This is a genomic window from Streptomyces sp. NPDC044061, assembly GCF_056434305.1.
The window spans coordinates 1-46,731 of sequence record NZ_JBWKFL010000018.1 but is presented as its reverse complement, the minus strand read 5'-3'; the positions used below and the strand labels follow the sequence as shown (position 1 = coordinate 46,731).

The window sequence follows — 46,731 nt, the reverse complement described above, 5'->3', positions numbered from 1 at the left end:
CGAGGATGAGGCGGTCGATTGAGAAGTTCCGGGGGCGGGGGCGGGTCGGTCCGCTGAGAAGGAGCAGGGCGGAGGGTCGGCCGCGATGTGCCGGGCCGGGAGGCGGGGTGGTCGGCCGAGAAGTTCCGGGGCCGAGGATGAGGCGGTCGATTGAGAAGTTCCGGGGGCGGGGGCGGGTCGGTCCGCTGAGAAGGAGCAGGGCGGAGGGTCGGCCGCGATGTGCCGGGCCGAGGGGGCGAGACGGTCGGCCGAGAAGTTCCGGGACGGCGTGGTCGACTCAGAAGTTTCGGGCGGGGGAACGGTCGGCTCCACCGGGCCCGGTGGTCGGCTCGGTCCGCCGGGAAGTTCCGGGTGCAGGGGCGGAGCGACTGGCTGGGAGTGCCGGGCCCGGTGGTCGGCGTGGGGGCCGGAAATCGGGGCGCCGATCGGTTCGTCCGGCGCGGTCGGCGCCGGTCGGCCCCGGTCGGCTCGCTTCCGTCCGCCAGGTCGCCTCGGTCAGCTCGGCCGGCTGAAAAGTGCTGGGCCGTTGGTCTCGTCGTTCGGCCGCGATGTGCCGGGCCGGGTAGCGGAGCGACCGGCTGCCAGGTGCCGAGCCCGTGGTCGGTTTCATGGCCGGCAGACCAACCCGTCGAGTCGTTCCTCCGGCTCGGTCGGCTCGGGCACTCGGTCGGCGGGACCGCCGCTGTCGGCCAAGCCGCTTGGGCCGGCTCGGCCGCCCGGTCACCCACTCACCCAGACAGCCACTGTCGGCCAAGCCGCTTGGGTCACCCAGACAGCCACTGTCGGCCAAGCCGCTTGGGCCGGCTCGGCCGCCCGGTCACCCGGTCGGCCGGACCGCTTCGGTCGGCTGCGTCGGGGCAGTCGCCGCGAGTCAGCCGGATCGCCTCTGTCGGCCAAGTCGGTTGGGGCCGGGTGGAGGGTCAAGTCCTCGTCGCGGGACGAGGGGTGGCGGCCGATGGGGTGGTCGGTGACTCGGGCGTATCTCCGGGGAGTTCGGGGTCGGCTCGACTCGCTCGGGAGCAAACCGCACTATCGAGCGGTGTCTCGGGGCACTATGAACGACGTGGCAGCCGCGGACAGGGGGAGCGTTCGGGGTGGCGGTTCGGGCCGGGTCGGCGGTGCCGTCCGCGCGGTCGGGCGTGCCCTGCACTTCCCCGTCACCGGTACCGCGCGCGGGATCCGCAAGGCCACGCACGCCCACGGGGCGGGTGAGTCGGGGCTGGGCAAGCTGATCGAGCTGCACGCGGTGAACGGCGCCGGCGACGTCATGATCACCGTGGCCCTCGCCTCCACCGTGTTCTTCTCCGTGCCCACCGACGAGGCCCGGGGGCGCGTCGCTCTGTATCTGGCCATCACCATGGCCCCCTTCACCGTGCTCGCCCCCGTCATCGGACCCCTGCTCGACCGGCTGCCGCACGGGCGGCGCGCCGCCATGGCCGGGGCCATGCTGGCCCGCGCGCTGCTCGCGCTGATCATCTCGGGGGCGGTGGCGAGCGGGAGCCTGGAGCTGTACCCGGCCGCACTCGGGGTGCTGGTGGCCTCCAAGGCGTACGGGGTGGTCCGCAGTGCGGTCGTACCGCGGCTGCTGCCCCCGCGCTTCTCCCTCGTGAAGGCCAACTCCCGGGTCACCCTCGCCGGCCTGCTGGCCACCGGCGTGGCCGCGCCGATCGCGGCGGGGCTGCATGCCCTCGGGGACCCCTGGCCGCTGTACGGCGCCTTCGTGATCTTCGTCGCAGGGACGTTTCTGTCCTTCTCGCTGCCGCCCAAGGTGGACTCCGCCAAGGGCGAGGACGTGGCGCTGCTGGCCGCCGACGAAGAGCATCTGCACGGCCCGCACCGCAAACAGGTCAAGCGGCCTGGGCTGCGCACCGTCGGGCCCGCCGTCACGCACGCCCTGGGCGCCAACGCCTCCCTGCGCTGCCTGTCCGGCTTCCTGATCTTCTTCCTCGCCTTCCTGCTGCGCGAGCACCCGCTGCCCGGGGAGAGCGCGGCGGTCTCGCTGGGGATCGTCGGCGTCGCGGCGGGTGCGGGGAACGCGCTGGGTACGGCCGTCGGCGCCTGGCTGAAGTCGAAGGCGCCCGAGATCATCATCGTGACCGTCGTCGCCGTGGTGCTCGGCACTGCGATCGTGGCCGCCCTGTTCTTCGGGCCCTTCCTCGTGGCCTGTCTGACCGCGGTCGCGGGGTTCGCGCAGGCGCTGGCCAAGCTGTCCCTGGACGCGCTGATCCAGCGCGACGTGCCCGAACTCGTTCGGACGTCGGCGTTCGCGCGGTCGGAGACGATGCTCCAGATGGCCTGGGTGTTCGGCGGCGCGATCGGCATCGTGATGCCGCTCAACGGCGCCCTGGGCCTGGTGGTCGCCGCCGCGATCGTGGCCGCAGGCTGGCTGACCACTCTGCGCGGACTGCTCGCCTCGGCACGGCAGGGCGGCCGGTCGCGGGCGCGAGTGGCGTAACGAACCGGGCACGCCGCACCCCGCATGGGCAGACGGCTGCGGGCGCCCGATAGCCTTCGGCCATGACCACGCTGCAATCCGTTGTGCGACGCCGCCGCGCCGTCGCCGCCGCCGGCGCCGTTTCCGCCGGACTGCTCGTCCTGTCTGCCTGCGAGAAGCCGACGCCCGTCGCGACCGTCACCGTTGGCCGAAGTTCGGTCAGCTCCGAGGCGGTCTGCTACAACGACGGCAAGGCGCTGGACGCCGCGTCGCTCACGAAGTGCGCCAAGAACGCCGGCGACATCAGGTCGATCAAGGTGGACCAGGACGAGACGGTCCGCTTCGGCGTCGACCCGAAGATCGCGGACAGCGGCTGGACGATCCTGGTCAACGGCCGCCAGTTCACCGATGTCAGCAAGAAGACGTACCGCACCATCCCGGGCAGTGCGTTCTTCAACGCCCAGTACGGCACCCAGGGCGACACCAACACGGTCTCCATCCAGATGGGCACCAGCCCCGCCAAGGGCCTGTGGTCCTTCAAGCTGAAGAAGGCCTGACCACGCCTGCCGTACGCGTCCTCGTCGCCACCGCCGTCCCGGTCGAACGGAACGCGGTGGCAGGGGCGTTTCCCGGGGCCGAGGCCCCGGAGATACGGCTGCCCGGGGCGCTCCGCGTGGTGCGCACGGCCGCGGGGTACGACCTGCTGGCCGCCGGTGTCGGGCCCGCTCTCGCCGCCGCCTCCACCGCCACCGCGCTCACCGCCGCCGCCCTGGGCGGCAGCCCCTACGACCTCGTCGTCTCGGCCGGGATCGGCGGCGGCTTCCAGCCCGGGGCGCCGCTCGGCTCGCTCGTCGTCGCCGACGCGATCACCGTCGCCGATCTGGGCGCCGAGACCGCCGACGGCTTCCTCCCGGTCACCGAACTCGGCTTCGGGACCGTCACTCATCGGCCGCCGAAATCACTCGTACGAGGCGTGTCCGAGGCCATCGGGGCGCGCCCCGGCACCGTCCTGACCGTCTCCACCGTCACCGGCACCGCCGCCCGCGCCGCCGAGCTGCGCGCCCGGCACCCGGAGGCCCTCGCCGAGGGCATGGAGGGGTTCGGGGTCGCGGAGGCGGCCGCCGCGCACGGCGTGCCCGTGCTGGAGATCCGCGCGATCTCCAACCCGGTCGGCCCGCGCGACCGCGCCGCCTGGCGCATGGGCGACGCGCTCGCCGCGCTCACCGAGGGTTTCGGGAAGCTCGCGCCCGCATTGGAGAGTTGGAAAACCGTATGACGACCAGTGAGCAGTCCCTGCGGATCGCCTATTCGCCCTGCCCGAACGACACGTTCGTCTTCGACGCCCTCGCCCACGGCCGCGTCCCCGGCGCACCCGCCCTGGACATCACCTTCGCCGACATCGACATCACCAACGGCATGGCCGAGCGTGGGGAGTTCGACGTACTGAAGGTGTCGTACGCCGTGCTGCCGTACGTCCTGGACGAGTACGCGCTGCTGCCGTGCGGCGGAGCGCTCGGGCGTGGCTGCGGGCCGCTGGTGCTGACCCGCGAGGGTGACACCGACCTGACGGGGCGTACGGTCGCGGTGCCGAGCGAGAAGTCGACCGCGTACCTGCTGTTCCGGCTGTGGGCGGCGGACACGCTGCCCGGCGGGGTCGGGGAGATCGTGGTCATGCCGTTCCACGAGATCATGCCGGCCGTGCGGGACGGCAAGGTGGACGCCGGGCTCGTCATCCACGAGGCCCGTTTCACCTACCAGAACTACGGGCTGCACAAGCTCGCCGACATGGGCGAGCACTGGGAGCGCACGACCGGACTGCCGATCCCGCTGGGCGCGATCATCGCCAGGCGCTCGCTGGGCGAGGAGACCCTCGGCCGCCTCGCCGCGTCCGTCCGCGACTCCGTGCGGGCCGCCTGGGACGACCCGGAGGCCTCCCGGCCGTACGTCATGGAGCACGCCCAGGAGATGGACCCGGCCGTCGCCGACCAGCACATCGGGCTGTACGTCAACGAGTTCACCGCCGACCTCGGCGAGGACGGCTATGCGGCGATCCGCGGGCTGCTCACGCGTGCGGCGGCCGAGGGGCTGGTACCGCCCCTCGGCCCGGATGCGCTCGCATTTCCCTGAGGGTCACACCCCCCGCGCGTCACACGTCCAGCTGGTCGGCGACCGCGCGCAGCAGGCCGGCGATCTTCTTCCCGGAGGCCTTCTCCGGGTAGCGGCCCCGCTCCAGTCCCGGCGTGATGTTCTCGAGAAGGGTCGTCAGGTCCTGCACGATCGAGGCCAGCTCGTCCGGCTTCTTGCGCTGCGCGGCCGCGACGGACGGCGTCGGGTCGAGCACGGTCACGGAAAGTGCCTGGTCGCCGCGCTGACCGGCGACGACGCCGAACTCCACGCGCTGTCCCGGCTTGAGCGCTTCGACTCCGGCGGGGAGAACCGAGGAATGGACGAAGACGTCACCGCCGTCGTCGCGGGAGAGAAAGCCGAAGCCCTTCTCACTGTTGAACCACTTGACCTTGCCGGTAGGCACGTCTGTCCTCGTCCTCGTACTCGTCGGGAAAACTACTTCGGAAACGGCTCTGATAGCACTGGAGCGGGTCGAGGGTGACCCGCCGCTACCAAGCGCTAACAAGGCTAATGCTCTTCGGGCGGGTGACAAGACGTCCCCCGGTTGTTCTCTCGGGCTGGGAACTACCCTGGTCCGGTGCGTGACAAAACCCAAACGAATTCCGCCGGGCCCGGTGACCGACTGATCCGCGTCGGTGCCGTCGTGTTCTTCATCGGTGCCGTGGCCACCCTCGTCACCGTGGCACCGCTGTTCCTCGGAACGAAGCCTTTTCCGACCTACATGTTCGGCTTGAGCATGCTCATGGCCGTCGGTTTCCTGATCGCCGGGGCGGGTGTACTGCGCTCGGTCACCGCCGGCCGGCGTCAGGCGCGGGGCGCCTCGCGGTAGCCGGCGAGCCAGACCGGGAAGGCGGACAGATCGTCGAGCACGACGTCCGCCCCGGCGGACCGCAGCTCCTCGCCGTCGCACGGCCCGGTGGCCACGGCGACCGACAGGGCGCCCGCCGTACGGGCTCCGCGCACGTCCCCGACGTGGTCACCGACGTACACACCGGCGCCGTACTCGAGCAGGGCCTCCGCCTTCTGCTCGGCCCACAGGTCGCCCACCACCACGTCGGGTTCGATGCCCAGGTGGGCCAGGTGCAGCTTGGCGTTCGGCTCGTACTTCGCGGTGACCACGATCGTCCGCCCGCCGGCCGCCCGCACCGCCTCGATCGCCTCCCGCGCGCCCGCCATGGCGGGCGTGGCGGCTATCCGCCTTCGACGGGTACATCTCCCGGTACAGGTCGGCCATCACGGCGACCTCCTCGGCCGGGAACCAGTTGACCAACTCGTCCACGAGCGGCGGCCCAAGCCGGGTCACCGCCAGATCGGCGTCGATGTACGTGCCCGTCCGCTCCGCCAGCGCCAGATAGCAGGCGCGGATGCCCGGCCGGGAGTCGATGAGCGTCATGTCGAGATCGAAGCCGACGGTGAGGGCGGGCGTGGCGGTCATGAGGGACATTGTGCCGGGCCGCCCGGCGTCGCCGCCCCGGCGTCCCAATCGCCGGACCGGTCCTAACTCCTGCGCTGCGAGCGCCACACCAGGAAGAGGGCCGAGGCCACGGCCGCGCCCCGGACCACCCAGGGCCAGGTCTCGGCCAGGGCGTCGTTCATGTGGCCCTGGGCGATGGGGGTGCCCCAGCGGCCGTTGTCACGGCCCCAGAGCCAGACCAGACCGGCCGCGAGCGCGAGAGAGGGCACGCCCAGCACCGCCCACTTGGTCTCCGCCGGGGTCAGCCGCCGCGAGCCGTAGGCGATCAGCCAGCCGAGGAGCAGCGCGAACCAGTTGCCGAGCACCGCACCGGCGACCAGGGCGGCCGCGGCCAGCAGCAGAAGGGGGTTGGTCCAGCCGGCGGCCGGGCTGGGGAGCAGACGGCGGGGCGCGCCTGCCGGGGCCGTGCGCGTGAAGAGGCGGCGGCGCGGGGCGGCGGGCCGCCCGGTCGCCTCCGGCGGCTCCTCCGGCTCGGGCCCGGGCTTCTCCTCCGTCTCCTTCGCGGGGCGTTTGAGCAGGTCGGGGATCTCCACCCCTCCGACGAACCCCGGTACGGCGTCACCGGCCGCCGACCCGAACGGGCTGCCCTCCACCCGCCACCAGTCGGGTTCCAGGGCGCTGTCCCCCAGCTCGTGGGCGGCGGCGAGGTGCGGCGGGGCCGGAGCGTCCTGCCGGGCGGCTGTCTCGTGTTCGGCGGGGCGCGGTCGCGGTACGACCCTGCGCAGCCCCTTCGGCCGGTCCGGCGGCTCCGGGGAAGCGGGCTGCACGGGCACGGAGGCGGTCCGCGGCTGGGGGGCGCCCGCGCTGCCGCCGGCGGCCTCGACCACCTCGTCCGGAGTGCCCAGCCGCTCCAGGATGCGGCGCACGGCGGCGGGACTGTCCACCGGCGCCTTGGCCCGGCGCCGGTCGATCTCGTTCCGCAGCTCCGACACCAGCCGCATGCGGGCGGCCGACGGCAGCTGCCGCTGCTGAGCGACGTCCCCGACGCGGCTCAGATACTCGTAGACGACCTGGTCGCTCTCGATCCCCACGAAACCCCTCCGGGGCAGCGGTGGTGAAACCCCGTCGGACGAAGGTACCGCGTGCGTGCCCCCACACGGGTCCGGGCCGGGCCCGCGCGGGCGGGCCCTCCTACAACACCCCTTCGTCCGGCCGCCCTCCGGGTACCGTGGGCAGGATGAGCAGCGCCCACACACCTCCGTCGGCTCCCCGCTCCCTCGCGGAATCGCTCCGCGCGCGGGACGACGTCTCGCTGGCCGCGCTCCTGCGCAGCCGACCCGATCTCATCACCCCGGTCCCCACCGACCTCACCCAGCTGGCCACCCGCGCCGGCACCCGCGCCTCGGTGCTGCGCGCGCTGGAGCGTCTCGACCGGTTCGCACTGCAGACCGCGGAGGCCCTGGCCGTGGCCCCGGAGCCGGCCTCGTACGGGACGCTGCTCGGTCTGATGGCGGGGGACGCCGGAGACGAGAGCGTCGCCGCCGCGCTGCCCCGTGCCGTCGCCACCCTGCGCGAGCAGGCTCTGGTGTGGGGCGACGACGAACGGCTGCGGCTGGTGCGCACCGCGCGGGAGCTGCTCGCGCCGACCCCGCAGCACCCCTCACCGACCGGGCTCGGCCCGACCGTGCAGGAGGCCGGCGCGGGCATGTCCCCAGGGCGGATCCAGGAGATCGTCGCCACCGCGGGGCTGGCCTCGACGCACGACTCGGTCTCCGCCGCGACCGCGCTCGCCGCCCTGTTCGCCGACCGGAAGGGCATGGCCGCGCTGCTCGCCGGGGCCCCGGAGGCCTCCCTCGAGGTGCTCTCCCGACTGGTGTGGGGACCGCCGTACGGGCAGGTCACCGCGGATCCGGCCGCCCACCTGCGCTGGCTGCTGGACCGGGGCCTGCTGCTGCCCACGGCACCCGGCACGGTCGTCCTGCCCCGCGAGGTCGCCCTGCACCTGCGCGAGGGCCTCGCGCACCGCGCACCCGAGCCGCTGCCGCCCGCCGTCGAACCGGCCGCGACCCACGCTCCCCAGGTGGTGGACGCCACCGCGGCCGGGCAGGCGTACACCGCGCTGGCCACCGTCGAGGAGCTGCTGAAGGACTGGGACGAGGGCGGTCCGGCCGTGCTGCGGGCGGGCGGGCTCAGCGTGCGGGACCTGAAGCGGACCGCCGTCGCCCTCGACGTGTCCGAGCCGGTGGCCGCCTTCTGGGTCGAGCTGGCGTACGCGGCCGGCCTGCTCGCCTCCGACGGCGAGGCCGACGAACGGTACGCCGCCACCCCCGCCTACGACGAGTGGCTGGAACGGCCCCCCGCCGAGCGCTGGTCCCGGCTCGCCGAGGCCTGGCTGGCGGCCACCCGGACCTCGGGGCTGGTCGGCGGACGGGACGCGAAGGACCGCACGCTGTCCGCGCTGGGCCCGGGCCTCGACCGGTCCGCCGCGTCCGAGGTACGGCACCGGGTGCTGACCCTGCTGGCCGGGCTGCCGGCGGGCGCGGCGCCGACGGTCGAGTCGGTGCTGGCGAGGCTGCGCTGGGAACGGCCGCTGCGCGGCCAACAGCGCGAGGGCGACGACGACCTGCGCTCCCGGCTCGCCCGCTGGACCCTCTCGGAGGCGGAGATGCTCGGTGTCACCGGGCGGGGCGTGCTGTCCGCACACGGGCGGGCGCTGCTCGGTGCCCCGTCCGGGGCACCGGCCGGGGCCGGCTCCCCGGAGCCCTCGGGCCCCGGCGACAAGCTTCCGGTGCACCACCGCCCGGTCGCACCCGTCGAACCGCTGCCGTCCGTCGAGCAGTCCGTCGCCACGGCGGCCGCCGTCCGGCTCCTCGCGCCCCTGCTGCCCGAACCCCTGGACCACGTGCTGCTGCAGGCCGACCTGACGGCGGTGGCCCCCGGCCCGCTGCGACGTCCGCTCGCGGACATGCTCGGGGTCCTCGCGGACGTCGAGTCCAAGGGCGGGGCGACCGTCTACCGCTTCACCCCGGCCTCGGTCCGCCGTGCCCTGGACGCCGGCCGGACCGCCGCCGACCTGCACGCCTTCCTCACCGCGCACTCCCGGACGCCCGTCCCGCAGCCGCTGGCGTACCTGATCGACGACGTGGCACGCAAGCACGGCCATCTGCGGGTGGGCGCGGCCTCGGCGTACGTGCGCTGCGACGACGACGCCCTGCTGAACGAGATCCTCGCCGACAAGCGGGCGCCCGCCCTGGGGCTGCGCCGTCTGGCCCCGACCGTGCTCGCCGCCCAGTCGGACCCGGCCACGCTGCTGGAGGGTCTGCGCGCGATGGGCTTCGCGCCCGCCGCCGAGTCCGCCGAGGGTGATGTGCTCGTCGCCCGGGCCCATGCCCACCGCACCCCGCCGCGCACCGCGCCCGAGCCGGTGCCGGACGGCCCGCCGCCGCCCGACGCCACGCTGCTGACGGCCGCGATCCGCGCGATCCGGGCCGGCGACCTGGCCGCGACGGCCCCGCGCAAGCCGTCGGGCAGCCGGTCGACCGGCGGGGAGCTGCCGCGCACCTCGTCCGCCGAGACGCTGGCCACCATGCAGGCCGCCGTGCTGACCGGCGAGTCCCTGTGGATCGGCTACGTCAACGCCGAGGGCACCGCCAGCCAGCGGGTGATCGCCCCGATCCGCGTCGAGGGCGGCTTCGTGACGGCGTACGACCACACGGCCGACGAGGTACGGACGTACCCGCTGCACCGCGTCACGGGCGTGGCGGAGCTGGCGGAGGACTAGGGCCTTTCTTTCCGGATCGGGCCGGTCCCGAGCCGCGGAGCCTCCTGGCCGACCTCAGCGCGCGGAGGAGGGAGTCGACGCGGTGGGGGTGCCCCCGCGCGAGCGAGGCCGAGCGTCGGGAGTCGGCGCGTGATGACAACGCCGCACATACGCGTGCCTGGCCCCGCGCCTCCGGCAAGAGACAGGTCCTACAGGGGCTAGCAGTCCTAGCAGTCCTTGACCGGGGCGTTCGCGGGCAGGCCGAAGTGCCTGCGGGCGGCGGTCTCCAGGTCGGGTACCGGGTCCGCGGGGCCGGGCTCGGCGAAGAGGCCGAAGTGGTCCGCCACCCACTTCCCGGAACCGCCGCCGTCCGGCGCCTCCTCCCGGGACACCACGCGATAGCCGCCGTCCGTGTCCCGCTTCAGGCGCACCACCTGCGGGACGTCGGCGCCGGAGCACTCCACGAGAGCGCCCTCGCGCACCCCGTACTCCATGCACAACGTGGTCACGCCCGCCCGTACGACGCCGTCCTTCTCATCGAGGTCCCGTGCCTTCGCCCCGCAGAACCACTGCGCCCGGAGAGCGGGCTGCGTCTCCCCGTACCCGCTGCCCTTGGAGTCGGCCACCAGCCGGGCCTCGATCACCGGCCGCACCTCGCCCCACAGGTGCTCGTCGACGCCCGCCGAACGCACCACCCACACCCCGGTCGCCACCAGCACCGCCGTGGCCCCCAGGCCGGTCCCCCACCTGCGTACCGACATCGCCCCGAGCTCCCTCCCGGACCGCGCCCCACGCGCCGTTCCCCCGGTTGAAGACCCGCGCCGCAGGCACATGGTTGCAGCGCCCCGCCCTGATCATCCGCCGGTAGGGCACACTGGACGTTTGGCCGTGCCGAAGGGAAGTGCGTAGGTGAACGGACCGCTGATCGTCCAGTCGGACAAGACCCTGCTGCTCGAGGTGGACCACGAGCGGGCCGACGACTGCCGTCGGTCCATCGCGCCCTTCGCCGAGCTGGAGCGGGCCCCCGAGCACATCCACACCTACCGGGTCACCCCGCTCGGCCTGTGGAACGCGCGCGCCGCCGGGCACGACGCCGAGCAGGTCGTGGACGCGCTGGTGCAGTACAGCCGCTACCCCGTGCCGCACGCGCTGCTCGTGGACATCGCCGAGACGATGGACCGGTACGGGCGGCTCACCCTCACCAAGCACCCCGCGCACGGGCTCGTCCTCAGCACCACCGACCGGCCGGTGCTGGAGGAGGTGCTGAAGTCCAAGCGGATCGCCCCGCTGGTCGGCGCCCGGATCGACCCGGACACCGTCGCCGTGCACCCCTCCGAGCGCGGCCAGATCAAGCAGACGCTGCTGAAGCTGGGCTGGCCGGCCGAGGACCTCGCCGGGTACGTGGACGGCGAGGCCCATCCGATCGAGCTGCTCGAGGACGGCTGGGCGCTGCGTCCGTACCAGAAGCAGGCCGTCGAGAACTTCTGGCACGGCGGCAGCGGTGTGGTGGTCCTCCCCTGCGGCGCCGGAAAGACGCTGGTGGGCGCCGGGTCCATGGCCCAGGCGAAGTCCACCACCCTCATCCTCGTCACCAACACCGTCTCCGCCCGGCAGTGGAAGCACGAGCTGGTGAAGCGGACCTCGCTGACCGAGGACGAGATCGGCGAGTACAGCGGGACGAGGAAGGAGATCCGCCCCGTCACCATCGCCACCTACCAGGTGCTGACGACCAAGCGGAAGGGCGTCTACCCGCACCTCGAACTCTTCGACTCCCGGGACTGGGGCCTGATCGTCTACGACGAGGTGCACCTGCTGCCCGCGCCCGTCTTCAAGTTCACCGCCGACCTGCAGGCGCGCCGCCGCCTCGGCCTGACCGCGACCCTCGTCCGCGAGGACGGCCGCGAGTCCGACGTGTTCTCCCTCATCGGGCCGAAGCGGTTCGACGCGCCGTGGAAGGAGATCGAGGCGCAGGGCTACATCGCGCCCGCCGACTGTGTCGAGGTCCGCGTCAACCTGACCGACTCCGAGCGGCTGGCGTACGCGACGGCCGAGACGGAGGAGAAGTACCGCTTCTGTGCCACCACCGACACCAAGCGGAAGGTCACGGAGGCGATCGTCCGCCGGTTCGCCGGACAGCAGATCCTCGTCATCGGCCAGTACATCGACCAGCTGGACGAGCTGGGCGAGCATCTGAACGCACCGGTGATCAAGGGTGAGACGTCCAACGCGCAGCGCGAGAAGCTCTTCGACGCGTTCCGCGAGGGAGAGATCAGCGTGCTGGTCGTCTCCAAGGTCGCCAACTTCTCCATCGACCTGCCCGAGGCCACGGTCGCCGTCCAGGTGTCCGGCACCTTCGGCTCGCGCCAGGAGGAGGCCCAGCGCCTCGGCCGCGTGCTGCGTCCCAAGGCCGACGGCCACCAGGCCCACTTCTACTCGGTCGTCGCCCGCGACACGATCGACCAGGACTTCGCCGCCCACCGCCAGCGCTTCCTGGCCGAGCAGGGCTACGCCTACCGGATCGTGGACGCGGACGAGATCCTGGCCGAGGGCACCGGCTGAGAGGACGGCGGCCGCAGCGCCGCCGCTGCCAGCAGCGCCAGGACCAGCAACGGGTACGGCGAGGCAAGTGGCTGCTGCCACCAGGCGAGGTGCAGGTCCCGGCCGCCCTCGTGCGGGAGCAGCCACATCGTGCGGGCGGAGAAGAGTGCCGCCGTGAGGGCCGCGAGCCGAAGCCGGCCCTCGGCCAGGAGCACCGCGAGGAGCGGCACGCACCACACCCAGTGGTGGGACCAGCTGATCGGGGAGGTCAGCAGGGCCGCGCCGGCGGCCAGGAGGATGCCGTGCCGCTCCTCACCCGCGCGGGCCGCCAGATACAGGCCGGCCGTTCCCACGACCGCCGCCGGGAGCGCCCAGGCCGGACCCGGGGCGGGGTCGTGGAGGACTCGGGCGATCAGGCCCTGCAGGGACTGGTTGTCCACGATCCACGCCTTGCCCACCCTCCCGGTCTCGTACAGGCGCCGGGTCCAGAAGTCGGCGCTCGCGACGGGCAGGAGCAGGAAGCCGAGCAGCACCGTCCCGGCGAAGCCGGCCACCGCCGTGGCCGCCTCCCGGAAGCGGCCGCGCAGAAGCAGATACGCCACGAACACCGCCGGGGTGAGCTTGATCCCGGTCGCCAGGCCGAGCGCCAGGCCCTTGGTGCGGGCGCCGGACGGGCGGGTCAGGTCCCACAGCACCAGGCAGGTGACAGCGAGGTTGATCTGGCCGAAGAGGAGCGTCTGGAAGACCGGTTCGAGCCAGAGGACGAGGGCGGTGGCCGTGCAGAGCAGCGGCGGGGACAGCCGGGCGGCGGGGTCGGCCAGCCGGGCGGAGAGGGCGACGAGGCCGGCGAGCAGGAGCGCGTTGCCCGCCAGGAACGCCGCCTTCAGTGCCGGGACGGTGAGCCAGGTCGTGGGGACGAAGAGGATCGCCGCGAACGGCGGATAGGTCGCCGGGAGCCGCCACTCGGTGACCGTGAAGTCGTACAGGTCGCCGCCGTGGAACACGGCCGCGCCCTCGGCCCGGTAGACCAGCAGGTCGGCCATCTGGGCCCGTTGGAGGACGCACAGGAAGGTGAAGGAACAGAGGGAGACCGCGAGGAAAAGGAAGGACACCACCGTCCGTTTCGGCACGGAAGCGACCCTATGCGGTCACTTACGACGTACGCCCGCCTCCTCGCCGTACTCACCGAGGATCACGACACCGAACGCGGCCTCCACGAACACCTTGACGGCACGCAGGGCGTTGCCCAGGAGGTGGTGACGGGGGCCGTCCACGACGGCGGTGGCCCCGGAGGGCGGCCGGACAGGACCTGGATGGATGGTTGCTGCGCTCATGTCTTCATAGTCGCTCTCGCACGGCGTGGTCGGCATCGGTCTCCAGGGCCAGACTCTCGGCCCTTCGCGTACCCCTCCGGGCGGAGCGCTCCCCCTACGCCGGTCGGCTTCGTCCCCTAGGGGCCCGGTCCGGAATCGTGGCCGGCGTCCGAGTACGCCCCTCGGATCCCTCCCACGCCCCCCCTTTCCGATCGGGGTGTCCCCGCCGGACCGGCGTCCACCAGGAAACGTTCCTTCGGCACACGCCACCGGCACCTGCGAGGTGCGGGCAGCCACCGGAGAGGCTCCCGTTCAGCGCTCGAACGCTCCACCAATGGAAAGATTTTGCAGACAGTACGACCGTTTTCCCGGGCCTTGCCGTGCCACTCCGCTCCCCGGCTAGCTGGTGACACGCCGCCCTCGATGGGCGGAGAGATCCCGTAGGGAGAACAGGTCATGAAGAAGGCTTACGAAGCACCGACCCTCGTCCGTCTGGGTTCCTTCCGGAAGGAGACCGGGCTCCTGCAGCGGCACGGCAACGACCGTCTCATCCTGAGCAAGAACTGAACGGCGGACGAGCGACGGTCTCCGTCTCGACGTCATGACTGATCTGCACGCAAGTGCGGGGACGGGCCACGGCGACGCGCACTTCGCGGTCTTCGCCGACCGCGCGGACGCGGCGGCCGTGGCCCGCTCCTTCGCCCGTCCCGGCACACGCAGCCTCGCACACCCCTCGGGCCGGCCCTGGCTCGTCGGCCACTGGCACGACCAGGAGATCGTGAGCGCACATGTCGGTCCCGCCGCGCTCGCCCTCGTCGGCTGTGTCACCGTCGACGGCGAGGAACTGGAACGGGTCGCCCGTTCACTGCGCGATCTCGCCGCACTGGACGCGTGGGCCCGTTCACTGCCCGGCAGCTGCCATCTCGTCGCCGCCCTCGACGGACGGATCCGGGTGCAGGGCACGGCCTCCGGCCTCCGACTCGTCTTTCACGCCCTGGTGCGCGGCAGCCGGGTGGCCGCGACGCGGGCGGACGTCTTGGCCGCCGCACTCGGTGCCGAGCCGGCGCCGGAACGTCTGGCCGTGCGGCTGCTCTGGCCCGTTCCGCACCCCCTGCTCGACGAGCCGCTGTGGCCCGAGGTCACCGCGGTCGCCCCGCACGAGGCGCTGATGCTCGCGCCGGACGGACGAGGCGCACGCCATACCCGGTGGTGGACGCCCCCGGAACCGGTCGTCCCGCTGCGCACGGGCGCTCCCCTGGTCCGCGAGGCCCTCGGTGAGGCCGTCGCCGCCCGCACCCGGCACGGCGGCACGGTCAGCTGCGACCTCTCCGGCGGTCTCGACTCGACCTCCGTCTGCTTCCTCGCCGACCGCTCACCGGCCCACGTCGTCGCCTCCACCTGGCCCGGACGCGACCCCGCCGACACGGACCTGCACTGGGCGAGGCGGGCCGCGGCCGCCCTGCCGGACGTCGAGCACGTCGTCTGGGACGCCGAGGCCTCTCCCCTCGTCTACGACGGACTGCTCGCCATCGACGACGTACTGGACGAGCCCACCATCGGCGTCATGGACCGCGCGCGCGTCCTGCACCACCTGCCGGCGATGGCCGAACGGGGCAGCCGGGTGCACCTGACGGGCATCGGCGGCGACCACGTGGCCTGGTGCTCCGAGGCGTACTACCACCGACTGGCCCGGCGCCGCCCGCTGTTCGCGCTGCGGCAGTTGCGCGGCTTCAAGGCGCTGTGGCAGTGGCCGCTCGGCCCCATGCTGGGCGCCCTGGCCGACTCACGGCCCTACGGCACCTGGCTGGCCGACACGGAGAATCGGGTGCGCGAGCCGCTGCCGCCGACGGTGGCCACCAGCCTCGGCTGGGGCATGCCGCCCCGCCTGTTCGAGTGGGTGAGCCCGCAGGCGGAGCACCTGGCCCGTGCTGCGCTGCGCACGGCCGCCCGGCGGACGCAGCCTCTGCACCCCGACCGGGGACTCCACGCCGACCTGGAACAGATCCGCAACTGCACCCGCATCATCCGGCAGTGGGACCACATGGCGGCCCGCTGCGGGCTGCCCATGGCCTCGCCGTTCCTCGACGACCGGGTCATCGAGGCCGCCCTCGCGGTCCGCCCCGACGAACGCGTCTCGCCCTGGCAGTACAAGCCGCTGCTGACCGCCGCCATGCGCGGCATCGTGCCCGAGGAGTGCCTGCGCCGGACCACCAAGGCCAGCGCCTCGATGGACGCGGCCGACGGGCTGCGCGAGCACCGCGGCGACCTCATGGCGCTGTGGGAGGACTCGCGGCTGGAACGGATGGGGCTGGTGGACGGTGCCGCGCTGCGCCGCCTGGCCGAGCGCCCCGCCACCCGGCACCTGCGGGAGGCGGTCCTGTACTCGACCATCTCGGTCGAGGTGTGGCTGCGCGCGCTCGGCCGTACGACGCACGACGCGCGGAACTGACCCGGGATCACAGGCGGGAACAGAGACACGGACTGCAAGAGGGACAAGAAAGACAAGAGAGACAAGAGAGACAAGAGAGAAAGGAAAGCCGTCATGGCATTGCGGTTCGGTGCCGACGTCTGCACCGCGAAGACCGACTACGGCACAGTCCTCCTCGACCAGCGCTCCGGCGAGTACTGGGAGCTGAACCCGACCGCGACCCTGGTGGTCGACACGCTCATGGAGGGCGGCGACGAAGCGGACGCGGCGGCCGCCGTCACGCAGGCGTTCGACGTCGACCCCGAGCAGGCACACGCCGACGTCACCGCGCTGGTGCAGCAGCTGCGTTCCGGCGGGCTGGCCGAATGACGACGCCCAGTGCCCTGGAGCGGCCGCGCGGGGTTCCCCTCGGCCGCCGGCTCGTGGCCCGCGTGGTCCTCGCCCCGGCCGTCGTCCTCTCGCTGTTGCCGCCGCGCCACATCCGCGCGGTCCTCGGCCTGCTCCGGCGCGGCGCCGCCCCGGCGACCGCGGCACAGGCCCGGCGCGCCCGCGACGCCGTGTGCGCGGTGAGCCTGCGCTGCGCCGGGCCCAAGGGCTGCCTGCCCCGCTCCCTCGGTGCCGCCCTCCTGTGCCGCGTCGGCGGCACGTGGCCGACCTGGTGCACGGGGGTACGCGTCGTACCGCCGTTCACCGCACACGCCTGGATCGAGGCGGAGGGCCGACTGGTGGGCGAGGACATGCCCGACGGCTACTTCGCCCGGCTGATCTCCATCGGTCCGATGCCCCGATGACGACGAGCGACGAACGCCTCGGGGCCGCCGAGCACACCGCCGGCGGGCCGTCCGGGACGGCCGCGCAGGACGCGAGCGGCGAGCGGGCCGCGGAGGGCACGGACCGGTCCACGCGGGCCGCGATCATCGCCGTCCACCGGCTCACCGCCCGGCACCGCGGTGCGATCGCCCTGGCCACCGCGCTGACCCTCGTGGCGTCCGCGCTGGGGCTCGCACAGCCGTTGCTGGCCAGGCGGGTGGTGGACGCGAGCAGCGGGCAGCAGCCCGTGTGGCCGCCACTGCTGTTGCTCGCCGCCCTGTTCGCCGCCGAGGCCGCCACCGGCGCCGCCGGCCGGTTCCTGCTCGAGCGGATGGGCGAAGGCGTCGTACGGCAGCTGCGCCACGACCTGGTGGGGCGGCTGCTGCGCCTGGAGATGCGGGAGTACCACCGGCAGCGCGGCGGTGACCTGATCGCGCGGGTGACCGCCGACACCACCCTGCTGCGCGAGGTGGTCGCCCAGGCGCTGGTCGACCTGGTCACCGGGGCCCTGGTCGCCACCGGCGCGCTGGCCCTCATGGGGTGGATCGACCCTCTGCTGCTGCTGCTCGTCACGGCGACCGTGGCCACCGCCGCGGTCGTGGTCGCCGTGCTGCTCCGGGGCATCCGCAGCGCCTCGGAGCGCATGCAGTCGTCCGTCGGCGCCGTCGCCGCCGAACTCGAACGGGCCCTGGGGGCCCTGTCCATGGTCCGGGTGTACCGCGCCGAGCAGCGTGAGGCGGTCCGCATCGGCGCCCGCGTCGACGAGGCCTGCGCCGCCGGGGTGCGTACCGCGAAGTTCGCCGCGGTCATGAGCTCGGCCGTCGAACTCGCCGTCCAGGGTTCCTTCCTCCTGGTCCTCGTCGTCGGGGGCCTGCGCGTGCACGGCCACGGTCACTCCCTGGGCGATCTGGTCGCGTTCCTGCTGTACGCCTCCTACCTCGTCGTACCCCTGTCGTCGGTGTTCCGCGCGGCCGGTCTGATCCAGCGGGGCATGGGCGCCCACCTGCGTGTCCAGCAGATCCTGCACCTGCCCGTGGAGCCCGGCGGCCCGGCGGGCCCACCCCTCGGGCACGCGTCCGCGCACGTACCGGCGCTCGCGCTGGACGACGTCCACTTCGCCTACCACCCGGAACGGCCGGTGCTGCGCGGGGTCTCCTTCACCGTGCCCCGGCATCGGCAGGTCGCCCTCGTCGGGCTCTCCGGGGCGGGCAAGAGCACGGTGTTCGCGCTGATCGCCCGGTTCCACGAACCCGACGCTGGCGTGCTCCGCTTCCACGGGCGCCCCACCACGGAACTCGACCGCGCCACCTGCCGGGCCCAACTCGCGATCGTGGACCAGAACAGCCATGTCGTCCGCGGCACGCTCCACGACAACATCACCTACGGCCGGCCGGACGCCACCGAGGACGAGGTGCGCCGGGTTCTCCGGCTGGCCCGGCTGGAGCAGGTGGCGGAGCGGCTGCCCGGCGGCCTGTACGGCACCGTCGGTGAACACGGCGCCACCATGTCGGGCGGCGAGCGGCAGCGCGTCGCCCTGGCCCGCGCCCTGCTCACCCGCCCGGCGCTGCTGCTCCTCGACGAACCCACCTCCCACCTCGACGCCCTCAACGAGGCCGCGCTCACCGCCGCGCTGAAGGACATCACCCGGGAGTGCGCGGTCCTCGTCATCGCGCACCGGCTCTCCACGGTCCAGCACGCGGACCGGATCGTCGTCCTGCACGAGGGCCGCGTCACCGCCTGCGGACGCCATGAGGAACTGCTCACCGCCAGCTCGGTGTACCGGCGGCTGGCGGAGGCCCAGATGGTCCGGCCCGCGGGTGCCTCCACGAATAATTCGTTGGCCCGTCCCCAGCGCCTCGTCTAAAATCTCCGCTCTTGCCCGCCTCCCTCCAGCGGAGTGCCGCCGCCCGCACGGAAACCGGGCGGCTCGGTCATGCCCCAGTCATGGCCCCGTGATGGAACAGCTGATTCCGGAGGCACCCCCTTGTCCACGTCCGCCCGCCCGCCGCTCGACGACCCCCTCGCCCGGGAGCGCTCGCACCTCACCGCCTCCCGCTCCGCCCTGCGCGCCATGCGCGAGGACGTCGAGGCACTGGACATCCAGGACGTCACCGCGAACTGGGTCAACGCCGCGGTGCTCGCCCACCAGATCGAGGAGCGCATCAAGGCGCTGGCCGACCTGAGCGACACCCCCCTCTTCTTCGGGCGGCTCGACTACCTGCACGCACCGGGCGCCCAGCAGGCCGAGGGGGCGGAGGGGGAGAGGTTCTACATCGGGCGGCGGCACGTGCACGACGCCGACGGCGACCCGATGGTCATCGACTGGCGCGCCCCGGTCTCGCAGCCGTTCTACCGCGCCTCCAAGAAGGACCCGATGGACATCGGGCTGCGCCGCCGCTTCGGCTACACCGGCGGCGACCTGACCGCGTACGAGGACGAGCACCTGTCCGACCCGGCGGATCCGTCGGGGGCTGCCACCACGAGCAAGCTGCTCCAGCAGGAGATCGAGCGGCCGCGCGTCGGTCCGATGCGGGACATCGTGGCGACCATCCAGCCGGAGCAGGACGAGATCGTCCGCAGCGGTCTCGGCGGCACCGTCTGTGTGCAGGGAGGCCCGGGCACCGGGAAGACGGCCGTCGGCCTGCACCGCGTCGCCTATCTGCTGTACGCCCACCGGGAGCGGCTCGCCCGCACCGGCACCCTCGTCATCGGGCCGAACCGGTCCTTCCTGCACTACATCGAGCAAGTCCTCCCGGCGCTGGGCGAGTTGACCGTGCAGCAGGCGACGGTGGACGACCTGGTCGGGCATGTGGAGGTGCGCGGCGCGGACGACGCGGCGGCCGCGATCGTCAAGGGCGACGCCCGGATGGCCGAGGTGCTGCGCCGGGCCCTGTACTCCCACGTGACCATGCCCATCGAGCCGGTCATGGTGGTGCGCGGCTCGCGACGCTGGCGGGTGCCGGCCTACGAACTGGAGGAGATCGTCCGCGAGTTGCTGGACCGGGACATCCGCTACGGCGCCGCGCGCGAGGCACTGCCGCAGCGGATCGCGCACGCGGTGCTGGTGCAGATGGAGCGGGCCGGGGAGGCACCGGACGACCGGGTGCAGGACTCGGTCGCCCGCAACAGCGCGGTGAAGGCGGCCGTGAAGGCGGTCTGGCCGGCCGTGGACCCGGCGAAGCTGGTGTTGCGCCTGCTGACGGAGGCCGAGTTCCTCGCCGAGCACGCCGAGGGGATCCTGGACGAGGACGAGCGGAAGACGGTCCTGTGGGCCAAGCAGGTGCGCAGCGTGAAGTCGGCGAAGTGGTCGGCCGCGGACGCGGTGCTGATCGACGAGGCGACCGACCTGATCCAGCGCACCCACTCGCTCGGCCATGTCGTCCTCGACGAGGCGCAGGACCTCTCCCCCATGCAGTACCGGGCCGTCGGCCGCCGCTGCACCACCGGCAGCGCGACCGTCCTCGGCGACCTGGCGCAGGGCACCACGCCCTGGGCGACCCGGAGCTGGGACGAGGCGCTGGCCCACCTCGGCAAGCGCGAGGGGCTCATCGAGGAGCTGACCGCCGGTTTCCGCGTCCCCACGGACGTCATCACCTACGCCTCCCGCCTCCTGCCCCATATCGCGCCCGGCCTCACCCCGGTCGCCTCGGTCCGTGAGAACCCCGGCTTCTTCGAGGTCCGTACCACTACGGAGACGGCCGCGGTGGTCGCCGCCTGCGAGGAGCTGCTGCGCAACGAGGGTTCGACGGGCCTGATCGCGGCGGACGCCCGCGTGCCGGCACTCGCCGAGGCCCTGTCCGCCGCCGGGATCGGCCATCTCGCCCCGGGTGAGGAGACGACGCGCGAGACCCGGCTGACCCTCGTCCCGGCGTCTTTGGCCAAGGGCCTGGAGTACGACTACGTCGTGCTGGACGAGCCGCAGGCGGTGGTCGACGGCGAACCGGACGAACGGACGGGACTGCGCCGGCTGTACGTGGCCCTGACCCGAGCGGTGTCCGGACTGATCGTGACGCACACGGCGCCCCTGCCGGCGCAGCTCGCCGACTAGGGCGCTGTGGCGTTCCGCCCGCAGGGGCTGGTGGGAAGGGCTAGGCCGGGCTGAGCGCGGGCCGGACGGCATCCCCGTCGAGCACGGACCGCCACTGTGCGACCGCCGTCGCCGAGACGGGCCCCCGCCACCCGTCGGGGCGGGCCGCCCCGCCGATGTGGAACGCCTCGATCCCGCCGGCCCGCAGCCGCTGCACATGATCGAGGCGCAGTCCGCCGCCCACCATGATCTGCTGCTCGTAACCGGGCTTCCCGGCGAGCGCCGCCTCGGCGACCAGCGTGGGCAGTCCCTCGTCCACGCCGTCGGCGGCCCCCGCCGTCAGGTAGGTGTCCAGGCCGGGCATGCCGGCGAGCTGCCGGCGCAGGGCGTCACGGTCGGCGGTGCGGTCGATCGCCCGGTGGAAGGTCCAGTGGCAGCCCTCCAGCGCGCCCACGAGCCGCCGCACCGCGGCCAGGTCCGCCCCGCCCCCGGCGTCCAGGAAGCCGAGCACGAACTGGTCGGCGCCCGCGTCGCGCATCTCGTGCGCCACCCGGACCAGCCGGTCGACCTCCTCGGGGTCTCCCGCCGCGAACCCGTCCACCAGCCGGAGCATCACGCGCAGGTCGATGTCGACGGCGGCCCGGATCCCGGCGACGGTGGCGGCCGCCGGGGTGAGCCCGTCGGCGGCCATGTCGGTGACCAGCTCCAGACGATCCGCGCCTCCCGCCTGGGCAGCGACCGCGTCCTCGACATCGAGGGCGATCACCTCCAGGACCGCACGCTTGCTCATGGCACCCCATTCATCCGCGACTACAGGTCTAGTCCAATCCAAGACTACGCCCGTGCGGCTGTGCCGCTCACCCGAAGATGTTCAGTTCCCCCGCCTCCACCCCCGCGAGCTCGTACGCGGCCCCGTCCAGGGGCCGCCCCGCGTACAGCCGGACGAGCGTGGCGGCGTCGCCGATGAACCGGGCCGGCGGGCCACCGGCGGCCACGGCGCCCAGCCGCAGCGGCTCGTCCATGTCGTCGAGGTCGGCGTGCAGCGGCACGTGCCCCTTCTCCCGGGTGACGCGGACCAGCAGCGTCAGCGCGTCCGGCAGCCCGGCACCCTCGTACGCCCCCGGCGTCCCGAGCACGTCCCGCACGTCACCGGCGTGCACCCACTCGCCCAGGGCGATCACGTCCAGCACCCCGCCCGCCTTGGCGATCACCGGCCCGGCCTCGGACATCCCGCGCTCCAGCTCGTCGACGACCTGCGCGTTCGTCCACCCGGCGCGCTCGGCGACGTCCCGGTCGTTGGACTCGGGCGAGAACACCCCCTTCTCGAACCGGCTCCCCACCACCCGCATCAGCGCGGCCGAGCAGTGCGCCAGCACATCCCGCACGGTCCACCCCGGACACGCGGTGGTCGGCAGCGCGAAGTCCGCGTCCGCGCGCGACCGCAGCAGCGGTATCAGGGCGTCCCGCTCGACGCGCAGCAGCCGGCCGGGGAGTTCGGGGTCGCGTGGTACGTCGTGTACGTCAGTCATGGGCCCCAAGCTAGGTGCGTGTCCGGCGCACGTCACGAAGGAATCGCCACCCGCCACGGACGAACGGGAGAATGAGCGCATGGCCGACCTCGACGCCCTGCGCCTCCGATTCGCCCGTGCCCTGGAAGGAGCCCGCGCCCCCGGCGCCGGCCCCGATCCCGCCCCCTACGCCGACAACCTGCTCGCCCGCTGGCAGGAGCCGCAGCGCCGCTACCACACGCTCGCCCACCTCACCGCGGTCCTCGACCACGTCGACGTACTGGAGAAGTACGCGGCCGACCCGGACGTCGTACGCCTGGCCGCCTGGTTCCACGACGCGGTCTACCTGCCGGACCGCTCGGAGAACGAGGAGCGGTCCGCGCACCTCGCCGAGCGCGCGCTGCCGGAGGCCGGGGTGCCGGCGGCGAAGACGGAGGAGGTGGCCCGCCTGGTCCGGCTCACCGTCACCCACGACCCGGCCGCCGACGACCGCGACGGCCAGGTCCTGTGCGACGCCGACCTGGCGGTCCTCGCGGCACCTCCGTCGGCGTACGCCGTCTACACCGCCGAGGTCCGCGAGGAGTACCACTTCGTACCCGGCGACGCCTTCCGCGAGGGCCGCTCGGCGATCCTGCGCCAACTCCTCGACCTGCCCCGCCTGTTCCACACCCCGTACGGCCAGGAGCGCTGGGAGCCGACCGCCCGCTACAACCTCGCGTCCGAGCTGGAAATGCTGTCGACCTGACGGGGTCACGGCCCTAGGGTTCGCCCATGCGATCGATGAACGGGGACGATGTGATCGAGGCCGTCGAGGGCTGCGTGGCGGCACTCGGCACGGCGGCGGAGCGGGACTGGAAGGGCGTCAGGGCCGGGCGGCTGGAGTGGAGTTGCCGCGAGGCCGCCGAGCACATCGCGAGCGACATGATCGGCTACGCGGGCCGGCTGGTCACGGGGGCCCAGGGCCGCCTGCCCTTCGACGTCGCCGTCGCCGAGGACGCCGACAACGCGGGCGTCCTGGACGTGATCCGGTCGACCGGCACCCTGCTCGCCGCCACCGTCCGGGCCGCCCCGCGCGGGGTCCGCGCCTTCCACCCGTACCCGTTCGGCAGCGCCGACCGCGAGGGCTTCGCCGCGATGGGTGTCGCCGAGGTACTGCTGCACACCCATGACATCGCCGAGGGCCTCGGGATCGCCTACGAGCCGTCCGAGGAACTCGCCGAGTCCGTCCTGACCTGGCTCTTCCCGCACGTCCAGCCCGGCCCCGCGGCCTGGCAGACCCTGCTGTGGGCGACCGGCCGCGGCGAGCTGCCCGGCCGTGCCCCGGTCACCGAGTGGCACTGGCAGAACAACCTGGTCATCCCCGCCGAACGCGTCACGCTGACCGGCATCCGCCCGGCCGCCGCCCGCGATCTGCGCGTCGGCGGCGACGGCGGTTTCGAGTGGATCGAGGGTGGCCCGTACGAGGGCACGCGGGAGGCCGCCGGCTTCCTGGTGAAGGCGTACGAAGGGGGCGTGCACCGCCCCGAGTTCGGTGTCTTCGCCCTCGTACGGAACGAGGACGGCCGCGCGGTCGGCGGCATCGGCTTCCACGGCGCCCCGGACGAGGACGGCCGCGTGGAGATCGGCTACGACCTCGTCGAGGGCGCCCGCGGCCAGGGCTACGCCACCGAGGCCGTGCGCACACTGGTGCGGTGGGCGCTGGCCCGGGACGACGTCCGTTCGCTGTTCGCGACCGTCGCACGGGAGAACAGCGCCTCCCAGGCGGTGCTCACCCGGGTCGGGTTCGTCCAGGTGAGTGAGGACGGCGAGGAGGGCGAGGAACTGGCCTACGAACTGCGCCGCTGAGCGAGTCCCTTGGGCCGGCGCAGCCCGGAGGCCCGCAGCAGCCGCACCACCTCGCGGCTGCTGACCTCCACCGCCCCGGCGGCCACCGCGTCCGCGTGCCGGTGCGACGGAAGGTCGTAGTGGTCGCGCTCGAAGGCCCGCCGGGGCACGCCCAACGCCGCGGCGAAAAGGTGCAGTTCGTCGTACGAGACGTCGCTCACCAGATGCGACCACATGCGTCCGTGGCCCGGCCAGGACGGCGGGTCGATGTACACCGTCACAGGCGCCTCACGAGGACCGCGCCCCGCCCGAGGCCTGCCCCAGCGAGCCCACCGCGGCCACCTTCACGCCCGACTCGTGGCACACCCAGTGCGGGTCGGACCCCAGTTCCGGCTCCACGTCCAGCGCGTGCGGGTCGCCCGAGCCGCACACCGGGCACAGCGGCCAGCGGCCGTACCGCTCCAGCAACGCGTCCTGCACGTCCTGCGCGATCAGCCCGGCGAGGTAGTCGGCGCCGTCCGGCCACTGCTCGACCCACCAGCGCCGCTGCACCACGGAGTCCTCGACCAGCGAGACCACGTCGGCCTCGGCGACGCCGCCCGCCACCAGGTCGGCGAGCACCAGCGCGCGGGCGGCGTGCAGCGCCTGCTCAAGAGGTGTTAGGGACTGCATGGTCCCATTGTGCGCACTCTTGACCTCGACACCGAACCGAAAATATCTTTCATTGGTGACCCAGGATGTGAAGGAAATTTTCGGAGGCCCCGGGGGCTCGCTCGCCGCGAAGGTGCGCACCCTCGCCCCTTCCATGACCCGGTCCATGCAGCGGGTCGCCGAGGCGGTCGCGAGCGACCCGGCCGGCTGCGCCGCCCTGACGGTCACCGGCCTGGCCGAACTGACCGGCACCAGCGAGGCGACGGTCGTACGGACCGCCCGCCTGCTCGGCTACCCCGGCTACCGCGACCTGCGGCTCGCCCTCGCCGGACTGGCCGCGCAGCAGCAGTCGGGCCGCGCACCCGCGATCACGACGGACATCGCGGTGGACGATCCCATCGCCGACGTCGTCGCCAAACTCGCCTACGAGGAGCAGCAGACCCTCGCCGACACGGCCGCCGGACTCGACACCGCCCAGCTGAGCGCCGCCGTCACCGCGCTGGCCGGCGCCCGCCGCACCGACGTGTACGGCATAGGCGCCTCCGGTCTGGTCGCCCAGGACCTCACGCAGAAGCTCCTGCGGATAGGGCTCATAGCCCACGCGCACAGCGATCCGCATCTCGCGGTGACCAACGCGGTGCAGCTCCGTTCGGGTGACGTGGCGATCGCCATCACCCACTCCGGTTCGACCGGGGACGTCATCGAGCCGCTGCGTGTCGCGTTCGAGCACGGGGCGACGACGGTGGCCATCACCGGCCGACCCGACTCGCCGGTGACGCAGTACGCCGACCACGTACTGACCACGTCGACCTCCCGGGAGACCGAGCTGCGGCCCGCCGCGATGTCCTCACGGACGAGTCAACTCCTCGTGGTCGACTGCCTGTTCGTGGGGGTGGCGCAGCGGACCTACGAAAGCGCGGCGCCCGCGCTGGCGGCGTCCTACGAGGCGCTGGCACACCGGCACCGCACCAGCCCCAGGTGAGTTCAGAGCACGCGAATCGGAGAGAGCCACCCCCCATGACCTCCCATGACCTGCGCAACGAGTTGGAGTCCCTGACCACCGAAGCCTTCCGGCCCGATCTCGCCGAGATCGACCGGCTGCCGACCCTCGAGATCGCGCGGCTGATGAACGGCGAGGACGCGGGTGTGCCCGCCGCCGTCTCCGCGCGGCTGCCGGAGATCGCCGCCGCCATCGACGCCGTCGCCGAGCGGATGGCGCGCGGGGGGCGCCTGGTGTACGCGGGTGCCGGCACCGCCGGGCGGCTCGGGGTGCTCGACGCCTCCGAGTGCCCGCCCACCTTCAACACCGACCCGGCACAGGTCGTCGGCCTGATCGCGGGCGGCCCGGAGGCCATGGTCACCTCGGTCGAGGGCGCCGAGGACTCCAGGAAGCTGGCCCGCCGGGACCTCGAGGCGCTCAAGCTCGGCCCGGACGACACCGTCGTCGGGATCTCCGCCTCCGGCCGCACCCCGTACGCCATCGGCGCGGTCGAGTACGCCCGGGCGCTCGGCGCGCTGACCGTCGGGCTGGCCTGCAACGAGCGCAGCGCGCTCGCCGCCGCGGCCGAGCACGGCATCGAGGTCGTCGTCGGCCCCGAACTGATCACCGGCTCTACGCGGCTGAAGGCGGGCACGGCCCAGAAGCTGGTGCTCAACATGCTGTCGACGATCACGATGATCCGCCTGGGCAAGACCTACGGGAACCTGATGGTCGACGTCCGCTCCTCCAACGACAAGCTGCGGGCCCGCTCCCGCCGTATCGTCGCGCTGGCCACGGGAGCCCCCGACGAGGAGATCGAGAAGGCGCTCACCGAGTCGGGCGGCGAGGTGAAGAACGCCATCCTGGCCGTCCTCGCCGGCGTCGACGGCCCGACGGCCGCCCGCCTTCTGGAGGAGTCCGGCGGCCATCTGCGTGCCGCGCTGGCGGTCGCGGGCTCCTGACCCGCACGCTCGAGGCGTGCACAACGACCACGCCTTCACCGCGGCCGCCGTCCTCGCCCGGGTCGGCGGCCCCGCGAACGTCACGTCCGTCGCCCACTGCATGACCCGCCTCCGGCTGGAGTTCGCCGATCCGGGGGCGGTGGACGAGGAGGCGCTGCGGGCGCTGCCCGGGGTGCTGGGGGTGGTGGCGGCGGGGGTGTCGTACCAGATCGTGCTCGGGCCGGGAGCGGTCGACGCGGTCACGGCGGAGGTCTCGGCACGTGTGGCGGCCGGGACCGTCGCGGCCGTGCCGGCCGGGGCCGGCGCGGCGGAGGCGGCCACCGGTGGCGCCGTGCCCGGCGTGGGCGCGGACGTCGCTGCCGGAGCGGCGGCAGGAACGGGCGCCGGTCGGACAGCCCGGTCCACAGCGGGTCCCCGGCCGGGCGGCGCCGGCCCGCTCAGGGCCGCCCTGCGACGGATCGCGGCCGTCTTCGTGCCGCTCATCCCCGCCCTGATCGGCTGCGGTGTCCTGGCCGGGTTCAACGGGCTGCTGGTGAACGCCGGGTGGCTGCCCGGCCTGACCCCCGCCCTGGCCGCCGTCGCCTCCGGCTTCATGGCCCTGATCTCCGTGTTCGTCGGATACAACACGGCGCGTGAGTTCGGCGGCACGCCGGTGCTGGGCGGCGCGGTGGCCGCGGTCGTCGTCCACCCGGGCGTGGCGAAGGTGACGGCGTTCGGAATGCATCTGGCGCCGGGCCAGGGTGGCGTGCTCGGCGCGCTCGCGGCGGCCCTGCTGGCGACTCGGGTGGAGAAGTGGTGCCGGGGCCGGGTGCCGGGAGCGCTGGACGTCCTCCTCACCCCGACGGTGACCGTCCTCGTCTCCGGCCTGGTCACGCTGTACGGCCTGATGTACGCGGCCGGCGTGGTCGCCTCGGCCATCGGCACGGCGGCGAACTGGCTGCTGGCCACGACCGGGGCCGCGGCCGGGCTGGTCCTCGGCGGTCTGTTCCTGCCGCTCGTCATGCTGGGCCTGCACCAGGCCCTGATCCCGATTCACACCACCCTCATCGAGCAGCAGGGCTACACGGTCCTGCTCCCCCTGCTCGCCATGGCGGGCGCGGGCCAGGTGGGCGCGGCACTCGCGGTGTACGTCCGTCTGCGCCACGACGTCTCTCTGCGTACGACGATCAGATCGGCACTCCCGGCAGGGCTGCTGGGCGTGGGCGAGCCGCTGATCTACGGGGTGTCCCTGCCGCTGGGCCGCCCGTTCGTGACTGCGTGCGCGGGCGGGGCGGCCGGCGGGGCCTTCGTCGGGTTCTTCGCGATGCTCGGGGACAAGGTGGGGGCGACGGCCATCGGCCCGTCGGGCTGGGCCCTGTTCCCGCTGCTGGCGGGCAACAGGGGCCCCGGGGTCACGGCGGCCGTCTACGGGGGCGGTCTGCTCACCGGGTACGCCGTGGGGTTCGCGGCGACGTACTTCTTCGGCTTCGCCCGCCGCTCCCGGGTGGCCGCGTCGGCGTGACGCGGCACCGGGACGGTTCATGGCCCAGGGCATGCTGAAGACGCTCCCGACCAGCGCGGCCCGGAAGGCGCGCCGCCGCCCTGGCCGCGAACGCGTGCGGCGAGGAGATCTCGTCCACCAAGGCGGCTGAACGGCGGCAGCACATCGGCTCGTTCCGGGGCACACGTCCACCCCGGCCGCCCGGGGCGCTACCGTCGAACGATGAACCACGCCCAGCTCACCGCCCTAGGCCGGGCTCTCCGGGTGCTCGGGGAGCACGGGGAGTCGCTCACGGCCGACACCCCGGACGCGCGGTTGCACGAGATCAAGGCCGATCTGCGGCGCGCCCTCGACCTGCTCGAGGAGAGCGTCGAGGGCGGCGCTGCCACGACCCGGTGCCCCGAGCACCCGCACGGGCCCGTCGACGAGAGCGCCCCCGACCTGTGCCTGCTCTGCGAGACCCGGCGCCGGGCCGCCCGGCGGTCGGAGTTCCAGGGCGGCAGGCCCCGTACCACGGAGGCGCCCTCCTCCGGCCCTTCCCGCTACGGCGTCCGTGCCGACCGGCCCCAGCCCCAGCAGCGGTGGCTGCCGGAGGCGTGGAACGGCCGCGAGTGGCAGCTGTGCGGGACGCCCCGGCGGGACCGGCGCGAGGCCGAGGCGTACCTGGCCGCCCAGCGCCGCGGGTCCCGGCCCGCCATGGCGTACCGGCTCGTGCACGAGTTCACCGACTACGAGGTGCTGCGGATCTGGGGCACTCCGGTCCAGGTCGACATCGAGCCCATGGGCAACCTCTAGGCGGGCGGTCCCGTTCGCGGCTCAGCTCAGGGTCTTGAGCGCGGCGGCGTCGTACGGCTTCAGCTCGTCGAGGCGGTCGGCGAGCACCTTGGCCGCCCACTCGGGGTCCTGGAGCAGGGCGCGGCCGACGGCGACCATGTCGAACTCCTCGGCCTCCAGGCGGTCCAGGAGGTTGTCGATGCCCATGACCGGGGAGCCCTCGCCCTGGAACGCCTTGATGAAGTCGCCGTCGAGGCCGACCGAGCCGACGCTGATGACGGGCTTGCCGGTGAGCTTCTTCGTCCAGCCGGCCAGGTTCAGGTCGGAGCCGTCGAACTCGGGCAGCCAGTAGCGGCGGGTGGAGGCGTGGAAGGCGTCGACGCCGGCGGCGGCCAGCGGGGTCAGGATCGCCTCCAGCTCCTCGGGGGTCTCGGCGAGACGGGCGTCGTAGGCGTCCTGCTTCCACTGCGAGTAGCGGAAGAGGATCGGGAATTCGGGGGAGACCGCCTCGCGGACCGCCGCCACGATCTCGGCGGCGAACCTGCTGCGGGTCACCGGGTCGCCGCCGTAGGCGTCGGTGCGGCGGTTGGTGCCGGCCCACAGGAACTGGTCGAGGAGGTAGCCGTGGGCGCCGTGCAGCTCCACGCCGTCGAAGCCGATGCGCTCGGCGTCGGCCGCGGCCTCGGCGAAGGCGCCGATGACGGCGTCCAGGTCGGCCCGGTCCATCGCCTTGCCGGTGGCCTCGGTGGCGCCGATGCGCAGTCCGGAGGGGCCGACGGCGGGAGCGTCCGGGAAGGGCTGGTCGCCCGGCTTGCGGACCATGCCGATGTGCCACAGCTGCGGCACGATCGTGCCGCCCGCCGCGTGCACCGCCTCGGCGACCCGCGCCCAGCCCGCCAGCTGCTCCTCGCCGTGGAACCGGGGCACGCGGTCGCTCTGCCCGGCCGACTCGTGGCCCACGTAGGTACCCTCGGTGACGATCAGGCCGACACCGGCGGCGGCCCGGCGGGCGTAGTACGACAGCACGTCCTCGCCGGGGATGCCGCCCGGGGAGAACATCCGGGTCATCGGGGCCATCACGATCCGGTTGGGGACGGTGAGGCCGCCCAGCACGGTCGGGCGGGAGAGGATCTGGGCCGCGCGGGAGGCGGGGGGCGTGACGGTCACGTGGGGGCTCCTGGGAATGACTCTTGTAAACCGATTGGTATGTGCGCGCGCATTGTTGCACTGTCTGAAGCAACTGCCTAGGCGCGGCATCACATTCCACGACCCCGGCCGGGCGCCGCGTGATCCCGGACACGCCCGAGGGCGGCACCCCCTGTCATGGACAGGGAGTGCCGCCCTCGTCGATACGGACTGGTGCCGATCCTCGGAAGGATCAGAAGTCCATGTCACCGCCCGGCATGCCGCCCGGAGCGGCCGCGGCGGCCTTCTCCGGCTTGTCGGCGATGACGGCCTCGGTGGTGAGGAACAGCGCGGCGATGGAGGCGGCGTTCTGCAGCGCGGAACGGGTCACCTTCGCCGGGTCGATGATGCCCTCGGCGACCAGGTCGACGTACTCGCCGGTCGCGGCGTTCAGGCCGTGGCCCGGGGTCAGGTTGCGCACCTTCTCCACCACGACACCGCCCTCGAGGCCGGCGTTGACGGCGATCTGCTTCAGCGGGGCCTCGAGCGCGAGCTTCACGGCCTGGGCGCCGGTCGCCTCGTCACCCTCGAGCTCCAGCTTCTCGAAGACGTTGGTGGTCTGCAGCAGGGCCACGCCACCACCGGCGACGATGCCCTCCTCGACGGCGGCCTTCGCGTTGCGGACGGCGTCCTCGATGCGGTGCTTGCGCTCCTTGAGCTCCACCTCGGTGGCGGCGCCGGCCTTGATGACCGCGACACCGCCGGCGAGCTTCGCCAGGCGCTCCTGCAGCTTCTCGCGGTCGTAGTCCGAGTCGCTGTTCTCGATCTCGGCGCGGATCTGGTTCACCCGGCCGTTGACCTGGTCCGAGGAGCCGGCACCGTCGACGATGGTGGTCTCGTCCTTGGTGATGACGACCTTGCGGGCGCGACCCAGGAGGTCCAGGGTCGCGTTCTCCAGCTTGAGGCCGACCTCCTCGGAGATGACCTCGCCGCCCGTGAGGATGGCGATGTCGCCGAGCATGGCCTTGCGGCGGTCACCGAAGCCCGGGGCCTTGACGGCGACGGACTTGAAGGTGCCGCGGATCTTGTTGACGACCAGGGTCGACAGGGCCTCGCCCTCGACGTCCTCGGCGATGATCAGCAGCGGCTTGCCCGACTGCATGACCTTCTCCAGGAGCGGGAGCAGGTCCTTGACGGAGCCGATCTTGGAGTTGGCGATGAGGATGTAGGGGTCCTCGAGCGACGCCTCCATGCGCTCCATGTCGGTCGCGAAGTAGGCGGAGATGTAGCCCTTGTCGAAGCGCATGCCCTCGGTGAGCTCGAGCTCCAGGCCGAAGGTGTTGCTCTCCTCGACGGTGATGACGCCTTCCTTGCCGACCTTGTCCATGGCCTCGGCGATCAGCTCGCCGATCTGGGTGTCGGCGGCGGAGATGGACGCGGTGGAGGCGATCTGCTCCTTGGTCTCCACGTCCTTCGCCTGCTCCAGCAGGGCGGCGGAGACGGCCTCGACGGCCTTCTCGATACCGCGCTTCAGAGCCATCGGGTTGGCACCGGCGGCGACGTTGCGCAGGCCTTCCTTGACCAGGGCCTGGGCGAGCACGGTCGCGGTGGTCGTACCGTCACCGGCGACGTCGTCCGTCTTCTTGGCGACTTCCTTGACCAGCTCGGCGCCGATCTTCTCGTACGGGTCCTCGAGCTCGATCTCCTTGGCGATGGAGACACCGTCGTTGGTGATCGTGGGGGCGCCCCACTTCTTCTCGAGGACGACGTTGCGGCCCTTGGGGCCGAGCGTCACCTTCACGGCGTCCGCGAGCTGGTTCATGCCGCGCTCGAGGCCGCGCCGCGCCTCCTCGTCGAACGCGATGATCTTGGCCATGTGAAGTGGTCCCTCCAGGACTGGGGGTGATTCCTTCGGACCGCGCCCGCGCCCGCGACGGACGGCTCACCGGCCTCGTGGTTCCTTGCCCCACCCGGCCTGCGGGCCTCACCGACCCGGTCCTTCATTGTCACTCTCACCTTCAGAGTGCTAACGCCAATGATTAGCACTCGGGCATGGCGAGTGCAAGCGCCTCGGAAGGGAACGGCAGCACGAAGGGCCCGCACCGGAGCGGTGCGGGCCCTTCGCGGACGAACGGGATGAACGTGATGTACGCCGGTGTTGTGTCGACGCGTGCTTCAGCTGGTCGCCAGCCGGACCATGTCCGCCTGCGGGCCCTTCTGGCCCTGCGAGATCTCGAAGTCGACCCGCTGCCCCTCTTCCAGGGTGCGGTATCCGTCCATCTGGATCGCGCTGTAGTGGACGAAAACATCCGCACCACCGTCGACCGCGATGAAGCCGTACCCCTTCTCCGCGTTGAACCACTTGACGGTGCCCTGAGCCATGCCTAACTCCCCTATTACTGGCCCTTGCACAGATCCACACTTCGCGGACCCGGGTCAGACCTCACCCCCCATTGGTCGGGGGCGTGCGCCGGAACGCGTCGACCGCGGCTGAATGTATCTGTCCAACTGCCGTCTGCAACAGGTCAATCGGACGAGAATTCTGGACGAGCCCGGTCCGGAATCTGCCGAGAATTCGGCTGAATTCAGGGCAAGTCGGGCCCCGCAAATGGCTCAAAAGCCGCATAAAACCCGCACAGTTTGGCTGTTTCTTGTCGGGCGTACGGCATGATTCCGAGGCCTGCGACCCGCAGGTCCGGAACGCGTTCCCCAACTGTACCGCGCTCAATCACACAGAATGGCCCCCTCCGTTTCTCTCACGGAGGAGGCCATTCGATGAACAATCGGTAACCGCGGTTACCGAAGGTAATTATCAGCCCCCGGCGACGGCCGGAATGATGGAGACACCGGCGCCGTCGGGGGTCACGGTCTCCAGCCCCTGCTCGAAGCGGACGTCGTCGTCGTTGACGTACACGTTGACGAAACGGCGCAGCTTGCCCTGGTCGTCCAGCACACGCGCGGCGATGCCGGTGTGGTTCTTCTCCAGGTCCTCGATGACGTCGGCGAGGGTCGCGCCCTCGGCGGCGACCTCGGCCTGGCCACCCGTGTAGGTGCGCAGGATGGTCGGGATGCGAACGGTCACGCTCATGCGAGGCCAGCCTCTCGGAAGGAGTCCAGGGTCGGGCGGATGGTGGCGGTGAGACCGGTGCCGGCCACCGCGTCCAGGGTCTTGAGGCCGTCGCCGGTGTTGAGGACGACCGTGGTGAGCGACGGGTCCAGGACGCCGTTCTCGACGAGCTTGCGCGTCACGCCCACCGTCACGCCGCCGGCCGTCTCGGCGAAGATGCCCTCGGTGCGGGCCAGCAGCTTGATCGCGTCCACGACCTGCTCGTCGGTCACGTCCTCCACCGCGCCGCCCGTGCGGCGCGCGATGTCCAGGACGTACGGCCCGTCGGCCGGGTTGCCGATGGCCAGGGACTTGGCGATGGTGTTCGGCTTCTGCGGCCGTACGACGTCGTGGCCCGCCTTGTACGCGGTCGACACCGGCGAGCAGCCCTCGGCCTGGGCACCGAAGATCTTGTACGGCTTGTCCTCGACGAGACCGAGCTTGATCAGCTCCTGCAGACCCTTGTCGATCTTCGTGAGCTGGGAGCCGGAGGCGATCGGGACCACGATCTGGTCCGGGAGCCGCCAGCCGAGCTGCTCGCAGATCTCGTACGCCAGGGTCTTGGAGCCCTCCGCGTAGTAGGGCCGCAGGTTGACGTTCACGAAGCCCCAGCCCTCGCCGGCCGGGTCGCCGATCAGCTCGGAGCAGAAGCGGTTCACGTCGTCGTAGTTGCCCTCGATACCGACGAGTTCGCCACCGTAGACCGCGGCCATGACGACCTTGCCCTGCTCCAGGTCGTGCGGGATGAACACGCAGGAGCGGAAGCCGGCCCGGGCGGCGGCGGCGCCGACGGCGCCGGCCAGGTTGCCGGTGGAGGAGCAGGAGAGGGTGGTGAAGCCGAAGGCGCGGGCGGCCTCCAGGGCCTGGGCGACGACGCGGTCCTTGAAGGAGTGCGTCGGGTTGCCGGAGTCGTCCTTCACATACAACCCGCCGGTGACACCCAGTTCGCGCGCGAGGTTGTCCGCCTTGACGAGCTTGGTCCAGCCCGGGTTGATGTTGGGCTTGTCGGCCACGTCGGCGGGGACGGGGAGCAGGGGCGCGTAGCGCCAGATGTTCGCGGGGCCCGCCTCGATGCGCTTGCGCAGCTCTTCGGTGTCGTAGGCGGAGAAGTCGTAGGCGATCTCCAGCGGGCCGAAACACTCCTCGCAGGCGAACACCGGTCCGAGGGGCACCCGGTGACCGCACTCGCGACAGCTCAGGGCCGCTGCGGGGCCGAGGTCTACGGTGGGATTGCTGGTGCTTGCAACTGTCTGCACAGCCATGGAGGCGAGGCCCTTTCTCCTCATCTTCCTCACGACGCACCTCGCCGTGAGACGGATTTGGCACCTTCCCTGACCGGGAGCCTCGCGTGAACGAGTTCGGCTCAGGGGGGTTGCCGGGGCTTCATCGGGCCGTGTCCCTCTGCCCCTCTGGATGAGCGGTATGCGGTTGTAAACGCTCTTGACCCCCGACATGCGATGGTCATCGGCGTTGTTCAAGACTGTAACCGAAGGCCAGGACAGTTGAGATAGTCGTCCGAACCGCGAGATGGATCACACCGTGTCACCACATGTGATCGCGACAGTGAGGAGCCGCAGACCGTGCTGGAAGAAGTCGAGCGCTGGCTGGCCACCCGCTCCTGGTCCGTGGCCGATCGCCCCCTGCACCGGATACTGGCCGCCAAGCAGCGCACCGGTCAGTCCGTCTCCGTCGTCCTGCCCGCGCTGAACGAGGAGGAGACGGTCGGCGACATCGTCGCGGTCGTCCGTCACGACCTCATGCAGCAGGTCCCGCTGGTCGACGAGATCGTCGTCGTCGACTCCGGGTCCACCGACCGCACCTCCGAGGTCGCCGCCGCCGCCGGCGCGCGGGTCGTCCACCGCGACGACATCCTGCCGCGCATCCCCGCCGTCCCCGGTAAGGGTGAAGTCCTGTGGCGCTCCCTGTTGGTGACCGGCGGGGACATCGTCTGTTTCGTCGACGCCGATCTGCGGGAGTTCTCCTCCGACTTCGTCTCCGGGATCGTCGGCCCACTGCTGACCGACCCGGGCGTCGACCTCGTGAAGGCCATGTACGACCGTCCGCTCGCCGGCGCGGCCGGACAGGGCGGCCGGGTCACCGAACTCATGGCCCGCCCGCTGCTGAACATGCACTGGCCACAGCTGGCCGGCTTCGTCCAGCCGCTCGGCGGCGAGTACGCCGCCCGTCGCTCGCTGCTGGAGCAGCTGCCGTTCCCGGTGGGGTACGGCGTCGAGCTGGGCATGCTGGTGGACGCCCTGCACCTGGTGGGCCTGGACGCGCTGGCCCAGGTCGACGTGGGTGTGCGCAAGCACCGGCACCAGGACGGGCAGGCGCTGGGCCGCATGGCCGCGGCGATCTACCGCACGGCGCAGCTCAGGCTCGCCCGCGGCCACCTCGTCCGTCCGGCGCTCACCCAGTTCGAGCGGAGTGCGGACGGGTTCGAGCCGCGCACCTACTCGGTGGACACCGAGGAGCGGCCGCCGATGACCGAGATCGCGGAGTACGCGGCGCGCCGGGTGGCGTGAGCGGCGCACGCGCGCACGAGAAACGGCTGTATACAGCCCCCTCGGGGGGTGGCACGTACGTTTGAGCGTTTCCGGGCCGGGCTAGGTTGAGACTCATGGCTTCCACGCACGGTGCTGAGGTGCTGGTCGCGTCCAACCGCGGCCCGGTTTCGTACGAGGTACGCCCCGACGGTGCGGCGGGCTCGCTGCACGCCAAACGGGGTGGCGGCGGCCTGGTCTCGGGGCTGTCCGCCATCGGCTCCGACGCCAACGCGGTCTGGGTGTGCGCCGCGCTGGGCGACGGCGACCGGGAGGCGGTGCGCCGCGCGGGCGGCGGGCTGCTGCCGGACGAGGACACCGGCGGGCAGCGGGTGCGGATGCTCGACATCGACGCGAGCGTGTTCTCGGACGCGTACAACGGCATCGCCAACTCGGTGCTCTGGTTCGTCCACCACATGCTGTACCAGACCCCGCTGGAGCCGATCTTCGACGCGGAGTTCCGGCGGCAGTGGGCGTCGTACGAGGCCTACAACCGGGCGTTCGCCGGGGCGCTGGCCGAGGAGGCGGCGGAGGGCGCCGCGGTGCTGATCCAGGACTACCACCTGGCCCTCGCGCCCCGGATGCTCCGCGGGCTCCGTCCCGATCTGCGCATCGGCCACTTCTCGCACACCCCGTGGGCCCCGCCGGACTACTTCCGCCTGCTGCCCGACGACATCGCGGCCGAACTGCTGACCGGCATCCTCGGCGCGGACCGGGCGGCGTTCCTGACCCACCGCTGGGCGGACGCGTTCACCGACTGCTGTCACGCGGTGCTGGGCCCCGGCATCCCGTCCGGGACCCGGATCGGGGTGCACGGGCTGGGTGCGGACGCGGACTTCCTGCGCGAGCGGGCGCACCGGGCGGACGTGGACGAACGGATGGCCGCGCTGCGGGAGGAGATCGGCGAGGGGCGCCGGACGATCGTCCGGGTGGACCGCACCGAGCTGTCCAAGAACATCGTGCGCGGCCTGCTGGCGTACCGGCAGCTGCTGGACGACCACCCCGAGTGGCGCGAACGCGTGGTGCATCTGGCCTTCGCCTACCCGTCCCGGCAGGACCTCGCCGTCTACCGCGAGTACACGGCCGAGGTGCGGCAGGTGGCGCAGGAGATCAACACCGCGTACGGCACGCCGGGCTGGACGCCGGTGGTGCTGCATGTGAAGGACGACTTCGCGCGCTCGCTGGCCGCGTACCGGCTGGCCGACGTCGCCCTGGTCAACCCGATCCGGGACGGCATGAACCTGGTCGCCAAGGAGGTTCCGGTCGTCTCCGACGAGGGCTGCGCGCTGGTGCTGTCGCGGGAGGCCGGGGCGTACGAGGAGCTGGGCGAGAACGCGATCGTGGTGAACCCGTACGACATCGCGGGCACGGCGCGGGCGCTGCACGAGGCGCTGAACCAGCCGGCGGCCGAGCGGGCGGAGCGCTCGAAGCGGCTGGCGGCCGCCGCCACCGCGCTGCCGCCGGCCCAGTGGTTCCTGGACCAGCTCGGCGCGCTCGACGGGTGACCCGGGGGGCGTGCTGTCAGGGCATGTGGGCCGCCAGCGCGCGCAGGAGTGCCACGACCCCCTGCGGGCCCTCCACCACGACGTCCGCCCGTTCCGCCAGCTCGGTGACCTCGGTGCTGCCGCTGCAGACCAGGAGGCCGGGTACGCCGTCCGAGCGGAGTTTGCCGACCGCCGCGAAGGCGGACAGGTCGCCGAGGTCGTCGCCGGCATAGAGGACGGCACCGGCGCCGGTGCGGCGCACATGACGGACATGGCGGACATGGTCGAGGAGGGCGACGCCCTTGTCCATGCCGGGCGGGCGGAGTTCGAGGACCAGCCGGCCCGGCTCGACGATCAGGCCGTGCCGGGTGGCGAGGTCGGCGAGGGGTTCGCGCAGGGCCTCGAAGGCGGCCTGCGGGTCGTCGGCACGGCGGGTGTGGACGGCGACAGCGCGCCCCTTCTCCTCGATCCACGTGCCGTGCCCGGCGCCGGTCCGGTCCAGGAGGTCCGGCAGTTCGGCGCGGACCGCGGCCACGCCGGGGTGGGGCGGTGGTGCGGTGAGCTCGCCGGTCGCGGCGTCCCAGCGTTCGGCGCCGTAGTGGCCGAGGACGACGAGGTGCTCCAGGCCCGGCACGTCCGCGAAGCCTCCGTGCCGTACCGCGACCTCGGCCGGTCTGCCGGTGACCACGGCGACGGAGGCGACCTTGGGGGCGAGCGCGGCGAGCGCGGGTACGGCGTCGGGGTGGGCGCGGGCCTGCTCGGGGTCGGCGACGATGGGGGCGAGGGTGCCGTCGAAGTCGAGGCCGATCACTGCGGTGTGCGGCCTGGCGAGCAGTGCGGCGAGTCCGTCCCGCCCGGCCTGGGTTGCCGGGGTCGGCAGAAGGTCCATACAGCGACAGTATCCAGCGGGGGCCGGCATCACGCCTGGGCCGCGGAACGTCAGCGCTCGGCCCGCCGCGCCTCCCGCACGCGCCGCAACCGGTTCACCGTCACCGGATCGAGTGCCAGGGCCCTCTCGTCGTCCAGCAACGCGTTGAGCAGCTGGTAGTAGCGCACCGGTGAAAGGCCCAGCTCCTCGCGTATCGCCCGCTCCTTCGCGCCGGGGCCGGGAAAACCCCGGCCCTCCAGCGCGAGGATGGCCTTCTCACGGCTGCCCAGTTCCATGGGGGCAACCGTAGCGCCGGGCACCGACAGCCGGCTCAGTTCACATCGCTGCTGTCCGCCGCCGACGCCGTCGACTGCAGGCGGGTCAGGACTCCGGCGGGGCTGCCGGCGGGGGCGACCGCCTGCCCGATGTTCTTCTTCACGGCCGCGCTGACCGCCGCCCAGGAGGTCTTGCCGACCGGGTACAGCTGGGAGATGGGCAGCTCGTCGAGGAAGGGGCGCAGGTCCTTGTCCGTGGCCGAGCCCGACGCGGTCATGGTGTCGGACGCGGAGCCGGTGACCGGGAGCAGCCCGTACTCGCGGGAGAAGGCGAGGACGTTCTTCTCCTTGTAGACGAAGTCGAGGAAGTCGCCGATCTGCTCGGCGTGCCCGTTCTGCCGGAAGCCCATCATCCAGTCGGCGACGCCCATCGAGGCCTTGGCCCTGCCGGTGCGGCCGGGCATCGGGACCATGCCGAACTTCACGCCCTTCTTGCGGGCCTGCTGGATCAGCGTGGGATGCCCGTTGACCATGCCGACCTGGCCGTCGGCGAAGGCGGCGAAGGCGGCCGCGCGGTTGAGCTTGCCGGGGGCGACCGGACCGGTCAGGCCCTTGTCGACCAGCTCGTCCTTCAGCCAGGTGAAGGTCTGCACGTTCTGCGCGGAGTCGATGGTGTAGGTGCCGATGTCGTCGGTGTAGCCGTTGCCGCCGCTCAGCAGCCACTGCATGGTCTCGGCCTGGGCCTCCTCGGGGCCGAGCGGCAGCGCGTAGGGGTACTTCACACCCTTGTCCGCGAGCGCCTTGGCGTCGGCGGCCAGCTCGCTCCAGGTGGTGGGCGGGGTGATGCCGGCCTGGGCGAAGAGGGTCTTGTTGTAGAAGAGCACCCGCGTGGAGGCCGCGAACGGGATGCCGTACTGCACGTGCTTCCACTCGCCCGCGTCGGAGAGCTGGGAGACGAAGTCGGCCTGGGTGCGTATGGAGAGCAGGTCGGAGGCCTGGTACAGCTTGCCCGCGGCCGCGTAGTCGGCGTATGCGCCGATCTGGGCCAGGTCGGGGGCGTGTCCGGCGTCGACCATCTGCTTGACCTTGCGGTCGACGTCGTTCCAGGAGTAGACGCTGACGTCGATCTTCACCCCGGCGTGCTGGGACTCGTACTCCTTCGCCAGGGTGTCCCAGTACTTCTTGGAGCTGTTGGCGGTGGAGTCGCCGTAGTCGGCGGCGACCAGTCTCAGGGTCACGTCGGAGGAACCCGTGGTCCCGCAGCCGCCGAGGACCGCCGTCATGCCCAGAGCGGACACCACCGCGATCGTTCCTGCCGTACACCGACGCACCCTCAAAACCCCAACCCTGCTGTCTGACTGTTCAATATGTGGACACGTAAGGTCTACACCACGTGAGTGGACTAGACCTCTCCCGGGTGCGCGGGCCACACTAGAGCCGTGGTGAGACATGTCATCGCCCTGGACGTGGGCGGTACCGGGATGAAGGCGGCCCTCGTCGGCGACGACGGCGCGCTGCTGCACCGCGCCCGCCGGGCGACCGGCCGCGAACGCGGGCCGGACGCGGTCGTCGAGACGATCCTCGGCTTCGCCGCGGAACTGCGCGCGTACGGCGCGCAGCGCTACGGCGAGCCGGCCGCCGCGGCCGGCATCGCGGTCCCCGGCATCGTGGACGAGGAGCACGGCATCGCCGTCTACGCGGCCAACCTGGGCTGGCGGGACGTCCCGCTGCGCGCCCTGGTCGCCGACCGGCTCGGTGTCCCCGTCGCGCTCGGCCACGACGTGCGCACCGGCGGGCTCGCCGAGGGCCGCATCGGCGCGGGCAAGGGCGCCGACCGGTTCCTGTTCGTACCGCTGGGCACCGGCATCGCCGGCGCCATCGGCGTGGACGGGCGGGTCGAGGCGGGTGCGCACGGGTTCGCCGGGGAGATCGGCCACATCGTCGTACGCCCCCAGGGCACGCCCTGCCCCTGCGGTCAGCGCGGCTGCCTGGAGCGGTACGCCTCCGCCTCCGCCGTCAGCGAGGCGTGGGCGGCTGCCTGCGGGGACCCGGACGCGGACGCCGCCGACTGCGCCAAGGCCGTCGCGTCCGGTGACCCGAACGCCGTCCGGGTCTGGCAGGAGGCGGTGGACGCGCTCGCCGACGGGCTCGTCACCGCGCTCACCCTGCTGGACCCGCGCACGCTGATCATCGGTGGCGGCCTGGCCGAGGCGGGGGAAGTGTTGTTCCAGCCGCTTCGGGACGCCGTCCGGCGGCGGGTCACCTTCCAGAAACTTCCGTCCATCGTCCCCGCCGCCCTCGGCGACACCGCCGGCTGCCTGGGCGCGGGGTTGCTCGCGCGGGACCTGCTGACGACCACCCCTACGACTCCGGAGGTAAGCACCTGATGGCCAACGAGCGGGACAGCGCCCCGAAAGGGGCGCGGGGAACTGCGCGACCAGCCACGACGTACCCGCAGGTGCTCACCGGCGCGAACGTGGTGCTTCCCACCGGAACGGTGACGAACGGGCAGGTGGCGATCGACGGCCGGCACATCGCCGGGGCCGCCCCGGCCGACGCCGAGCTGATCGACGTGACCGGCCACTGGCTGGTCCCCGGCTTCGTCGACATCCACAACCACGGCGGCGGCGGAGCCTCCTTCTCGGGCACGGTGGACGACGTGCTGACGGCCATCCGAACCCACCGCCTGCACGGCACCACCACACTGGTCGCCTCCACCGTCACGGACGAGATGGACCTGCTGGTGCGGCAGGCCGGGCTGCTGAGCGAGCTGGCCGAGCAGGGCGACATCGCCGGCATCCACTTCGAGGGGCCGTTCATCTCCCCGTGCCGCAAGGGCGCCCACTCCGAGGAGCTGCTGCGCGACCCGGACCCGGCCGAGGTCCGCAAGCTGATCGACGCGGGGCGCGGCAGGGCCACGATGGTCACCCTCGCCACCGAGCGGCCGGGTGGCATCGACTCGGTGCGGCTGCTCGCGGAGCACGGTGTGATCGCGGCCATCGGGCACACGGACGCCACCTACGAGCAGACGGTCGAGGCCATCGACGCGGGTGCCACGGTCGCCACCCACCTCTTCAACGCCATGCCCGCCCTCGGCCACCGCTCCCCCGGCCCGATCGCCGCCCTGCTGGAGGACGAGCGGGTCACCGTCGAACTGATCAACGACGGCGTGCATCTGCACCCGGCCGCGCTGGAGCTGGCGTTCCATCACGCGGGCGCGGAGCGGGTCGCGTTCATCACCGACGCGATGGACGCGGCCGGAATCGGCGACGGCCGGTACATGCTCGGCCCGCTGGAGGTCGAGGTCAGCGAGGGCGTGGCCCGGCTGGTGGAGGGCGGTTCGATCGCGGGCTCCACGCTCACCCTGGACCGGGCGTTCAAGCGGGCGGTGACCGTCGACAGGCTGCCGGTCCAGGACGTGGTGGCCGCCCTGTCCGCCAACCCGGCCCGGCTGCTCGGCCTGTCCGACCGCATCGGCTCGCTGGAGCCGGGCAAGGACGCCGACCTGGTCCTGCTGGACGCGAAGTTCGACCTCAAGGGTGTGATGCGGCAAGGAGAATGGGTGGTCGCGCCCCAACTGCCCTGATCCGTCCCGGCGTCGAGAGACGGTGGCCGACCCGCGCACTGGGCCGACCGCCGTCTCTTTGGCATGATCGGGGCCCCGGTAACCGATGGCACGCACGGACTACGAGGGGAGGTCGGCCCGGGTGATCCTCACGGTCACGCTCAACACCGCTCTCGACATCACCTATCGCGTACGGTCCCTGCGGCCGCACGCCTCGCACCGCGTCTCCGACGTCATCGAACGGCCGGGCGGCAAGGGCGTGAACGTGGCACGGGTGCTGGCCGCCCTCGGCCACGGGGTCACGGTCACCGGCTTCGCGGGCGGCGCCACCGGGCAGGTGCTGCGCGAACGGCTCGCGGCCACGCCCGGAGTGACCGACGCGCTGGTGCCGAACGCCGGCCCCACCCGTCGCACGGTCGCCGTCGTGGACGATCTGACCGGCGACACCACCCAGTTGAACGAGCCGGGCCCGCAGATCGAGCCTGCCGAGTGGGGTGCCTTCCTGGACCGCTACGCCGAACTCCTGCCCACCGCCTCGGCGGTGGCCCTGTCCGGCAGCCTGCCTCCGGGGGTACCGGTGGGTGCGTACGCGGGCCTGATACGCACGGCCCGGACGGCCGGCGTGCCCGTCCTGCTGGACACCAGCGGGGAACCGCTGCGCCGCGGGGTGGCGGCCCGCCCCGACATCATCAAGCCGAACGCCGAGGAGCTGGCCGAACTCACCGGTTCCCACGAGCCGTTGCGCGCCACGCAGGACGCCCGGCGCAGAGGGGCCCAGGCGGTCGTGGCCTCCCTCGGCCCCGAGGGCCTGCTCGCCGCGACCCCGGAGGGCCGCTGGCGCGCCGCCCCGCCGGCCCGCGTGCACGGCAATCCGACCGGCGCGGGCGACTCGGCGGTCGCGGGCCTGCTGTCGGGCCTGGTGGAGAACCTGCCCTGGCCCGAGCGCCTGTCCCGCGCGACCGCCCTGTCGGCGGCGACCGTACGGGTGGCCGCGGCGGGCGAGTTCGACCGCGCGACCTACGAGGAGCTGCAGGAGCGGGTCGCGGTGACCGGGGTTAAGACTGCTGCGTGAGCAGTTCATGCTTCCCAGCGCCAGGACCACACCAGGCGGATGTGTCTACAACTGCACTGTTTCTAATGACGAGTTGCGGGATAAAACTTTCATCTTACATATACTGGCGCCGTCATAGCTCTCGCCTCAATGACCAGGGGTGGGACATACAAAAACGGAGGGAACTTGTGGCAAAGCGCGTCGCACGTATCGCATCGCTCTCGGGTGCGCTGGTGACCGGTCTGATCCTTGCGACTGCACCCGCAGCGTATGCCGATTCCGTCGGGGCATCTGCCACTCACGATTGGAACGCACGCGCGTCCGCTTCGGTCACCTCGGCCGTCGTCGTTCACGTCCACGCGTTCGGCAAGGGCACGCCTGACAGCATCGTGTGCTGGGGAGAACTCTGCGAGGGCCAGAAGAAGGGGGGCACGTACCGGTGCTCCAGCGGGGGAGCCGAGCACAACACCTGGACACCGCTCGACTGGGGCGGGCGCAAGGTGTGGGTCGCAGACAAGTGTGTGGGCTTCGGCCGCGTCGCGTAGCGAGCACCAGACGGGCTCAGGTTGCGGTGACTCAGAGGCCACCGCAACCTTGGCCGGGTTAGTTCTGGACCTGGCCCTTTTTGATCCACAGCTGGTCCAGCAGGACGTTGCACTTGTCGCCCGGCTGGCAGGAGATGGAGATCGTGTTGTTGCCCTTCTTGAGGGTGGGCCACACGAAGGAGTGGGTCCATCCCTGAGCGAAGTCGCCGTCGGCGGCGTGCCGGTAGTTCTTCAGCTTGAACGGGCTCCCGAACTTGGTGCCGTTAACGGCGACCGTCATCGATTGGTCGTCGCCAGTCGCGCTGTACTGCGCGAAAACGGTGTAGGCGCCGTCCGAGGGGACATCCACGCTCCAGGTGACAGACGCGCCGACCTGGTTCAGACCGCCCACGTACGTGCCGCCTGCCGACTGCGCGCCCTTGACGTCCGAGGCCGTGGTGGCGCCCCCGGAGAGCTGGACGGACTTGTCCGCGGCGTCGACCTTCGGCAGCTCCCCCGACGCCGCCGAGCTGCTGCTCGACGGGCTCGGCTCGCTGCGCTGCGACTGGGCCGGGGAGGCACCCGCCTGGTTGCCGGACTTGTCGTCCGTGTTGCCGTTGATCATCGCGACGCCGATGCCGATCACGACCGCGGCGACCACCGCGATGGCGCCGATCAGCAGCCCCTTGGTGTTGGGACCGCGGCGACCGGGAGCGGGCGGCCCCGGCAGGTGGCTGGTGGGCGCGCCGCCGGGCAGCGTCTCCGGGGCCTGGTAGTGGGCGTTCGGCTGGCCGTAGGCGCCCTGCTGCTGCGGGACGGTCGGCTGCTGGCCGTACGGGGCCTGCGGCTGGCCGTACTGGCGCTCGCCGACCGTGCGCACCCTGCTCACCGAGTTCGGGTAGCCGTAACCACCGGACGGCGGCTGGGCCCCTCTGGCCTGGCCGTCCGCGTACAGGTAGCCGAACGGGTCCTCGTCCTCGGGCGTGCTCGCGCCGTTGTCGCCGGGCGTCATGCCTTGGTACTCCTCAACAGGTGCGGGCGGATGCGATACGGGTGTGGAATGGCGAGCCTACCCGCTCTGGCTGGCCCAAACGGGTGACTCGTACCGCATCAACTCACTGACCTGCGGTTCATCCGGCGCGCCGATGCTGTTTGGGACGAGATCGTTTCTCTACGTACATCCGCTCGTCGGCGGACTTCAACACTTCGTCCGCCGTCATGCCGCAGTGCGCCCAGCCGATGCCGAAGCTGGCGCCCACCCGGGCGGCCCGGCCCTCGGCGCGGATGGGCTGGATGATCTCGTTGCGCAGGCGTACGGCGAGGTCCTCGGCGTCGGCCTTGCCCAGGCCGTCGGCGAGGATCACGAACTCGTCGCCGCCGAGCCGGGCGACGGTGTCCCCGTCCCGCACGCCCCTGCTGAGCCTGCGCGCGACCTCGATCAGGACCGCGTCGCCCGCGTTGTGGCCGAAGCGGTCGTTGATCGACTTGAAGCCGTCCAGGTCGCAGAAGAGCACCGCGAGACCCTTGGTCCCGTCGTCGCGGCCGTCCTCGGGGGCGACGGTGTGCACGTGGTGGTCGAAGCCTTCGTACGCCTCGGCGCCGGGTGCGAAGTCGAAGCCGTGCCCGGCGGGGGCGTCGTAGGCAGGGTGGCCGTAGGCCGCGTCCAGGGACTCGAGGGCGCCGGGCTGGGACGTGCGCCGGCACAGGCGGGCCGCCAGGCGGGAGCGCAGCTCCGCGGAGTTCGGCAGGCCGGTGAGGGAGTCGTGCGAGGCGCGGTGGGCGAGCTGCAGCTCGCGGCGCTTGCGCTCCTCTATGTCCTCGACGTGGGTGAGCAGGAAGCGGGGGCCGTCGGCCGCGTCGGCGACGACGGAGTTGCGCAGACTGACCCAGACGTAGCTGCCGTCGCGGCGGCCCAGCCGCAGTTCCGCGCGGCCCCCCTCCGCCGAGGTCCGCAGCAGCGTGCCGATGTCCTCGGGGTGGACGAGGTCGGAGAAGGAGTAGCGGCGCATCGCGGAGGCGGGTCGGCCCAGCAGCCGGCACAGGGCGTCGTTGGTGCGCAGGATCCGGCCGTGCTGGTCGCCGCCCATCTCGGCGATGGCCATGCCGGAGGGCGCGTACTCGAACGCCTGCCTGAAGCTTTCCTCGCTGGCCCTGAGGGCCTGTTGCTCGCGCTCCAGGCGGACCAGGGCGCGCTGCATGTTGGCACGTAGACGCGCGTTGCTGATCGCGATGGCGGCCTGGAAGGCGTACATCTGCAGGGCCTCGCGACCCCAGGCGCCGGGGCGGCGGCCGTTGCGCGGCCGGTCGACGGATATGACCCCGAGCAGCTCACCGGAGGAGCCGCCCTGCACGCCGGGTGTGTACATCGGCGCGAAGAGCCGGTCGGAGGGGTGCCACTCGTCCTCGAAGCGGGGCGCGGGGCCGTCGGTGTACCACTGCGGGACGTCGTCGTCGTCCAGCACCCAGCCCTCGGTGTGGGGTATGAACACCAGGTCTCCCCACTGTTCACCCATGGTCAGCCGCCGCTCCCAGGACTCGCGGGAGCCGACCCGGCCGGTGATGAGGGCCTCGGCCGCGGAGTTGCCGGAGAACGCGGCGACCACGAGGTCGCCGTCGGGGCGTACGAGGTTGACGCAGGCCATCTCGTAGTTGAGGGCGCCCACGACGCCGTCGGCGACCGTCTGCAGTGTGTCCGCCAGGCTGCGTGCCGTGTTCATGTCGGCCATGACCTGGTGCAGCTGCCGCAGGGACGCAAGGCGGACATACGGCTCCGACTCGGTCTCCATGCTCGCCCTCCCCCCGAGACCTCGCAGCGAATCAAGGGTTGTCTTCGGCGCTTCTTTACAGTGGTGTGCTTCTGGTCGTGCTCTTACGGCTTCCCCGCCACTGAATCACAGCGCGCTGCCCACTCGGTACACAGGGTCAACAATTCCTGCCCCTTGTGACTCAAGTCACAGAAGAACATGAACAATTGAGTGGAGTTTCTGCGTTTTACCTGTGCGTTTACTGAACACAGGCTTTGTCGTCGTGTCCACATGATGCACGAACCGTCATGGTCCCCCGGTCCTAGTAGGGCTTGGTCAGGTCGGTATCAGGTCTGGCGTGTTGCGGTGACAGGTGGGGCAGGCGCCGGTCCAGACCGCGAGGAGTAACTGCAGTTC

Annotated in this window: 44 protein-coding genes, 1 pseudogene and 1 riboswitch; of the genes and pseudogenes, 25 read left to right on the top strand and 20 right to left on the bottom strand. The window is 72.3% G+C overall.

Going from position 1 to position 46,731, the window contains the following annotated elements:
* The first annotated feature begins 1,054 nt into the window (after positions 1 to 1,054).
* The 4 genes from AC07CM_RS28115 (at position 1,055) to AC07CM_RS28100 (ending at position 4,561) form a co-directional block, all read left to right on the top strand.
* The gene (locus AC07CM_RS28115; protein WP_478879388.1) at positions 1,055 to 2,455 is read left to right on the top strand and encodes an MFS transporter; all 1,401 of its coding nucleotides are present in this window, start codon (positions 1,055 to 1,057) and stop codon (positions 2,453 to 2,455) included.
* Positions 2,456 to 2,517: 62 nt separating this feature from the next.
* A complete protein-coding gene (locus AC07CM_RS28110; RefSeq protein ID WP_478879226.1) occupies positions 2,518 to 2,991 on the top strand; it encodes a DUF2771 domain-containing protein in 474 nt (157 codons plus the stop codon).
* Complete coding sequence (locus tag AC07CM_RS28105; protein ID WP_478879225.1) at positions 2,964 to 3,710, top strand: futalosine hydrolase; 747 nt, start codon at positions 2,964 to 2,966, stop codon at positions 3,708 to 3,710. The genes AC07CM_RS28110 and AC07CM_RS28105 overlap by 28 nt, the downstream gene beginning before the upstream one ends.
* Entirely contained in the window at positions 3,707 to 4,561 is an 855-nt protein-coding gene (locus tag AC07CM_RS28100) for a 1,4-dihydroxy-6-naphthoate synthase (protein WP_478879224.1), read from the top strand. The genes AC07CM_RS28105 and AC07CM_RS28100 overlap by 4 nt, the downstream gene beginning before the upstream one ends.
* 19 nt (positions 4,562 to 4,580) lie before the next feature.
* Here AC07CM_RS28100 and AC07CM_RS28095 read toward each other — a convergent pair whose 3' ends face one another.
* On the bottom strand, positions 4,581 to 4,964 hold the full coding sequence (locus AC07CM_RS28095) for a cold-shock protein (RefSeq protein WP_478879223.1): 384 nt from the start codon (positions 4,962 to 4,964) through the stop codon (positions 4,581 to 4,583).
* Positions 4,965 to 5,138: 174 nt separating this feature from the next.
* Here AC07CM_RS28095 and AC07CM_RS28090 point away from each other — a divergent pair, with 174 nt between their 5' ends.
* The gene (locus AC07CM_RS28090; protein ID WP_478879222.1) at positions 5,139 to 5,390 is read left to right on the top strand and encodes a hypothetical protein; all 252 of its coding nucleotides are present in this window, start codon (positions 5,139 to 5,141) and stop codon (positions 5,388 to 5,390) included.
* On the opposite strand, the pseudogene AC07CM_RS28085 reads toward AC07CM_RS28090, so the two are convergent.
* A pseudogene (locus tag AC07CM_RS28085) lies at positions 5,366 to 5,996 on the bottom strand (HAD family hydrolase). The gene AC07CM_RS28090 and the pseudogene AC07CM_RS28085 sit on opposite strands and share 25 nt — an antisense overlap.
* 62 nt (positions 5,997 to 6,058) lie before the next feature.
* Positions 6,059 to 7,066: a hypothetical protein gene (locus AC07CM_RS28080; RefSeq protein ID WP_478879221.1), complete on the bottom strand. Its 1,008-nt coding sequence runs from the start codon at positions 7,064 to 7,066 to the stop codon at positions 6,059 to 6,061.
* Between the two features lie 146 nt (positions 7,067 to 7,212).
* On the opposite strand from AC07CM_RS28080, the gene AC07CM_RS28075 reads away from it, so the two are divergent.
* Entirely contained in the window at positions 7,213 to 9,756 is a 2,544-nt protein-coding gene (locus AC07CM_RS28075) for a helicase-associated domain-containing protein (protein ID WP_478879220.1), read from the top strand.
* Positions 9,757 to 9,962: 206 nt separating this feature from the next.
* On the opposite strand, the gene AC07CM_RS28070 is transcribed toward AC07CM_RS28075, so the two are convergent.
* Positions 9,963 to 10,496 carry a hypothetical protein gene (locus tag AC07CM_RS28070; RefSeq protein WP_478879219.1) on the bottom strand — a complete coding sequence of 178 codons (534 nt, stop codon included), beginning with the start codon at positions 10,494 to 10,496 and terminating at the stop codon, positions 9,963 to 9,965.
* Positions 10,497 to 10,644: 148 nt separating this feature from the next.
* On the opposite strand from AC07CM_RS28070, the gene AC07CM_RS28065 reads away from it, so the two are divergent.
* Positions 10,645 to 12,294, top strand: a complete 1,650-nt coding sequence (locus tag AC07CM_RS28065; RefSeq protein WP_478879218.1) for a DNA repair helicase XPB — start codon at positions 10,645 to 10,647, stop codon at positions 12,292 to 12,294.
* On the opposite strand, the gene AC07CM_RS28060 is transcribed toward AC07CM_RS28065, so the two are convergent.
* Both AC07CM_RS28060 and AC07CM_RS28055 read right to left on the bottom strand, forming a co-directional pair.
* Complete coding sequence (locus tag AC07CM_RS28060) at positions 12,246 to 13,316, bottom strand: glycosyltransferase 87 family protein (protein ID WP_478879387.1); 1,071 nt, start codon at positions 13,314 to 13,316, stop codon at positions 12,246 to 12,248. The two genes, AC07CM_RS28065 and AC07CM_RS28060, sit on opposite strands and share 49 nt — an antisense overlap.
* Before the next feature lie 105 nt (positions 13,317 to 13,421).
* Positions 13,422 to 13,607 carry a hypothetical protein gene (locus AC07CM_RS28055; protein WP_478879217.1) on the bottom strand — a complete coding sequence of 62 codons (186 nt, stop codon included), beginning with the start codon at positions 13,605 to 13,607 and terminating at the stop codon, positions 13,422 to 13,424.
* A 435-nt stretch (positions 13,608 to 14,042) separates the two neighbouring features.
* Between AC07CM_RS28055 and AC07CM_RS28050 the strand changes: the two genes are divergently transcribed.
* From AC07CM_RS28050 to AC07CM_RS28025, 6 genes are all read left to right on the top strand, one after another.
* Complete coding sequence (locus AC07CM_RS28050; protein WP_228624525.1) at positions 14,043 to 14,153, top strand: keywimysin-related RiPP; 111 nt, start codon at positions 14,043 to 14,045, stop codon at positions 14,151 to 14,153.
* Between the two features lie 34 nt (positions 14,154 to 14,187).
* On the top strand, positions 14,188 to 16,035 hold the full coding sequence (locus AC07CM_RS28045; RefSeq protein WP_478879216.1) for a lasso peptide isopeptide bond-forming cyclase: 1,848 nt from the start codon (positions 14,188 to 14,190) through the stop codon (positions 16,033 to 16,035).
* Between the two features lie 93 nt (positions 16,036 to 16,128).
* Positions 16,129 to 16,383, top strand: coding sequence for a lasso peptide biosynthesis PqqD family chaperone (locus AC07CM_RS28040; protein WP_478879215.1), 255 nt, complete (start codon positions 16,129 to 16,131; stop codon positions 16,381 to 16,383).
* Complete coding sequence (locus AC07CM_RS28035) at positions 16,380 to 16,805, top strand: lasso peptide biosynthesis B2 protein (RefSeq protein ID WP_478879214.1); 426 nt, start codon at positions 16,380 to 16,382, stop codon at positions 16,803 to 16,805. Before AC07CM_RS28040 ends, AC07CM_RS28035 begins: the two co-directional genes overlap by 4 nt.
* Positions 16,802 to 18,688 carry an ABC transporter ATP-binding protein gene (locus AC07CM_RS28030; protein WP_478879213.1) on the top strand — a complete coding sequence of 629 codons (1,887 nt, stop codon included), beginning with the start codon at positions 16,802 to 16,804 and terminating at the stop codon, positions 18,686 to 18,688. The genes AC07CM_RS28035 and AC07CM_RS28030 overlap by 4 nt, the downstream gene beginning before the upstream one ends.
* Before the next feature lie 120 nt (positions 18,689 to 18,808).
* On the top strand, positions 18,809 to 20,872 hold the full coding sequence (locus tag AC07CM_RS28025) for a HelD family protein (protein ID WP_478879212.1): 2,064 nt from the start codon (positions 18,809 to 18,811) through the stop codon (positions 20,870 to 20,872).
* Positions 20,873 to 20,912: 40 nt separating this feature from the next.
* Here AC07CM_RS28025 and AC07CM_RS28020 read toward each other — a convergent pair whose 3' ends face one another.
* Together AC07CM_RS28020 and AC07CM_RS28015 are read right to left on the bottom strand one after the other, a co-directional pair.
* Positions 20,913 to 21,641, bottom strand: a complete 729-nt coding sequence (locus tag AC07CM_RS28020; RefSeq protein WP_478879211.1) for a copper homeostasis protein CutC — start codon at positions 21,639 to 21,641, stop codon at positions 20,913 to 20,915.
* 67 nt (positions 21,642 to 21,708) lie between these two features.
* Positions 21,709 to 22,380 (bottom strand): maleylpyruvate isomerase family mycothiol-dependent enzyme, encoded by a 672-nt coding sequence (locus tag AC07CM_RS28015; protein ID WP_478879210.1) that lies wholly within the window; start codon positions 22,378 to 22,380, stop codon positions 21,709 to 21,711.
* A gap of 79 nt (positions 22,381 to 22,459) precedes the next feature.
* Between AC07CM_RS28015 and AC07CM_RS28010 the strand changes: the two genes are divergently transcribed.
* Entirely contained in the window at positions 22,460 to 23,104 is a 645-nt protein-coding gene (locus AC07CM_RS28010; RefSeq protein WP_478879209.1) for an HD domain-containing protein, read from the top strand.
* Positions 23,105 to 23,130: 26 nt separating this feature from the next.
* Positions 23,131 to 24,204: a GNAT family N-acetyltransferase gene (locus AC07CM_RS28005; protein WP_478879208.1), complete on the top strand. Its 1,074-nt coding sequence runs from the start codon at positions 23,131 to 23,133 to the stop codon at positions 24,202 to 24,204.
* Here the strand turns inward: AC07CM_RS28005 and AC07CM_RS28000 are convergent.
* Both AC07CM_RS28000 and AC07CM_RS27995 read right to left on the bottom strand, forming a co-directional pair.
* Positions 24,186 to 24,464, bottom strand: a complete 279-nt coding sequence (locus tag AC07CM_RS28000) for a DUF4031 domain-containing protein (protein ID WP_478879207.1) — start codon at positions 24,462 to 24,464, stop codon at positions 24,186 to 24,188. The two genes, AC07CM_RS28005 and AC07CM_RS28000, sit on opposite strands and share 19 nt — an antisense overlap.
* 7 nt (positions 24,465 to 24,471) lie before the next feature.
* A complete protein-coding gene (locus AC07CM_RS27995) occupies positions 24,472 to 24,855 on the bottom strand; it encodes a hypothetical protein (RefSeq protein WP_478879206.1) in 384 nt (127 codons plus the stop codon).
* 55 nt (positions 24,856 to 24,910) lie between these two features.
* Here AC07CM_RS27995 and AC07CM_RS27990 point away from each other — a divergent pair, with 55 nt between their 5' ends.
* The 4 genes from AC07CM_RS27990 to AC07CM_RS27975 all read left to right on the top strand — a co-directional run bounded on the left by AC07CM_RS27990 (position 24,911) and on the right by AC07CM_RS27975 (position 29,050).
* Positions 24,911 to 25,816: a MurR/RpiR family transcriptional regulator gene (locus tag AC07CM_RS27990; RefSeq protein WP_478879205.1), complete on the top strand. Its 906-nt coding sequence runs from the start codon at positions 24,911 to 24,913 to the stop codon at positions 25,814 to 25,816.
* A gap of 35 nt (positions 25,817 to 25,851) precedes the next feature.
* On the top strand, positions 25,852 to 26,775 hold the full coding sequence (gene murQ, locus AC07CM_RS27985; protein WP_478879204.1) for an N-acetylmuramic acid 6-phosphate etherase: 924 nt from the start codon (positions 25,852 to 25,854) through the stop codon (positions 26,773 to 26,775).
* 16 nt (positions 26,776 to 26,791) lie between these two features.
* Positions 26,792 to 28,276 (top strand): PTS transporter subunit EIIC, encoded by a 1,485-nt coding sequence (locus tag AC07CM_RS27980; RefSeq protein WP_478879203.1) that lies wholly within the window; start codon positions 26,792 to 26,794, stop codon positions 28,274 to 28,276.
* A 201-nt stretch (positions 28,277 to 28,477) separates the two neighbouring features.
* Complete coding sequence (locus AC07CM_RS27975) at positions 28,478 to 29,050, top strand: hypothetical protein (RefSeq protein ID WP_478879202.1); 573 nt, start codon at positions 28,478 to 28,480, stop codon at positions 29,048 to 29,050.
* Between the two features lie 21 nt (positions 29,051 to 29,071).
* On the opposite strand, the gene AC07CM_RS27970 is transcribed toward AC07CM_RS27975, so the two are convergent.
* From AC07CM_RS27970 to thrC, 5 genes are all read right to left on the bottom strand, one after another.
* Positions 29,072 to 30,196 (bottom strand): NADH:flavin oxidoreductase, encoded by a 1,125-nt coding sequence (locus AC07CM_RS27970; protein WP_478879201.1) that lies wholly within the window; start codon positions 30,194 to 30,196, stop codon positions 29,072 to 29,074.
* Between the two features lie 211 nt (positions 30,197 to 30,407).
* Complete coding sequence (gene groL / locus AC07CM_RS27965) at positions 30,408 to 32,030, bottom strand: chaperonin GroEL (RefSeq protein WP_478879200.1); 1,623 nt, start codon at positions 32,028 to 32,030, stop codon at positions 30,408 to 30,410.
* Positions 32,031 to 32,329: 299 nt separating this feature from the next.
* Positions 32,330 to 32,536, bottom strand: coding sequence for a cold-shock protein (locus AC07CM_RS27960; RefSeq protein ID WP_019057200.1), 207 nt, complete (start codon positions 32,534 to 32,536; stop codon positions 32,330 to 32,332).
* A gap of 430 nt (positions 32,537 to 32,966) precedes the next feature.
* Positions 32,967 to 33,242 carry a ubiquitin-like small modifier protein 1 gene (locus AC07CM_RS27955; RefSeq protein ID WP_478879199.1) on the bottom strand — a complete coding sequence of 92 codons (276 nt, stop codon included), beginning with the start codon at positions 33,240 to 33,242 and terminating at the stop codon, positions 32,967 to 32,969.
* Complete coding sequence (gene thrC / locus AC07CM_RS27950) at positions 33,239 to 34,522, bottom strand: threonine synthase (protein WP_478879198.1); 1,284 nt, start codon at positions 34,520 to 34,522, stop codon at positions 33,239 to 33,241. The genes AC07CM_RS27955 and thrC overlap by 4 nt, the downstream gene beginning before the upstream one ends.
* A gap of 17 nt (positions 34,523 to 34,539) precedes the next feature.
* Positions 34,540 to 34,680: riboswitch (SAM riboswitch) on the bottom strand.
* Between the two features lie 160 nt (positions 34,681 to 34,840).
* Between thrC and AC07CM_RS27945 the strand changes: the two genes are divergently transcribed.
* Both AC07CM_RS27945 and AC07CM_RS27940 read left to right on the top strand, forming a co-directional pair.
* A complete protein-coding gene (locus AC07CM_RS27945) occupies positions 34,841 to 35,785 on the top strand; it encodes a glucosyl-3-phosphoglycerate synthase (RefSeq protein WP_478879197.1) in 945 nt (314 codons plus the stop codon).
* Positions 35,786 to 35,880: 95 nt separating this feature from the next.
* A complete protein-coding gene (locus AC07CM_RS27940; protein WP_478879196.1) occupies positions 35,881 to 37,308 on the top strand; it encodes an alpha,alpha-trehalose-phosphate synthase (UDP-forming) in 1,428 nt (475 codons plus the stop codon).
* 16 nt (positions 37,309 to 37,324) lie between these two features.
* Here the strand turns inward: AC07CM_RS27940 and otsB are convergent, their stop codons facing one another.
* From otsB to AC07CM_RS27925, 3 genes are read right to left on the bottom strand one after another with little or no spacing between them, the layout of a single operon-like run.
* Positions 37,325 to 38,176, bottom strand: coding sequence for a trehalose-phosphatase (gene otsB, locus AC07CM_RS27935; protein WP_478879195.1), 852 nt, complete (start codon positions 38,174 to 38,176; stop codon positions 37,325 to 37,327).
* Positions 38,177 to 38,226: 50 nt separating this feature from the next.
* The gene (locus AC07CM_RS27930) at positions 38,227 to 38,451 is read right to left on the bottom strand and encodes a DUF3263 domain-containing protein (RefSeq protein ID WP_478879194.1); all 225 of its coding nucleotides are present in this window, start codon (positions 38,449 to 38,451) and stop codon (positions 38,227 to 38,229) included.
* Positions 38,452 to 38,486: 35 nt separating this feature from the next.
* A complete protein-coding gene (locus tag AC07CM_RS27925) occupies positions 38,487 to 39,713 on the bottom strand; it encodes an extracellular solute-binding protein (RefSeq protein ID WP_478879386.1) in 1,227 nt (408 codons plus the stop codon).
* Between the two features lie 159 nt (positions 39,714 to 39,872).
* On the opposite strand from AC07CM_RS27925, the gene AC07CM_RS27920 reads away from it, so the two are divergent.
* The 4 genes from AC07CM_RS27920 (at position 39,873) to AC07CM_RS27905 (ending at position 43,591) form a co-directional block, all read left to right on the top strand.
* Positions 39,873 to 40,817, top strand: coding sequence for an ROK family protein (locus tag AC07CM_RS27920; protein ID WP_478879385.1), 945 nt, complete (start codon positions 39,873 to 39,875; stop codon positions 40,815 to 40,817).
* A 71-nt stretch (positions 40,818 to 40,888) separates the two neighbouring features.
* Positions 40,889 to 42,016 carry an N-acetylglucosamine-6-phosphate deacetylase gene (nagA, locus tag AC07CM_RS27915; protein ID WP_478879384.1) on the top strand — a complete coding sequence of 376 codons (1,128 nt, stop codon included), beginning with the start codon at positions 40,889 to 40,891 and terminating at the stop codon, positions 42,014 to 42,016.
* A gap of 121 nt (positions 42,017 to 42,137) precedes the next feature.
* Positions 42,138 to 43,067 (top strand): 1-phosphofructokinase family hexose kinase, encoded by a 930-nt coding sequence (locus tag AC07CM_RS27910; protein WP_478879383.1) that lies wholly within the window; start codon positions 42,138 to 42,140, stop codon positions 43,065 to 43,067.
* A gap of 167 nt (positions 43,068 to 43,234) precedes the next feature.
* Positions 43,235 to 43,591, top strand: a complete 357-nt coding sequence (locus AC07CM_RS27905; protein WP_478879193.1) for a hypothetical protein — start codon at positions 43,235 to 43,237, stop codon at positions 43,589 to 43,591.
* Between the two features lie 58 nt (positions 43,592 to 43,649).
* Here the strand turns inward: AC07CM_RS27905 and AC07CM_RS27900 are convergent, their stop codons facing one another.
* Both AC07CM_RS27900 and cdgB read right to left on the bottom strand, forming a co-directional pair.
* Positions 43,650 to 44,582, bottom strand: a complete 933-nt coding sequence (locus AC07CM_RS27900) for a CBM35 domain-containing protein (RefSeq protein WP_478879192.1) — start codon at positions 44,580 to 44,582, stop codon at positions 43,650 to 43,652.
* 118 nt (positions 44,583 to 44,700) lie between these two features.
* Complete coding sequence (cdgB, locus tag AC07CM_RS27895; RefSeq protein ID WP_478879191.1) at positions 44,701 to 46,356, bottom strand: diguanylate cyclase CdgB; 1,656 nt, start codon at positions 46,354 to 46,356, stop codon at positions 44,701 to 44,703.
* Positions 46,357 to 46,731 lie beyond the last annotated feature (375 nt).

Bases quoted from the DNA above. Each gene is read 5' to 3' on its own strand.
- groL (WP_478879200.1), bottom strand. From the start codon at position 32,030: ATGGCCAAGATCATCGCGTTCGACGAGGAGGCGCGGCGCGGCCTCGAG.
- AC07CM_RS28015 (WP_478879210.1), bottom strand. From the start codon at position 22,380: ATGACTGACGTACACGACGTACCACGCGACCCCGAACTCCCCGGCCGG.
- otsB (WP_478879195.1), bottom strand. From the start codon at position 38,176: ATGGACCTTCTGCCGACCCCGGCAACCCAGGCCGGGCGGGACGGACTC.
- AC07CM_RS28030 (WP_478879213.1), top strand. From the start codon at position 16,802: ATGACGACGAGCGACGAACGCCTCGGGGCCGCCGAGCACACCGCCGGC.
- AC07CM_RS28005 (WP_478879208.1), top strand. From the start codon at position 23,131: ATGCGATCGATGAACGGGGACGATGTGATCGAGGCCGTCGAGGGCTGC.
- AC07CM_RS28040 (WP_478879215.1), top strand. From the start codon at position 16,129: ATGGCATTGCGGTTCGGTGCCGACGTCTGCACCGCGAAGACCGACTAC.
- AC07CM_RS27960 (WP_019057200.1), bottom strand. From the start codon at position 32,536: ATGGCTCAGGGCACCGTCAAGTGGTTCAACGCGGAGAAGGGGTACGGC.
- cdgB (WP_478879191.1), bottom strand. From the start codon at position 46,356: ATGGAGACCGAGTCGGAGCCGTATGTCCGCCTTGCGTCCCTGCGGCAG.
- AC07CM_RS27925 (WP_478879386.1), bottom strand. From the start codon at position 39,713: ATGACGGCGGTCCTCGGCGGCTGCGGGACCACGGGTTCCTCCGACGTG.
- AC07CM_RS27940 (WP_478879196.1), top strand. From the start codon at position 35,881: ATGGCTTCCACGCACGGTGCTGAGGTGCTGGTCGCGTCCAACCGCGGC.
- AC07CM_RS28060 (WP_478879387.1), bottom strand. From the start codon at position 13,316: ATGGCCGACCTGCTGGTCTACCGGGCCGAGGGCGCGGCCGTGTTCCAC.
- AC07CM_RS28055 (WP_478879217.1), bottom strand. From the start codon at position 13,607: ATGAGCGCAGCAACCATCCATCCAGGTCCTGTCCGGCCGCCCTCCGGG.
- AC07CM_RS28070 (WP_478879219.1), bottom strand. From the start codon at position 10,496: ATGTCGGTACGCAGGTGGGGGACCGGCCTGGGGGCCACGGCGGTGCTG.
- AC07CM_RS28115 (WP_478879388.1), top strand. From the start codon at position 1,055: ATGAACGACGTGGCAGCCGCGGACAGGGGGAGCGTTCGGGGTGGCGGT.
- AC07CM_RS27900 (WP_478879192.1), bottom strand. From the start codon at position 44,582: ATGACGCCCGGCGACAACGGCGCGAGCACGCCCGAGGACGAGGACCCG.
- AC07CM_RS27930 (WP_478879194.1), bottom strand. From the start codon at position 38,451: ATGGAACTGGGCAGCCGTGAGAAGGCCATCCTCGCGCTGGAGGGCCGG.
- AC07CM_RS28045 (WP_478879216.1), top strand. From the start codon at position 14,188: ATGACTGATCTGCACGCAAGTGCGGGGACGGGCCACGGCGACGCGCAC.
- AC07CM_RS28075 (WP_478879220.1), top strand. From the start codon at position 7,213: ATGAGCAGCGCCCACACACCTCCGTCGGCTCCCCGCTCCCTCGCGGAA.
- AC07CM_RS27975 (WP_478879202.1), top strand. From the start codon at position 28,478: ATGAACCACGCCCAGCTCACCGCCCTAGGCCGGGCTCTCCGGGTGCTC.
- murQ (WP_478879204.1), top strand. From the start codon at position 25,852: ATGACCTCCCATGACCTGCGCAACGAGTTGGAGTCCCTGACCACCGAA.
- AC07CM_RS28110 (WP_478879226.1), top strand. From the start codon at position 2,518: ATGACCACGCTGCAATCCGTTGTGCGACGCCGCCGCGCCGTCGCCGCC.
- AC07CM_RS28050 (WP_228624525.1), top strand. From the start codon at position 14,043: ATGAAGAAGGCTTACGAAGCACCGACCCTCGTCCGTCTGGGTTCCTTC.
- AC07CM_RS28035 (WP_478879214.1), top strand. From the start codon at position 16,380: ATGACGACGCCCAGTGCCCTGGAGCGGCCGCGCGGGGTTCCCCTCGGC.
- AC07CM_RS28100 (WP_478879224.1), top strand. From the start codon at position 3,707: ATGACGACCAGTGAGCAGTCCCTGCGGATCGCCTATTCGCCCTGCCCG.
- AC07CM_RS28010 (WP_478879209.1), top strand. From the start codon at position 22,460: ATGGCCGACCTCGACGCCCTGCGCCTCCGATTCGCCCGTGCCCTGGAA.
- AC07CM_RS28020 (WP_478879211.1), bottom strand. From the start codon at position 21,641: ATGAGCAAGCGTGCGGTCCTGGAGGTGATCGCCCTCGATGTCGAGGAC.
- thrC (WP_478879198.1), bottom strand. From the start codon at position 34,522: ATGGCTGTGCAGACAGTTGCAAGCACCAGCAATCCCACCGTAGACCTC.
- AC07CM_RS27955 (WP_478879199.1), bottom strand. From the start codon at position 33,242: ATGAGCGTGACCGTTCGCATCCCGACCATCCTGCGCACCTACACGGGT.
- AC07CM_RS27995 (WP_478879206.1), bottom strand. From the start codon at position 24,855: ATGCAGTCCCTAACACCTCTTGAGCAGGCGCTGCACGCCGCCCGCGCG.